This is a genomic window from Streptomyces sp. NPDC033131 (assembly GCF_055578365.1).
Map to the genome: position 1 here is coordinate 698,205 of NZ_JBVIPA010000001.1, position 55,865 is coordinate 754,069.

57 protein-coding genes and 1 tRNA gene (1 of these 58 only partly in view) are annotated in these 55,865 nt (G+C 70.1%); 40 read left to right on the top strand and 18 right to left on the bottom strand.

Going from position 1 to position 55,865, the window contains the following annotated elements:
• Window positions 1-993, bottom strand: partial view of an acyltransferase family protein gene (locus ACZ5XS_RS03140; RefSeq protein WP_468647445.1) — the 5' portion only. The gene continues 306 nt to the left of window position 1, outside the view; 993 of the gene's 1,299 nt are visible here — the first part of the coding sequence; the start codon lies at window positions 991-993; the stop codon falls past the left edge of the window.
• A gap of 63 nt (window positions 994-1,056) precedes the next feature.
• Between ACZ5XS_RS03140 and ACZ5XS_RS03145 the strand changes: the two genes are divergently transcribed.
• Complete coding sequence (locus ACZ5XS_RS03145; RefSeq protein WP_468647446.1) at window positions 1,057-1,461, top strand: DUF6766 family protein; 405 nt, start codon at window positions 1,057-1,059, stop codon at window positions 1,459-1,461.
• A 134-nt stretch (window positions 1,462-1,595) separates the two neighbouring features.
• Here the strand turns inward: ACZ5XS_RS03145 and ACZ5XS_RS03150 are convergent, their stop codons facing one another.
• From ACZ5XS_RS03150 to ACZ5XS_RS03165, 4 genes are all read right to left on the bottom strand, one after another.
• Window positions 1,596-2,144, bottom strand: a complete 549-nt coding sequence (locus ACZ5XS_RS03150) for a phosphatase PAP2 family protein (RefSeq protein WP_468647447.1) — start codon at window positions 2,142-2,144, stop codon at window positions 1,596-1,598.
• Between the two features lie 9 nt (window positions 2,145-2,153).
• Window positions 2,154-3,203, bottom strand: coding sequence for a YihY/virulence factor BrkB family protein (locus tag ACZ5XS_RS03155; protein WP_468647448.1), 1,050 nt, complete (start codon window positions 3,201-3,203; stop codon window positions 2,154-2,156).
• A 46-nt stretch (window positions 3,204-3,249) separates the two neighbouring features.
• Entirely contained in the window at window positions 3,250-3,924 is a 675-nt protein-coding gene (locus tag ACZ5XS_RS03160; protein ID WP_468647449.1) for a GAF domain-containing protein, read from the bottom strand.
• Between the two features lie 260 nt (window positions 3,925-4,184).
• Window positions 4,185-4,346 (bottom strand): hypothetical protein, encoded by a 162-nt coding sequence (locus ACZ5XS_RS03165; RefSeq protein WP_468647523.1) that lies wholly within the window; start codon window positions 4,344-4,346, stop codon window positions 4,185-4,187.
• Window positions 4,347-4,612: 266 nt separating this feature from the next.
• On the opposite strand from ACZ5XS_RS03165, the gene ACZ5XS_RS03170 reads away from it, so the two are divergent.
• From ACZ5XS_RS03170 to ACZ5XS_RS03185, 4 genes are all read left to right on the top strand, one after another.
• Complete coding sequence (locus ACZ5XS_RS03170; RefSeq protein ID WP_468647450.1) at window positions 4,613-5,071, top strand: DUF4383 domain-containing protein; 459 nt, start codon at window positions 4,613-4,615, stop codon at window positions 5,069-5,071.
• Window positions 5,072-5,077: 6 nt separating this feature from the next.
• The gene (locus ACZ5XS_RS03175) at window positions 5,078-5,548 is read left to right on the top strand and encodes a hypothetical protein (RefSeq protein WP_468647451.1); all 471 of its coding nucleotides are present in this window, start codon (window positions 5,078-5,080) and stop codon (window positions 5,546-5,548) included.
• Window positions 5,545-6,720: a zinc-dependent alcohol dehydrogenase gene (locus tag ACZ5XS_RS03180; RefSeq protein ID WP_468647452.1), complete on the top strand. Its 1,176-nt coding sequence runs from the start codon at window positions 5,545-5,547 to the stop codon at window positions 6,718-6,720. The genes ACZ5XS_RS03175 and ACZ5XS_RS03180 overlap by 4 nt, the downstream gene beginning before the upstream one ends.
• A gap of 82 nt (window positions 6,721-6,802) precedes the next feature.
• Window positions 6,803-7,336 carry a hypothetical protein gene (locus ACZ5XS_RS03185; RefSeq protein ID WP_468647453.1) on the top strand — a complete coding sequence of 178 codons (534 nt, stop codon included), beginning with the start codon at window positions 6,803-6,805 and terminating at the stop codon, window positions 7,334-7,336.
• A gap of 143 nt (window positions 7,337-7,479) precedes the next feature.
• Here the strand turns inward: ACZ5XS_RS03185 and ACZ5XS_RS03190 are convergent, their stop codons facing one another.
• Window positions 7,480-8,097: a hypothetical protein gene (locus tag ACZ5XS_RS03190; protein WP_468647454.1), complete on the bottom strand. Its 618-nt coding sequence runs from the start codon at window positions 8,095-8,097 to the stop codon at window positions 7,480-7,482.
• A gap of 253 nt (window positions 8,098-8,350) precedes the next feature.
• On the opposite strand from ACZ5XS_RS03190, the gene ACZ5XS_RS03195 reads away from it, so the two are divergent.
• Complete coding sequence (locus tag ACZ5XS_RS03195; protein ID WP_468647455.1) at window positions 8,351-8,647, top strand: GYD domain-containing protein; 297 nt, start codon at window positions 8,351-8,353, stop codon at window positions 8,645-8,647.
• A gap of 255 nt (window positions 8,648-8,902) precedes the next feature.
• Here ACZ5XS_RS03195 and ACZ5XS_RS03200 read toward each other — a convergent pair.
• Window positions 8,903-8,974: transfer RNA gene (locus tag ACZ5XS_RS03200), tRNA-Arg, on the bottom strand.
• A gap of 155 nt (window positions 8,975-9,129) precedes the next feature.
• Between ACZ5XS_RS03200 and ACZ5XS_RS03205 the strand changes: the two genes are divergently transcribed.
• From ACZ5XS_RS03205 to ACZ5XS_RS03330, 26 genes are all read left to right on the top strand, one after another.
• Window positions 9,130-9,645 (top strand): response regulator, encoded by a 516-nt coding sequence (locus ACZ5XS_RS03205; protein ID WP_468647519.1) that lies wholly within the window; start codon window positions 9,130-9,132, stop codon window positions 9,643-9,645.
• 261 nt (window positions 9,646-9,906) lie between these two features.
• On the top strand, window positions 9,907-10,977 hold the full coding sequence (gene nrtL, locus ACZ5XS_RS03210; protein WP_468647456.1) for an ArgS-related anticodon-binding protein NrtL: 1,071 nt from the start codon (window positions 9,907-9,909) through the stop codon (window positions 10,975-10,977).
• Between the two features lie 18 nt (window positions 10,978-10,995).
• Window positions 10,996-12,387: a diaminopimelate decarboxylase gene (gene lysA / locus ACZ5XS_RS03215; protein ID WP_468647457.1), complete on the top strand. Its 1,392-nt coding sequence runs from the start codon at window positions 10,996-10,998 to the stop codon at window positions 12,385-12,387.
• Between the two features lie 147 nt (window positions 12,388-12,534).
• Entirely contained in the window at window positions 12,535-13,827 is a 1,293-nt protein-coding gene (locus tag ACZ5XS_RS03220) for a homoserine dehydrogenase (RefSeq protein WP_468647458.1), read from the top strand.
• Window positions 13,828-13,833: 6 nt separating this feature from the next.
• Window positions 13,834-14,892: a threonine synthase gene (gene thrC, locus ACZ5XS_RS03225; protein ID WP_468647459.1), complete on the top strand. Its 1,059-nt coding sequence runs from the start codon at window positions 13,834-13,836 to the stop codon at window positions 14,890-14,892.
• A gap of 278 nt (window positions 14,893-15,170) precedes the next feature.
• A complete protein-coding gene (gene thrB / locus ACZ5XS_RS03230; RefSeq protein WP_217239361.1) occupies window positions 15,171-16,100 on the top strand; it encodes a homoserine kinase in 930 nt (309 codons plus the stop codon).
• A gap of 408 nt (window positions 16,101-16,508) precedes the next feature.
• Complete coding sequence (gene rho / locus ACZ5XS_RS03235; RefSeq protein WP_468647460.1) at window positions 16,509-18,590, top strand: transcription termination factor Rho; 2,082 nt, start codon at window positions 16,509-16,511, stop codon at window positions 18,588-18,590.
• A gap of 138 nt (window positions 18,591-18,728) precedes the next feature.
• Window positions 18,729-20,546, top strand: a complete 1,818-nt coding sequence (locus ACZ5XS_RS03240) for a trypsin-like serine protease (RefSeq protein WP_468647520.1) — start codon at window positions 18,729-18,731, stop codon at window positions 20,544-20,546.
• Between the two features lie 208 nt (window positions 20,547-20,754).
• Complete coding sequence (locus ACZ5XS_RS03245) at window positions 20,755-21,888, top strand: LCP family protein (protein ID WP_468647461.1); 1,134 nt, start codon at window positions 20,755-20,757, stop codon at window positions 21,886-21,888.
• Between the two features lie 157 nt (window positions 21,889-22,045).
• Complete coding sequence (gene rpmE / locus ACZ5XS_RS03250) at window positions 22,046-22,267, top strand: 50S ribosomal protein L31 (RefSeq protein ID WP_217239358.1); 222 nt, start codon at window positions 22,046-22,048, stop codon at window positions 22,265-22,267.
• Window positions 22,268-22,372: 105 nt separating this feature from the next.
• A complete protein-coding gene (prfA, locus tag ACZ5XS_RS03255) occupies window positions 22,373-23,449 on the top strand; it encodes a peptide chain release factor 1 (RefSeq protein ID WP_217239357.1) in 1,077 nt (358 codons plus the stop codon).
• A gap of 47 nt (window positions 23,450-23,496) precedes the next feature.
• Complete coding sequence (gene prmC, locus ACZ5XS_RS03260; protein ID WP_217239356.1) at window positions 23,497-24,342, top strand: peptide chain release factor N(5)-glutamine methyltransferase; 846 nt, start codon at window positions 23,497-23,499, stop codon at window positions 24,340-24,342.
• A gap of 64 nt (window positions 24,343-24,406) precedes the next feature.
• The gene (locus ACZ5XS_RS03265; protein WP_468647462.1) at window positions 24,407-25,054 is read left to right on the top strand and encodes an L-threonylcarbamoyladenylate synthase; all 648 of its coding nucleotides are present in this window, start codon (window positions 24,407-24,409) and stop codon (window positions 25,052-25,054) included.
• A complete protein-coding gene (locus ACZ5XS_RS03270) occupies window positions 25,051-25,728 on the top strand; it encodes an arsenate reductase/protein-tyrosine-phosphatase family protein (RefSeq protein ID WP_468647463.1) in 678 nt (225 codons plus the stop codon). The genes ACZ5XS_RS03265 and ACZ5XS_RS03270 overlap by 4 nt, the downstream gene beginning before the upstream one ends.
• A gap of 165 nt (window positions 25,729-25,893) precedes the next feature.
• On the top strand, window positions 25,894-27,138 hold the full coding sequence (locus tag ACZ5XS_RS03275; RefSeq protein ID WP_468647464.1) for a serine hydroxymethyltransferase: 1,245 nt from the start codon (window positions 25,894-25,896) through the stop codon (window positions 27,136-27,138).
• Window positions 27,139-27,267: 129 nt separating this feature from the next.
• The gene (locus tag ACZ5XS_RS03280; protein ID WP_468647465.1) at window positions 27,268-28,578 is read left to right on the top strand and encodes an MraY family glycosyltransferase; all 1,311 of its coding nucleotides are present in this window, start codon (window positions 27,268-27,270) and stop codon (window positions 28,576-28,578) included.
• A gap of 301 nt (window positions 28,579-28,879) precedes the next feature.
• Window positions 28,880-29,314: a hypothetical protein gene (locus ACZ5XS_RS03285; RefSeq protein WP_468647521.1), complete on the top strand. Its 435-nt coding sequence runs from the start codon at window positions 28,880-28,882 to the stop codon at window positions 29,312-29,314.
• A 225-nt stretch (window positions 29,315-29,539) separates the two neighbouring features.
• On the top strand, window positions 29,540-30,364 hold the full coding sequence (gene atpB, locus ACZ5XS_RS03290; RefSeq protein WP_266433785.1) for a F0F1 ATP synthase subunit A: 825 nt from the start codon (window positions 29,540-29,542) through the stop codon (window positions 30,362-30,364).
• 76 nt (window positions 30,365-30,440) lie between these two features.
• Window positions 30,441-30,662, top strand: coding sequence for an ATP synthase F0 subunit C (gene atpE, locus ACZ5XS_RS03295; RefSeq protein WP_004925497.1), 222 nt, complete (start codon window positions 30,441-30,443; stop codon window positions 30,660-30,662).
• 42 nt (window positions 30,663-30,704) lie between these two features.
• Window positions 30,705-31,256 (top strand): F0F1 ATP synthase subunit B, encoded by a 552-nt coding sequence (locus ACZ5XS_RS03300; RefSeq protein WP_217239351.1) that lies wholly within the window; start codon window positions 30,705-30,707, stop codon window positions 31,254-31,256.
• Window positions 31,253-32,068, top strand: coding sequence for a F0F1 ATP synthase subunit delta (locus ACZ5XS_RS03305; RefSeq protein WP_468647466.1), 816 nt, complete (start codon window positions 31,253-31,255; stop codon window positions 32,066-32,068). The genes ACZ5XS_RS03300 and ACZ5XS_RS03305 overlap by 4 nt, the downstream gene beginning before the upstream one ends.
• 123 nt (window positions 32,069-32,191) lie before the next feature.
• A complete protein-coding gene (gene atpA / locus ACZ5XS_RS03310) occupies window positions 32,192-33,787 on the top strand; it encodes a F0F1 ATP synthase subunit alpha (protein ID WP_468647467.1) in 1,596 nt (531 codons plus the stop codon).
• A 20-nt stretch (window positions 33,788-33,807) separates the two neighbouring features.
• Window positions 33,808-34,722, top strand: a complete 915-nt coding sequence (locus ACZ5XS_RS03315; RefSeq protein ID WP_468647468.1) for a F0F1 ATP synthase subunit gamma — start codon at window positions 33,808-33,810, stop codon at window positions 34,720-34,722.
• The gene (atpD, locus tag ACZ5XS_RS03320; protein WP_468647469.1) at window positions 34,722-36,158 is read left to right on the top strand and encodes a F0F1 ATP synthase subunit beta; all 1,437 of its coding nucleotides are present in this window, start codon (window positions 34,722-34,724) and stop codon (window positions 36,156-36,158) included. The genes ACZ5XS_RS03315 and atpD overlap by 1 nt, the downstream gene beginning before the upstream one ends.
• A 115-nt stretch (window positions 36,159-36,273) precedes the next feature.
• Window positions 36,274-36,648 (top strand): F0F1 ATP synthase subunit epsilon, encoded by a 375-nt coding sequence (locus tag ACZ5XS_RS03325; protein ID WP_468647470.1) that lies wholly within the window; start codon window positions 36,274-36,276, stop codon window positions 36,646-36,648.
• 142 nt (window positions 36,649-36,790) lie between these two features.
• Window positions 36,791-37,237, top strand: coding sequence for a DUF2550 domain-containing protein (locus tag ACZ5XS_RS03330; RefSeq protein ID WP_217239345.1), 447 nt, complete (start codon window positions 36,791-36,793; stop codon window positions 37,235-37,237).
• A gap of 73 nt (window positions 37,238-37,310) precedes the next feature.
• Here the strand turns inward: ACZ5XS_RS03330 and ACZ5XS_RS03335 are convergent, their stop codons facing one another.
• From ACZ5XS_RS03335 to ACZ5XS_RS03345, 3 genes are all read right to left on the bottom strand, one after another.
• Window positions 37,311-39,131, bottom strand: coding sequence for a glycosyl hydrolase family 18 protein (locus ACZ5XS_RS03335; protein ID WP_468647471.1), 1,821 nt, complete (start codon window positions 39,129-39,131; stop codon window positions 37,311-37,313).
• 227 nt (window positions 39,132-39,358) lie between these two features.
• Window positions 39,359-40,009 (bottom strand): response regulator, encoded by a 651-nt coding sequence (locus ACZ5XS_RS03340; RefSeq protein WP_468647472.1) that lies wholly within the window; start codon window positions 40,007-40,009, stop codon window positions 39,359-39,361.
• Window positions 40,006-41,163, bottom strand: coding sequence for a sensor histidine kinase (locus ACZ5XS_RS03345; protein ID WP_468647473.1), 1,158 nt, complete (start codon window positions 41,161-41,163; stop codon window positions 40,006-40,008). The genes ACZ5XS_RS03340 and ACZ5XS_RS03345 overlap by 4 nt, the downstream gene beginning before the upstream one ends.
• Before the next feature lie 152 nt (window positions 41,164-41,315).
• On the opposite strand from ACZ5XS_RS03345, the gene ACZ5XS_RS03350 reads away from it, so the two are divergent.
• On the top strand, window positions 41,316-41,903 hold the full coding sequence (locus ACZ5XS_RS03350; protein ID WP_468647474.1) for a hypothetical protein: 588 nt from the start codon (window positions 41,316-41,318) through the stop codon (window positions 41,901-41,903).
• On the top strand, window positions 41,900-42,109 hold the full coding sequence (locus tag ACZ5XS_RS03355) for a DUF5708 family protein (RefSeq protein WP_468647475.1): 210 nt from the start codon (window positions 41,900-41,902) through the stop codon (window positions 42,107-42,109). The genes ACZ5XS_RS03350 and ACZ5XS_RS03355 overlap by 4 nt, the downstream gene beginning before the upstream one ends.
• Before the next feature lie 2 nt (window positions 42,110-42,111).
• Here ACZ5XS_RS03355 and ACZ5XS_RS03360 read toward each other — a convergent pair whose 3' ends face one another.
• Window positions 42,112-42,684 carry a cob(I)yrinic acid a,c-diamide adenosyltransferase gene (locus ACZ5XS_RS03360; protein ID WP_468647476.1) on the bottom strand — a complete coding sequence of 191 codons (573 nt, stop codon included), beginning with the start codon at window positions 42,682-42,684 and terminating at the stop codon, window positions 42,112-42,114.
• 424 nt (window positions 42,685-43,108) lie between these two features.
• Here ACZ5XS_RS03360 and ACZ5XS_RS03365 point away from each other — a divergent pair, with 424 nt between their 5' ends.
• The 4 genes from ACZ5XS_RS03365 (at window position 43,109) to ACZ5XS_RS03380 (ending at window position 47,562) form a co-directional block, all read left to right on the top strand.
• Window positions 43,109-43,243, top strand: coding sequence for a hypothetical protein (locus ACZ5XS_RS03365; RefSeq protein WP_468647477.1), 135 nt, complete (start codon window positions 43,109-43,111; stop codon window positions 43,241-43,243).
• 149 nt (window positions 43,244-43,392) lie between these two features.
• Complete coding sequence (locus ACZ5XS_RS03370) at window positions 43,393-44,241, top strand: 3-hydroxyacyl-CoA dehydrogenase family protein (protein WP_468647478.1); 849 nt, start codon at window positions 43,393-43,395, stop codon at window positions 44,239-44,241.
• Window positions 44,242-44,403: 162 nt separating this feature from the next.
• Window positions 44,404-44,727, top strand: coding sequence for an STAS domain-containing protein (locus ACZ5XS_RS03375; RefSeq protein WP_468647479.1), 324 nt, complete (start codon window positions 44,404-44,406; stop codon window positions 44,725-44,727).
• A gap of 255 nt (window positions 44,728-44,982) precedes the next feature.
• Window positions 44,983-47,562 carry an ATP-binding protein gene (locus tag ACZ5XS_RS03380; protein WP_468647480.1) on the top strand — a complete coding sequence of 860 codons (2,580 nt, stop codon included), beginning with the start codon at window positions 44,983-44,985 and terminating at the stop codon, window positions 47,560-47,562.
• Between the two features lie 83 nt (window positions 47,563-47,645).
• Here the strand turns inward: ACZ5XS_RS03380 and nucS are convergent, their stop codons facing one another.
• Complete coding sequence (gene nucS, locus ACZ5XS_RS03385) at window positions 47,646-48,317, bottom strand: endonuclease NucS (RefSeq protein WP_468647481.1); 672 nt, start codon at window positions 48,315-48,317, stop codon at window positions 47,646-47,648.
• A gap of 245 nt (window positions 48,318-48,562) precedes the next feature.
• Here nucS and ACZ5XS_RS03390 point away from each other — a divergent pair, with 245 nt between their 5' ends.
• The gene (locus tag ACZ5XS_RS03390; protein ID WP_217239336.1) at window positions 48,563-48,955 is read left to right on the top strand and encodes an SCO5389 family protein; all 393 of its coding nucleotides are present in this window, start codon (window positions 48,563-48,565) and stop codon (window positions 48,953-48,955) included.
• 83 nt (window positions 48,956-49,038) lie between these two features.
• Here the strand turns inward: ACZ5XS_RS03390 and ACZ5XS_RS03395 are convergent, their stop codons facing one another.
• Window positions 49,039-50,067, bottom strand: coding sequence for an LLM class flavin-dependent oxidoreductase (locus ACZ5XS_RS03395; RefSeq protein WP_468647482.1), 1,029 nt, complete (start codon window positions 50,065-50,067; stop codon window positions 49,039-49,041).
• 220 nt (window positions 50,068-50,287) lie between these two features.
• Between ACZ5XS_RS03395 and ACZ5XS_RS03400 the strand changes: the two genes are divergently transcribed.
• A complete protein-coding gene (locus ACZ5XS_RS03400) occupies window positions 50,288-50,629 on the top strand; it encodes an ATP/GTP-binding protein (protein ID WP_383866901.1) in 342 nt (113 codons plus the stop codon).
• Between the two features lie 21 nt (window positions 50,630-50,650).
• On the opposite strand, the gene ACZ5XS_RS03405 is transcribed toward ACZ5XS_RS03400, so the two are convergent.
• From ACZ5XS_RS03405 to ACZ5XS_RS03425, 5 genes are all read right to left on the bottom strand, one after another.
• Window positions 50,651-51,520: an ABC transporter permease gene (locus tag ACZ5XS_RS03405; RefSeq protein WP_468647483.1), complete on the bottom strand. Its 870-nt coding sequence runs from the start codon at window positions 51,518-51,520 to the stop codon at window positions 50,651-50,653.
• Window positions 51,517-52,794 carry an ABC transporter ATP-binding protein gene (locus ACZ5XS_RS03410; protein WP_468647484.1) on the bottom strand — a complete coding sequence of 426 codons (1,278 nt, stop codon included), beginning with the start codon at window positions 52,792-52,794 and terminating at the stop codon, window positions 51,517-51,519. The genes ACZ5XS_RS03405 and ACZ5XS_RS03410 overlap by 4 nt, the downstream gene beginning before the upstream one ends.
• A gap of 132 nt (window positions 52,795-52,926) precedes the next feature.
• The gene (locus ACZ5XS_RS03415; protein WP_468647485.1) at window positions 52,927-53,697 is read right to left on the bottom strand and encodes an ABC transporter permease; all 771 of its coding nucleotides are present in this window, start codon (window positions 53,695-53,697) and stop codon (window positions 52,927-52,929) included.
• A 2-nt stretch (window positions 53,698-53,699) separates the two neighbouring features.
• Window positions 53,700-54,656: an ABC transporter ATP-binding protein gene (locus ACZ5XS_RS03420; RefSeq protein ID WP_468647486.1), complete on the bottom strand. Its 957-nt coding sequence runs from the start codon at window positions 54,654-54,656 to the stop codon at window positions 53,700-53,702.
• 161 nt (window positions 54,657-54,817) lie between these two features.
• Window positions 54,818-55,753, bottom strand: a complete 936-nt coding sequence (locus tag ACZ5XS_RS03425; RefSeq protein ID WP_286064788.1) for a coiled-coil domain-containing protein — start codon at window positions 55,751-55,753, stop codon at window positions 54,818-54,820.
• Window positions 55,754-55,865 lie beyond the last annotated feature (112 nt).

Here is a 55,865-nt window from a genome sequence, read left to right on the forward strand (position 1 = left end):
AACCAGCAGCCAGGGCAGTCTCATTCCCCACCAGGTGGCGGACGCGAATCCGGGATCGGGCGCGAGACCGGGCAGGTAGAAGACGGCGGCGACGACGAGCACGGGCACCATGTGCCACAGGTACAGGGTCATGCTGACCCCGCTCACCACCCGCACCCGCCGCCACACCCGCTCCCGCGCCAACACCCGCCGCAGCAGCGGCGCGAGCAGCAGACAGGCCCCCGTCTGGGCCACCACCCAGGCGAGCATCGCCGCCGACGGAGGATTGGTGTTGCTCGGGTCCTGCCCGGTCACCAGGATCAGGCTGACGGGAAACGGACCGGGACCGACCAGCAACGCGAAGGCCAGCCCGCCGCCCGCCGCCATCAGTGCCGGGACCGTCGACCGCTCGCCCAGCAGCCCGTCCCGCCAGCAGAACCCCGACTGGTAGGCGACCCCCCACACGAGCACGTAGTTGAGCAGCCCGACGTCGAGAGCACCCGCGCCGACAGCGACCACACCCATCGCGACGGGGACGAGGACCCCCCAGCGCCGATGCGCCGCGTGCAGCAACGGAGTCAGGGCACTGAGGACGAGATACACGGGCAGGAACCAGAACTGCATGGCCAGGGCCCATCCCACGAGTTCGAGGGTGTACGGGTCCACGCCGACGGCCGCCGACACCCCCACGGCGGCCAGCACCAGCCCGCTGTACACCCCGGCCGGCAGCAACAACCGCAGCGCCCGCCGCCCCACCCACTCCGCGGCCGTACCACCCGCACCCCGGTCCCGCTCCCAGGAGCCGCCCGCGGCATGCCCGCCGGCGAGGAAGAACAACGGCATGACCTGGAACCCCAGCGTCAGCCACTGGGTCCAGGGCACCACCGCCAACAACTCCGGCGCCCCGATCGCCCCGTCGTCCCCGCGCACCAGCCCGGTGATCAGCCAGTGCCCGAACACCACCGCCCCGATGGCCCACGCCCGCAGGAAGTCGACATACCGATCTCTGCTCATACGTCGCGATGCTGCCGCAGCACCCGCGCCGCCGAGCCGAAAAGCCCATGCCGCAACCAATCCGTGCCCGGTACGACACCGGTGCGGACGGGAGCCGGGGCACCGGTAGGCGCCGGACCGCCGTCAACCGGCCCGCGCTTTCCGGCCACGGCGCCGCGCACGATCGGCCGGGCGCGGGACCCACAGGCGTGGAAGCCGTTCGAGCGCCGCTCGTTGCTGCCGGAGTCCAAGGAGACGGGCACGTCCGGCACTGAACCCGACCGGGACCAGCAGGTCGGCGAGCACACCGGAGAGAGGCCACCCGAGTGGGCCGCGGACTTCTGGAACCGCACCCTCCAGAACCGGCAGTCGGAGCTGCTGGCCGTCGCCTCGATGGCGGCGCTGTCCATCTACCTGCGGCAGCGCGGCTCACCGGAACCGAAGCCGGTCGGAGCCGCCCACAGCGTCACCGGCGTAGAAGGCGGCTGACGACACCGGCCCGTGCACCTGACGGGACGCCGGCCCGTTTACCTGACGGACGGACACCGGCCCCGTACACCTGACGGACACCGGCCCCGTGCATACACCTGATGGGCTCGGCTGTCCGACGCCGGTCTTCGTCGTCACAGCAGCGCGCGCCGCAGCAGCCGCGGAGCCTGGCAGGCGGCTACGGACGCGGCCAGCCCGATCAAGGCTCCCGCCGCGACGTCGGAGGGATAGTGCGCGCCGGAGTGCACGCGCTCGTACGCCACCAAGGCTGTCGGCACCGCACAAGCCGCGCCCGCCCACGGCCACACCGCTGCCACGGCGGCCGTGAAACCGACGGCCGCCGCCGTGTGCCCGGAGGGGAAGGACGGCGAGTCGGGCCGCTCCCGCACCTCCTCCGGCGAGATCCACTCCTCGGGCGGCCGGCGCCGCCGCCACATGTGCTTGACCGCACCGTTCGACACCGTCTGCGCCACGGCCATGCTCACCACTCCCGTGACCGCGGCCAGGCGCCCCCGCCGGCCACCGGCGGCCGCCATGAGCACGGCGGCACCCCACCACAGCTTGGTGTGCTCGGCGGCCTCCTCCACGGCGGGCAGCAGCCGCCGGGCACCGTCCGACGGCCAGGACGACACCTGCCGTCCCAGCCGGTGATCACCGTCGTGAAGAGACTCGAACAGGTCCATGGCGTGCTCTCATTCCCTCTGGTGTTCCATCCGACGCTGGTCCTCCTCGCTCCACTTGCGGGTGTCCCGGGGCGGTACGTAGGGCTCCGCACCGTCGGGCAGGCCGCCCACGACGGCCCGCTGACGGGTCATCTCCGCGTCGAATTCGAGACCGAGCAGGATCGCGATGTTGCTGATCCACAGCCACACCAGGAACACGATCACACCGGCGAGCGTCCCGTACGTCTTGTTGTACGAGGCGAAGTTCGCCACGTAGAACGCGAAGCCCGCCGACGCGATCATCCACATCACCAGCGCCAGGAAACTGCCCGGGGTGATCCATGAGAAGCCGCGGCCCTTCACGTTCGGTGCCGCCCAGTACAGGATCGCGATCATGATCGTGACCAGCACGACCAGCACCGGCCACTTCGCGATCGACCACGCCGTCAACGCCGTGTCGCCGATCCCCAGCGCCGCGCCGGCCTGGCGGGCCAGACCGCCGGTGAACACCACGATCAACGCGCTGACCACGGCCAGCACCAGCAGCACCACCGTCACGCCCACCCGGACCGGCAGCAGCTTCCACACCGGACGGCCCTCGGGCATGTCGTACACGGCGTTGGCGCTGCGGATGAAGGCCGCGACATATCCGGAGGCCGACCACACGGCCAGCAGGATGCCGACGATCGCCATGACGGAGCCGACACCGCCACGGCCCTGCAACTGCTGCACGGCGTTGCCGATGATGTCCCGGGCGGATCCCGGGGCCAGCCGCTGGAGGTTCTGCAGCACCTGGTCCGTGGCCGACTTCCCGGCGACGCCCAGCAACGACACCAGCACCAGCAGCGCCGGGAACAGCGACAGCACTCCGTAGTACGTCAGCCCCGCGGCCCGATCGGTGAGCTCGTCCTGCTTGAACTCGCCGACCGTCCCCTTGAGCACTGCCCACCAGGACCGTTTCGGCATCTGGGTGGGCTCGTCCGGTGCCCGCCGCTCCACGTCTTCTCCCGGTCCGACCCGCTGTCGTCCCGGCGCCGGCGGTTCACTGGTCAGGTGAGCGGATTTCGATGTCCGTGCCATAGGACCTGGTGTAACCACATCGCGGCGGAAGATTCCCCGGCCTGCCCTACGCGCGGGGCGGACGGTTCAGGACGGCCGTGGTGATCTCGGCCAGTGTCCGTCCGCTGCGAAAGGCCTCCGCGCGCATCCGGGCGAGCGCGTCGGCGATGCTGATGTCGAGGCGCGCTGCCACGATCCCGATGGCCTGGTGCGTCGATGAGCAGTGGGACCGGATGACGTCCGCCGGTTCCCAGACCGGGGGTGCGCTGCCGGTCAGCAGCTCGGTGAGCGTCGAGAGCAGGCCCTCGACCACGGCGTCGGCGACGTGCCGGCACTCCCGTACCGTGCGGTCGTCCAGGCCGCCCCCGTCGTGCCGCAGCAGATCCATGGAGCCGAGCGTCTCGTCGCCCAGCGACAGCGGGAAGGCGTAGACGGCTCCGACGTCCGGGAGCCGTTCGTTCATGCCCGCGCTGAAGAAGGGCCAGCGGCCGAGGTCTTGGCGCAGGTCCTCCACCAGGACCGGTGTGCCCTCCGCCGCAGCGGTGATACAGGGGCCTTCCGCCGCGGTGAACTGGACTTCCTCCAGGCACAGAGCCGTCGCGTCGGAGGCGCACAGCAGTTGCCGTGAGGGCGTGTCCGTCAGCAGCGACAAGGTCGCCCCGTCCATGGACAGGGCCTCACACACCGTCACCGTCCGGCACAGCGCCCGCGGCACTTCGGAGAAAGGGCTGGAACGGGTCACGTCCAGCACCGTCTGAGCAGCCGTCGACCGCCGTGCCCCCATCGCCGTCCTTCCTGACATCGCCCACTGGTGACCGTCTCGGGTGCCCCATATGTCAGGATCCATGGCCGGTCAGGGGCCGGTCAGGGGCCGGTCGGGCCGGGGACGCAGGCAGGTGCGCGGGGAAAGCACTCGTCAGGGCGGTGCCAGGCGCCTGGGGAGCGGCCCGCGTGGCCCCTGCTGTCGCAGGGACCACATGGCCGATCCCCGGACGAACGCGATCAGTGGGATCCGTCGCGGCCCATCGCCTGGCGCACGGCGTCGCGGGTGCGGTCCATCGGGTCGCAGTGATCGGGGTCGATGGGAGTGACGTCCAGCTCGCGCCAGTTCCTGATCTGCCGGTCCAGCGGGATACCGCGTTGTTCCAGTGGATTGAAGGTCACCTGTGCCTCCAGGGCAGTCGATGGTGAGTACGCAGGTCCCCCTCGGCGTGGAGATCACTCGCCGGAGAAAGGGGGAGGAGGTGAGCGTCGGCCACGTTCGACGGGATGGCATCCGGACCGCGGCTCCCGCGCCGGACCGGCCCCGCCGCAGTCACTCGACCAGCGGCACGATTCCGGCGTGGTTGCACCTCACCGCCGGGGTACTCGCCGCGTATCGGCGCTCATCGGCGCTCATCGGTGCGCACCAAGAGAAGGGCGGAGCCGCGATGACCACGCACCCACGTACCCCGGGCAGAGCCCGTACCCCCGTCCAGCAGGCGGCACTGCTGGTCGGAGCGGTGTTCCTGCTGGTGGGAATCCTGGGATTCATTCCGGGGATCACCACGAACTACGACGACATGGAGTTCGCCTCGCACGACTCCGGGGCCGAACTCCTCGGCATCTTCCAGATATCCATCCTGCACAACCTCGTCCACCTCGCGTTCGGCGTCGCAGGCATCGCGATGGCCCGCACCGCCGCCACGGCCCGCACCTACCTGCTGGCCGGCGGTGCCGTCTATCTCGTGCTGTGGCTGTACGGCCTGTTCGTCGGCCACGACAGCAGCGCCAACTTCGTGCCGCTGAACACGGCCGACGATTGGCTGCACTTCGTCCTCGGCATCGGCATGATCGCGCTGGGCGCGCTGCTCACCCGTCGTCGTACTCCCGCTTCCTCCCTGAGGTGACCGCCCGTGACCGTGACGAAAACACTGTGGGCGGCCGCGGCCGGCCTCACCGCCGGGGCCGTGGTCGCCCTACAGCGCTCCGGCGCGCGTCCGGCCGGCCCGGCCGCCGGGAACCGCTGGCTGACGGTGACGATCAACCGTGCGCCCGGCGACCTCCAGCCCGACAAGCTGCCGTCACCGCTGCAGGAGTACGGCGACCGCATCGAGACGCGCATCCGGCCCGCACCCGGTGACCGGGGCACGGAAGTGGCCGTACGCCTCACGGCAGCGTTACCGGACACCGCGCACTCCGTACCCGCGCGGTTCGCCGGTCAGGATCCACGCCAGGACCTGCGCCGCGCCCTGCACGAGGCGAAGTCACTGCTGGAGACCGGCGAAATTCTTCAACCCGACGCGCCGCCCAGCACGCACGAGACCCCCGGCGGCAAGCTCGTCGGGTTGCTGACCAGGCGCGCGGGCGGGGAGGGAGTGCTGTGAGGGCCCTGTGCTGGGAAGGCGTCAACAAACTCGGCGTCGAGGACGTGCCCGATCCGGTCCTGCGCAACGACCAGGACGTGATCGTACGACTGATCGCGGGCACCACCTGTGGCTCGGACCTGCACCTCATCGGCGGCTACATCCCCTTCATGCGGTCCGGGGACGTCATCGGGCACGAGTTCCTCGGCGAGGTCGTCGAGGTGGGCTCCGGTGTCCGCAAGCACAAGGTGGGCGACCGGGTGGTGGTCTGCTCGTTCGTCGGCTGCGGCCGCTGCTGGTACTGCGCCAACGACCTGTGGTCGCTGTGCGACAACACCAACACCAACCCCGGCATCGGACAGGCCCTCTTCGGTACCGAGACCGGCGCCGTGTTCGGCTACTCGCACGCCATGGGCGGGCTGCGCGGCAGCCACGCCGAGTACGTACGCGTGCCCTTCGCCGACTACGGAGCCTTCCCCGTCCCGGAGGGCGTCGACGACACGAGCGCCCTGTTCGCGTCGGACTCGGCGCCCACCGGATGGATGGGGGCCGACCTGGCGGGCGTGAAACCGGGTGACGTCGTCGCCGTGTGGGGCTGCGGGGCCGTCGGTCAGATGGCGGCGCGCGCCGCGATCCTGCTCGGCGCGGAACGCGTGATCTCCATCGACCGGATCCCCGAACGGCTGGAGATGACCGAGCGGCACATCGGCAGCGAGGTCATCGACTACACGGCCACCGACGTCGGGGCGGAACTGCGCGAACGCACCGGCGGCCGGGGCCCGGACGTGTGCATCGAAGCGGTCGGCATGGAGGCGCACAGCGACAGCCCGGTGCACCTGTACGACCAGGCCAAGCAGCAGCTGCGGCTCCAGACCGACCGCCCCACCGCCGTCCGCCAGGCCATCCACGCCTGCCGCAAGGCCGGCACGGTCTTCGTCCTCGGCGTCTTCGCCGGCGCCGTCGACAAGTTCCCCCTGGGCGCGGTGATCAACAAGGGCCTGACCGTACGCGGCGCCCAGATGCACGGCCAGCGCTACATCCCGATGCTGCTGGAGCGCATGGCCGCCGGGGAGCTCAGCACGTCCCACCTGGCGACCCACACCGTGTCCCTCGACGAGGCACCACGGGCCTACGACCTGTTCAAGCACAAGACCGACGGCTGCGTCCGCGCGGTCATCCGGCCGGGCGTCTGAGCAGGGGCATGCGAGTGGGGGCCCAGGCGCGGCCCGGCTCGTACGGCCGGGTGGAGACGCGGGTACGGGGTACCCGCCAGGCATGATCAAGCGGGCACTGTGGCAGGGGCTGATCGCCGGTACCGCCGGAGGCGTCGTGATGACCCTCGGCGAGAAGATCGAGCAGACCGTCACCGGACGTCCCGACTCCCACGTGCCCGCGCGGGTCCTTCAGCGCCTGACCGGACTGCCGGAACGTCCCGGCACGCAGCCGCTGCCGGTCAACTGGGCCATGCACCACGGCCAGGCCGCCCTTCTCGGCGTGCTCCGCTCGGTCATGGCCCACACCGGACTGCGCGGACCACTCGCCTCCGCCAAGTTCACCGTCGTGCGTCTGACCAACGACCAGATCCTCGAGAACGCGACCGGCGTCGGCGCCCCGCCCTCCACCTGGCCCCGCGGGGAAGTCGTCGTGGACGTCCTGCACAAGGCCGTCTACGCCTTCACCACCGGGGTCGTCGCCGACGCGCTGGCCGCCCGCAGCGGCCCCGGCCCCGGCCAACGCCACGCCTCCGTTCACCCCGGCCACCACGCCGACGCGGGCCCCGTTCCCCGCACGGACGCCTACGGCCGATGAACCGGCGCCCCGCACAGACGGACGAGCCGACCCCCTCGGCTGCTACCCCGCGGCAAATGCGATGGTGGCGCCAAGCCCCATCTAGCCGAAGATCGGTCTTGTCGGCGTTCGGCAGCGCCAGCCGCGTCGTGACCCGGTGGTCCTCACTCCGGGCCGCGCGCCACGGTCGTCGTGACCCGCGTGAGGGAGGGCGTGCGCGGCACCGAGCCGAACCCGAAGCGCACGGGCGGTTCGACGGGCGCCAGCACGCCGAGATCACGGCCCTCGAAGACCGCCGACAGCGCGGTGACCGGCCGCAGGTCACGAGCCCCGTACCACTCGCGTCGGCCCCCGCCGGCACTGCCACGGGTCCGTACACCGGCCAACAGCACCCGGGCCGGCCGGTCCACCAGCGCACTCCATACCGGCCGGCGGGCGAGCACGCCGGGAACCGCACACAACAGGAACCCCAGCAGTCCCCGGCGGCCGGTGGAGAAGCACAGATCAAGGGATCCCGCGGTGACGGTCCAGGTGCCGTCGGCGACGCTCACACCGACCGGGGCGACGCGTACGGCGTCGAAGACGTAGGTGCCACGGATGAAGTCCGCCGTCTCCTGTGTGGGGGCCAGCAGCAGCCGTTCCCCGTCGGCCCGCTCCAGCATCACATCGCTGAACGCTCCGAACGGTGACCGCGACCAGTGCCCGAGCACGATGCGCGTACCACCGGAGGTGCCCACGCCGGCGATCCAGCCGTCGAAGCGCACTCTCGGACGGGTCGTCATACGTGACTTGCTCCTCCGGACTAGTGCACCAAGGGCTCGCCGAGGGGGATGGTGAAGCCCGCCCGCTGCACCGGCCGGCGTCTCCTCGGCCACGTCGACTGCGGCGCCGGACAGCGGCGACGGCTCACACATGGCGAGTCCCCTCACCGGAGTCAACTCACTCGTCCGGCCTGCCTGTAAATGCGCATTTCGCGTGATGGTGCTCAGCATTGATCGACGATGTGTTGTGTCTTCTTCATAGGGGTGAAAGACCATGCCGACGTATGTCTCGTTGCTGAACTGGACCGATCAGGGGGTCCGGGGTTACAAGGACACCCCGCAGCGCGCCGAGGCCTTCGCGGCTGCGGCACAGAAGCTGGGGGTGAAGGTCCTGAACCTCTACTGGACCGTCGGTCCGTACGACATCGTGGCCGTCGTAGAGGCGCCCGACGATGAGACCGCCACTGCGGTGCTCCTCCAGGTCGCCGGGTTGGGCAACGTCCGTTCCACCACCCTGCGGGCCTTCGGGCGGGAGGAGATGGACCGCATCGTCGCCAAAGCCACTGGCTGAGGCCTTTCAGATCGAAGACCCGTCTCACGAGTACGAGTGACCCGCGAGGGCGGGACGCTCCGAAGCCCCTGGATTCGTCCGGGGGCCTTCGTTTTTTGTTAGGTCTGACCAGGGCGGATGGCCCAAGATCCTGTCCACGAATAGTCCACAGACCCCGTCATAGGGCCGCTCAGGACTGCATACGGCTGCACTTACGCGAAGACCCCGGCCCCAGCGTTTCCGCTGGTGACGGGGTCTTGGGCACCGTATGAAGGGTGCCCCCGGCAGGATTCGAACCTGCGCACACGGCTCCGGAGGCCGTTGCTCTATCCCCTGAGCTACGGGGGCGTGTCGGCTGCGGTGTTCGCTGCGACGGGTAGAACCCTACCAGCTCTGTCGGGGTGTTCATGAACGGTTTTGCGGGGTCACGGGAGGTCGGGCAGGGGCTTGCGGGGTGGTCCGGTCGTTGCGGGGAGGGGCAGGGTCGCCCGCACGGGGTGGAAGTGGGGAAAACCCGGACGCGGTGGCCGGTCCCGACCTACTCTCGAGTTGTGCCAGGCGCGTCGGGCCGGGTGCTTGTTGTGGACGACAACAAGGTCATCCGGCAGCTGATCAGGGTCAATCTCGAGCTGGAGGGCCTCGAGGTCGTGACCGCGGCCGATGGTGCCGAGTGTCTGGATGTCGTTCATCAGGTGCGCCCTGATCTGGTCACCCTTGATGTCGTCATGCCCCGGTTGGACGGGCTCCGGACGGCCGCGCGGCTGCGGGACGACCCGCGCACCAGCGATCTCCCCCTCGCCATCATCAGCGCCTGTACGCAGTACGAGGTCGAGGCCGGGCTGGACGTCGGCATTGACGCGTTCCTCGCCAAGCCCTTCGAGCCTGCCGAACTCGTGCGGATCGTCCGGCATTTGGTCGAGCGGAAGCAGAGCGGGCAGTCAGGGGGAGCTGACGGGATGGCGCTCGGAAGTGTCCTCGGCGGCGGAGAGGCCGAGCGGGCCGGCCGAAGCGGCGGCTGAGCTCACCTCCCCGACCTCACCTCCCCGACTGACTTACCCGCCCACGCCCACCCCCGCGACCTCTCCCGGCCACGCCCGCGACCTCTCCCGCCCACCCCCGCGACCTCTCCCGGCCACGCCCGCGACCTCTCCCGCCCACCCCCGCGACCTCTCCCGGCCACGCCCGCCCCCGGCGCCACACCCGACCCCACCCCGTCCACATCCCGGACCCCGCACAAATCGACTCGCCTACCCACCCCCCTCCTCCCCTACGCTTGTCCCGTGACCCCCGTCGAGCTCTCTCGTACCGTGCTGTGCGCGGTGCGTCGTGCTGTCGATGAGGGGGAGCTGAGCGTGACCGTGCCGGGGCGGGCCGTGGTGAGTGTGCCCGGTCCCGGTGGTTGCGGGGACTACGCCACCAACATCGCTCTTCAGCTCGCCCGCCCGGCAGGGCAGCCGCCGCGGCGCGTCGCCGAGATCCTCCGGTCGTATCTGCTCGCCCGCGATACGGCCGAGGTCGCCGACGTCGTCGTCACCGGGCCCGGGTTTCTCAACATCAGTCTGCGGAGCACGTCGTCCGTCGCGCTCGTCGAGGAGATCTTCCGGCGCGGGCAGAGGTACGGACACGCCGACGGGCCGGCCGGAGACGTCGTTCAGCTGTACGCCCCGCATGAGGTCCGTGCCGTCGTGGTCATGGATGCCGTCGCCCGGCTGCTGCGCTCCCAGGGGGCGCTCGTGCGCACCGGCTGCGAGGCCCGTCCCGAGGCTGCCTGGGTGGAGATCCTCGGTGTGCGGGTCGACGCTCATGGCAGGCCCCGTACGGGGGGCAGGCCCGCCGGGCCTGCCCCGCTCGACGCCGACGTACGCCCCCTGCCCGCCCCCGCGGACCCCCTCCCCCTCGGCCGGGACGCCGCCCGCTGGGCCCTGCTGCACCCCGCCGCACACGACCGGCCCCGCATCGGCGACGGCCATCTCGTCCAGCGGGAGAGCAACCCCCTCTTCCGTGTCCGTTACGCCCACGCCCGCATCCGGGCCCTGAGCCGTAACGCCGCCGACCTGGGCTTCACCCGCGAGCCCGGCCCTCTCCCCGAGGCGCCCGCACTCGTCACCGTCCTGAGCGACCACTCCCGCGTCCTGGCGCACGCCGCAGCGGACCGTGCCCCGGACCGCCTGGCCCGGCACCTCGTCGCCGTCGCCGACGCCGTGCTCCCTTTCCTTCCCGTCGTCCTGCCGCACGGCGCGGAGAAACCCTCGGCCGCCCACCGTGCCCGGCTCGCACTTGCCGAAGCCGCCGGGACGGTGCTGGCCGGCGGCCTGTCCCTGCTCGGTATCGACGCACCCGATCACCTCTGAGGAAGCACCGAACACGCCATGAGCCGTTCCGCACACCCCGCCGGGCCCCGTCACGCCGATGTCCTCCCCGAGGGCCACTACTCGGCCCCGCCGGCCGACCTCAACACGCTCGACCCCAAGGTGTGGGCGCAGACCGTCACCCGCGACCAGGACGGCGTCGTCACCGTCGGCGGCATCGACGTGAAGGCCCTCGCAGAGGAGCACGGCACCCCCGCCTACATCGTCGACGAGACCGATTTCCGGGCCCGTGCCCGTGCCTGGCGCAGTGCCTTCGGGACCGACGCCGACGTCTTCTACGCCGGCAAGGCGTTCCTCTCCCGCGCCATCGTCCGCTGGCTGCACGAGGAAGGGCTCAATCTCGACGTCTGCTCGGGCGGCGAGCTCGCGACCGCTCTCTCCGCCGGGATGCCCGCCGACCGCATCGCCTTCCACGGCAACAACAAGTCGACGGAGGAGATCCACCGGGCCATCGAGGCGGGCGTCGGGCGTATCGTCCTCGACTCGTTCCAGGAGATCGTCCGCGTCGCCCACATCGCGCAGTCGCTGGGCAAGCGGCAACGGGTGCAGATCCGTGTCACCGTCGGCGTCGAGGCCCACACCCACGAGTTCATCGCCACCGCCCACGAGGACCAGAAGTTCGGCATTCCGCTTGCCGGGGGCCAGGCCGCCGAGGCCGTACGCCGCGCCCTGCGGCTCGACGGGCTCGAACTCATCGGCATCCACAGCCACATCGGATCCCAGATCTTCGACATGTCCGGGTTCGAGGTCGCCGCCCACCGTGTCGTCGGGCTGCTGAAGGACGTGCGCGACGAGCACGGCGTCGAGCTGCCCGAGATCGACCTCGGCGGCGGCCTCGGCATCGCCTACACCAGCGACGACGACCCCAGCGAGCCGCACGAGATCGCCAAGGCGCTGACCGAGATCGTCACCCGTGAGTGCGAGGGCGCCAAGCTGCGCACGCCCCGCATCTCCGTCGAGCCGGGACGCGCCATCGTCGGGCCGACCGCCTTCACGCTCTACGAGGTCGGCACCATCAAGCCCCTCGACGGGCTGCGTACGTACGTCTCCGTCGACGGCGGCATGTCCGACAACATCCGTACCGCGCTGTACGACGCCGAGTACAGCGTCGCTCTCGTCTCCCGCACCTCCGACGCCGGGCCGATGCTCGCCCGCGTCGTCGGCAAGCACTGCGAGAGCGGTGACATCGTGGTGAAGGACGCGTTCCTGCCGGCCGACCTGGCACCGGGTGACCTGATCGCCGTACCGGCGACGGGTGCGTACTGCCGGTCCATGGCCAGCAACTACAACCACGTGCTGCGGCCGCCGGTGGTCGCGGTCAACGACGGCGAGTCCCGGGTGATCGTCCGCCGGGAGACGGAGGAGGACCTGCTGCGCCTCGACGTGGGGTGAGCACTCGGAAAAACGGGGGTGCAAGATCTCCTGTCCTGCCGCCCCGTACACATGAAATCGATGTCTCACGATCCGGACATGGGATAGAAAGTCCCGTCCGGTGAGTGAGACTGGTCCCACCGTGACGGTATGAGGAAACGAGGTCGGATGATGCGTACGCGTCCGCTGAAGGTGGCGCTGCTGGGCTGTGGAGTGGTCGGCTCAGAGGTGGCGCGCATCATGACGACGCACGCCGACGACCTCGCCGCGCGGATCGGTGCGCCCGTGGAGCTCGCCGGTGTGGCCGTACGACGGCCCTCCAGGGTCCGCGAGGGCATCGACCCCGCCCTCGTCACCACCGACGCCACCGCCCTCGTCAAGCGCGGTGACATCGACGTGGTCGTCGAGGTCATCGGCGGCATCGAGCCGGCTCGGTCGCTCATCACCACCGCCTTCGAGCACGGCGCCTCCGTCGTCTCCGCGAACAAGGCCCTTCTCGCGCAGGACGGCGCCGCCCTGCACGCGGTGGCGGAAGAGCACAACAGGGACCTCTACTACGAGGCCGCCGTCGCCGGTGCCATCCCGCTGATCCGGCCGCTGCGCGAGTCCCTCGCCGGCGACAAGGTCAACCGGGTGCTCGGGATCGTCAACGGCACCACGAACTTCATCCTCGACAAGATGGACAGCACGGGCGCGGGCTATCAGGAAGCCCTCGACGAGGCCACCGCCCTCGGGTACGCCGAGGCCGACCCGACCGCCGACGTCGAGGGCTTCGACGCCGCCGCCAAGGCCGCCATCCTCGCCGGGATCGCCTTCCACACGCGCGTGCGTCTCGACGACGTCTACCGCGAGGGCATGACCGAGGTCACCGCCGCCGACTTCGCCTCCGCACGCGAGATGGGCTGCACCATCAAGCTGCTCGCCATCTGCGAGCGGGCGGAGGACGGCGGGTCCGTCACCGCGCGCGTGCACCCCGCGATGATTCCGCTGACCCACCCGCTCGCCTCCGTGCGCGGCGCGTACAACGCCGTCTTCGTCGAGTCCGACGCCTCCGGGCAGCTGATGTTCTACGGTCCCGGCGCCGGTGGCGCCCCCACCGCGTCCGCCGTGCTCGGCGACCTCGTCGCCGTCTGCCGCAACCGGCTGAACAGCGCCACCGGCCCCGGCGAGTCCTCGTACGCCGCGCTGCCCGTGTCGGGCATGGGCGCGGTCGTCACGCGGTACCACATCAGCCTCGACGTGGCGGACAAACCGGGTGTTCTCGCCCAGGTCGCCACCGTGTTCGCGGAGCACGGTGTCTCGATCGATACGGTTCGCCAGCAGGGGAAGGACGGCGAGGCCTCTCTCGTCGTCGTCACGCACCGAGCGTCCGACGCCGCCCTGGGCGGAACCGTCGAGGCGTTGCGCAAGCTCGACACCGTGCGTGGTGTCGCCAGCATCATGCGGGTTGAAGGAGAGTAACCAGCAATGACCCACCAGTGGCGCGGAATCATCGAGGAGTACCGGGACCGGCTGCCGGTGTCCGGCACCACGCCGGTCGTGACGCTCCGCGAGGGCGGCACGCCCCTCGTGCCCGCGCAGGTGCTCTCCGAGCGCACCGGCTGCGAGGTCCACCTCAAGGTGGAGGGTGCCAACCCCACCGGGTCCTTCAAGGACCGCGGTATGACCATGGCGATCACGCGGGCCAAGGAGGAGGGCGCGAAGGCGGTCATCTGCGCCTCCACCGGCAACACGTCCGCGAGCGCCGCCGCGTACGCCGTGCGCGCCGGGATGGTCTGCGCCGTCCTCGTCCCGCGCGGCAAGATCGCGCTCGGCAAGATGGGGCAGGCGCTCGTGCACGGCGCCAAGATCCTTCAGGTCGACGGCAATTTCGACGACTGCCTCACCCTCGCCCGCGCCCTGAGCGACAACTACCCCGTGTCTTTGGTCAATTCGGTCAACCCGGTGCGGATCGAGGGCCAGAAGACGGCCGCGTTCGAGATCGTGGACATGCTCGGGGACGCACCCGACGTCCACGTCCTGCCGGTCGGCAACGCGGGCAACATCACGGCGTACTGGAAGGGCTACAAGGAGTACGCCGCCGACGGCATCGCCACCAGGACCCCCCGTATGTGGGGTTTCCAGGCGTCCGGCAGTGCCCCGATCGTGCGCGGCGAGATCGTCAAGGACCCGTCGACCATCGCCACCGCCATCCGGATCGGCAACCCCGCGTCCTGGCAGTACGCCCTGGCGGCACGGGACGAGTCCGGCGGCTTCATCGACGAGGTGACGGACCGTGAAATCCTGCGCGCCTACCGGCTGTTGGCCGCTCAGGAGGGTGTGTTCGTCGAGCCCGCCTCCGCCGCGTCGGTGGCCGGTCTGCTGAAGGCCGCCGAGCAGGGCAAGGTCGACCCGGGACAGCAGATCGTGTGCACCGTCACCGGAAACGGCCTCAAGGACCCCGACTGGGCCGTCGCGGGTGCCCCGCAGCCGGTCACGGTCCCGGTCGACGCGGCCACGGCGGCCGAGCGCCTCGGCCTCGTCTGACCCGCACGACGACCTCCGGGAAAGGGTTATCCCCAGAGAAGGTGCACAGGGGGCTTACGACACGCATCGTGCGCCTCCTGTGCGCCCTATGTCGCCACGGATCCTTCCTTCGATAGGCTGTACCGAACCCGCCCGCCGCATATGCCTCCGCATATGGCCGGGTGCCGCGCCGTCTCCGCGGCCCGGAAGCGGTCCCCAGGGTCCTCACACCCCAGGGAACCTCACGTACGTATCGAATGTCTTCGACAGTCCCGCAGCTCAAGGAGAGTCATCGAGAGATGGCCGGTCCAGCCTTCCGCGCCGCCGCCGTCCGAGTGCGCGTCCCCGCCACCAGCGCCAACCTCGGTCCGGGCTTCGACGCCCTCGGCCTGTCGCTCGGGCTCTACGACGACGTGGTCGTCCGGGTGGCCGACTCCGGGCTGCACATCGACATCGCGGGTGAGGGCGGCGAGACGCTCCCGCGCGACGAGAACCACCTTCTCGTACGGTCCCTGCGCACCGCCTTCGACCTGCTCGGCGGACAGCCGCGCGGCCTGGAGATCGTCTGCGCGAACCGCATCCCGCACGGCCGGGGCCTCGGCTCCTCCTCGGCCGCCATCTGCGCCGGCATCGTCGCCGCGCGCGCCGTGACCATAGGCGGCGAGGCCAGGCTGGACGACACCGCCCTGCTCGAGCTCGCCACCGAGATCGAGGGCCACCCCGACAACGTGGCGGCCTGTCTGCTCGGCGGTTTCACGCTCTCCTGGATGGAGGCCGGTGCCGCCCGGGCCATCAGGATGGAGCCGGCCGATTCCATCGTTCCGGTGGTTTTCGTGCCCGGTAAGCCGGTCCTGACGGAGACCGCGCGCGGACTGCTCCCGCGCACCGTGCCGCACGTCGACGCAGCCACCAACGCAGGCCGTGCCGCCCTGCTCGTCGAGGCCCTGACCAGGCGCCCCGAGCTGCTGCTGCCGGCCACCGAGGACCGGCTCCACCAGGAGTACCGGGCGCCGGCCATGCCGGAGAGCGCGGCGCTGGTGGAGCGGCTGCGGGCCGACGGGGTCCCGGCAGTCATCTCCGGCGCGGGCCCCACGGTGCTCGCGCTGGTCGACGGTGAGAACGCCGACAAGGTCGCTCACTTGGCGGGCGGGGGCTGGGCCGCGAACCGGCTGAAGTTCGACGCCCGCGGGGCGAGTGTGTTGCCGCTCGCGCCCGCCAGTGACATCTGAGATCCGGCGCCTGCCGGATTTCGAGAGGGGGAATGTTTGTTGGATCCGGTAGTGTTAACCTCAAGTCTGCACCCGACCCCACCACGGCGAGGTGCTTCACGTCCCCGTCCGGGACAGACACTCTTCCGGGAGCCTCCCAAGCCGCACTGTGTTTCGTACGACGTACGCGGGCAGTACCTCGTACGCGGGCACTGAGCGACTTGCCGGGCACGCTCCGGAACCGGTGCGACCAAGTCACGTGACACGGACACTCAGTGCCACGGCTTTCGGAAGCGCCGTCACCACATTCCTCCGCCGCTTAGGCGGACCACCGCCCCGGCACGGTCCACACAGCAAGGACCGCAGTCGGACAGCACAACCGGTCGCCGAGCCAGACAGGCCGACGTCCGCTCCAGGGAAGGACCCTTCGTGAGCGACACCACCGATCTGATGGGCGCACGTGTCGAGGAGACCGCTGCCGCGCCCGCCACGGACGCCTCCGCGCCTGCCACCGGTGCCGGCTCCCGGCGGCGCCGCGGTACCGGCCTCGACGGCATGGTGCTGGCCGAGCTGCAGCAGGTCGCCTCGGGCCTCGGCATCAGGGGCACTGCGCGCATGCGCAAGAGCCAGCTGATCGAGGTCATCAAGGAAGCGCAGGCCGGGGGAGGGGGTGCTGCTCCCAAGACGGCAGGTCCCGCCGCGGACGCCGCTGCCGAGACCAAGCCCAAGCGCCGCGCCACCTCCAAGGCCCGTACGGGCGACGAGGCCGCTCCCGCCGCCGCCAAGAAGGCGGCCGCGAAGTCCGAGGCCCCCGCCGAGAAGGCCGTGGCCCAGCAGCAGATCGAGATTCCCGGCCAGCCGGCCGGCGGCCCCTCCCGCGCGAGCGAGGCCGAGCGCGCGGGGGACGACGCTCCCACCGAGCGCCGTCGTCGCCGCGCCACCGCGGAGGCGGGCAGCCCCGAGACGGTCACCGCCGAGGCGAAGAGCGAGCCGAAGGCCGAGACGCCGGCTTCGCAGGCGCAGGGCGACGTTGACGGCGGCGAGGGCCGTCGTCGCGACCGCCGCGAGCGCGGCCGCGACCGTGACCGCGGCGACCGCCGCAAGGGCGACGACCAGCAGGGCGGCCAGAGTGGTCAGGGCGGCCAGAGTGGTCAGGGCGGCGGCCAGCCGCAGCGCCAGGACCGCCCAGACCGTCAGCAGCAGAGCGGCGGTGGTCGTCAGGACCGCCAGGACCGCCAGCGTGACAACGGCCCGCAGGACGACGACGACTTCGACGGCGGACGCCGGGGCCGTCGCGGCCGCTACCGCGACCGCCGTGGCCGTCGCGGCCGTGACGAGATGAGCGGCCCCGAGCCGCAGCTGGCCGACGACGACGTCCTGATCCCCGTCGCGGGCATTCTCGACATCCTCGACAACTACGCCTTCATCCGTACGTCGGGCTACCTGCCGGGCCCCAACGACGTGTACGTCTCGCTCGCCCAGGTCCGCAAGAACGGCCTGCGCAAGGGTGACCACGTCACCGGTGCCGTGCGCCAGCCGAAGGAGGGCGAGCGCCGCGAGAAGTTCAACGCGCTGGTCCGCCTGGACTCCCAGAACGGCATGGCACCCGAATCCGGGCGCGGACGGCCGGAGTTCAACAAGCTGACGCCGCTGTACCCGCAGGACCGCCTCCGTCTGGAGACGGACCCCGGCATCCTCACCACCCGCATCATCGACCTCGTCGCGCCGATCGGTAAGGGTCAGCGCGGTCTGATCGTGGCCCCGCCGAAGACCGGCAAGACCATGATCATGCAGGCGATCGCCAACGCGATCACGCACAACAACCCCGAGTGCCACCTGATGGTCGTCCTGGTCGACGAGCGTCCGGAAGAGGTCACCGACATGCAGCGGTCGGTCAAGGGCGAGGTCATCTCCTCGACCTTCGACCGTCCGGCCGAGGACCACACCACGGTCGCCGAGCTCGCCATCGAGCGCGCCAAGCGTCTGGTGGAGCTGGGCCACGACGTCGTCGTGCTGCTCGACTCGATCACGCGTCTGGGCCGTGCGTACAACCTCGCCGCCCCGGCCTCCGGCCGCATCCTGTCCGGTGGTGTCGACTCGACCGCCCTGTACCCGCCGAAGCGCTTCTTCGGTGCGGCCCGCAACATCGAGGACGGCGGCTCGCTGACCATCCTCGCCACCGCCCTGGTGGACACCGGGTCCCGCATGGACGAGGTCATCTTCGAGGAGTTCAAGGGCACCGGCAACGCCGAGCTCAAGCTCGACCGCAAGCTCGCCGACAAGCGAGTCTTCCCGGCGGTGGACGTCGACGCGTCCGGCACCCGTAAGGAAGAGCTGCTGCTCGGCGGCGACGAGCTGGCCATCGTGTGGAAGCTGCGCCGGGTGCTGCACGCGCTCGACCAGCAGCAGGCGGTCGAGCTGCTTCTCGACAAGATGAGGCAGACGAAGTCGAACGCCGAGTTCCTGCTGCAGATCCAGAAGACGACCCCGACGCCGGGCAACGGCGACTGACGTCACCTTCCACAAAGGGCCACCCCTGTGCCAGGGGTGGCCCTTTGTGCTGTACACGGCCGGGATACGATCACGCTCTTCGGTCGACTTCTCGGCCCGAACTCATGATCCCGAGGGGGGACTCGCGTGGGTACACCCATGTCCGGGGGCAGCGGCCGGCACAGACGTCGCATACGGATCGCGCTGCCCGTCGGCGCGGCCGGCGTGGCCGCCGCCGTGGCCGCCGTGCTGTTGACGTCGTCCGCGGACGCCACCACCGCCGTCACGCCGAAACCGCCGGTCAGGACCGCGGTCGCGCAGCCCTCGCTCGCCGAGCTGCAGCAGCGGATCACCGACGCCATGGCGGGTGACGACACCCCCGGAGGCACGACGGCCAAGGACTCGCTGAGCGCGAGCACCAGCACCGACCCCGACACCGGCACGTCCACCGTCGACCCGCAGATCATCGGCGGTACGACGACCACCATCACCACCGCCCCGTGGATGGCGCAGCTCTGGTACACCGACGACCAGGGCACCGCCGACGAGGGCGACGACACCGGCTTCTTCTGCGGCGGCGCCGTCATCGCGCCGACGAAGATCCTCACCGCCGCGCACTGCGTGAAGGGTTACGACTGGCACGCGGGCGGTGCCGTCGTGACCGGCACCTCCCAGTTGCCCTCGGAGGGCGACCTGCACGGCGGCACCGTCAGCGGGGTCCTGCGGCAGTGGAACCACCCGTCGTACAGCGCGCGGACCATCGACAACGACCTCGCGGTGCTCACCCTGGCGAGTCCGGTCAAGGCCACGCCGATCCGCATGACGACGTCCGGCGACACCGCCTCGTACGCCTCCGGCACCAGTGCGAAGCTCTACGGCTGGGGCCGAACCACCTCCACCACCCAGGCCACCTCCCAGACGCTGAAGACGGCGACGCTGCCGATCAAGTCCGACGCCACCTGCGCCGGTTACTACGGCACCGACTTCGTCAAGGGGCACATGGTCTGCGCGGGCACCCCCGCCACCGGCAGCGACACCGGTACGACGTCCGCCTGCAACGGCGACTCCGGCGGCCCGCTGGTCGTGAACAACCGGATCGTGGGCGTCGTCTCGTGGGGCGTGCCGAACTGTGTGACGAAGGGTGCGTACAGCGTCTTCGCCAAGGTCAGCGCGTACGTCGGTGCCGCCTATCCGCGCGTCGACGACACCAACCTGAGCTTCGACCACAAGGCCGACCTGTGGGTGCGCAACGCCTCCACCGGGACCGGCTACGAGAAGGACTCCACGGGCAGCGCCTTCGGCGCCCGCCAGTCCTGGGGCAACTGGAACGGCGTCAACGTCGTCCTGCAGACCGACCTCAACCGGGACGGCTACCAGGACTTCGTGTACCGGGAGAGCTCGACCGGTGACGTCTACTGGTGGCGCTACGTCCCGGCCACCGAGAGCTGGGCCGACCCCCAGCAGATCTTCGACAACTGGAAGACCCGCACCCGCATCCTCACCCCCGGCGACGTCACCGGCGACTACCTGCCCGACCTGCTCTCGGTCGACTCCGCGGGCGTCCTGTGGATCTACCCCGGCAAGGGCAACGGCACCTTCGCGGCCCGCGTGAAGTTCGGCTCCGGCTGGAACCAGTACAACTCCCTGCGCGGCCACGGCGACTTCACCGGCGACGGCAAGACCGACCTGATCGCGCGCGGCAAGACCAACGGCTACGTCTACCTGTACAAGGGCACCGGCAAGTCCGGCAGCGGAGCCTTCTCCGCCCGGGTCAAGGTGCGCACCTGGGGCAGCACGACGTACAACGCCTTCGACGCGGTCGGCGACGTCACCGGCGACGGCAAGGCCGACTTCCTGGCCCGTACGCCCGGCGGCACGCTTTACCTCTACAAGGGCTCCGGCAAGGCCACCAGCGAGATCTTCGCCACAAGGATCTCCGTGGGGACCGATTTCAAGCAGTACGACATCTTCGGCTGAGCCGCTGGTGAACGGGGTTCGCCCCGAACAGCACCTTACGCACTGTGGCCACCCGATGCACAGGGTGGTCACAGTGCGTTGTGCAACCCTTTCCCAGGTTTCGCCGTCTGACCAGGCGGAGCAACAGTGGTGCGGTTCACGTCTTCCCGTACCCACGCCTGACCCTGAAAGCAGGGGGTAACCGACCGGACGAGAATTCGAGGAGCACATGTCCGCCGAGAGCACGCCGGAGTCCGGCATACCGCAGCCCGGTACCACAGGCCGCCATCGCGCCAAGGGCAGCCGCCGCAAGCCCGCGGGCAAGCGCCCCAAGGGCGTTCTCATCATGGCCTGGACGGCTGCGGGCATTCTCGTTCTGGGCGGCAGCGGAGCCGGCTACCTCTACTTCAAGCTCAACGGCAACATCAAGAGCGTCGACATCGACTCGGCCCTCGGCACCGACCGGCCGACCAAGGTCGACAACGGCTCCGAGAACATCCTCGTCCTCGGCTCGGACACCCGTGCCGGCGGCAACCAGAAGCTCGGCGGCGGCCCCGACGACGGCAGCGCCCGGTCCGACACCGCGATGATCGTGCACGTCTACGAGGGCCACAAGAAGGCCAGCGTGGTCTCCATCCCGCGCGACACCGTCATCGACCGGCCCGAGTGCACCGACACCAAGGGCGACACGCACGACGCCGCGTCCGAGGTGATGTTCAACTCCGCGTACTCGACCGGGGGCGCCGCCTGTGCGGTGAAGACCGTCGAGTCCCTCAGCGGCATCCGCATGGACCACTACCTCGAGGTCGACTTCAGCGGCTTCGAGAAGATCATCGACGAGCTCGGCGGTGTCACGGTCACCACGACCAAGGACATCAAGGACGACGACAGCCACCTCGATCTGGACGCCGGCACCCACAAGCTCGACGGCGAGCAGGCCCTCGGCCTGGTCCGCACCCGGCACGGCGTCGGCGACGGCTCCGACCTCGGCCGCATCCAGCTCCAGCAGGCCTTCATCAAGGCGCTGATCAACCAGGTCAAGAGCATCGACCTGTTCGGAGGCGGCACCAGGCTGTACGACCTCGCCAACGCCGCCACCAAGGCCGTGACGACCGACTCCGACCTGGGCTCGATCAACTCGCTCATGTCCTTCGCCGAGGGCATGAAGGGCATCAGCGCCGCCAACATGCACATGGTCACGATGCCGGTCCAGTACGACCCGGCGAACCCGAACCGCGTGATCGTCAAGGAGGCCAAGGCCAAGCAGGTGTGGGCCGCCCTGGAGGACGACAAGGCGATCCCGAAGTCGGCCACCGAGGGCACCGCGACCGGCGAAGCCGACGGTGTCGTGACCTCTTCGTAGCGGCCCCGGCGGCCCCGGCGGGCCCTGGGGAATAGATCGAACCGTCCCCCGGTTTTGGGGGATGCGGCCAGTCCTGGCAGACTGGTACGTCGGCTCCGGTTCACGCCTCCGCATCCCGCGGCTGCGACCCGGCGCCCTCCCGAAACTAGGAGACACCTTGAAGCGCGAGATCCACCCCCAGTACTTCGAGACGCAGGTCAGCTGCACCTGTGGCGCGTCGTTCACCACTCGCAGCACCATCGACTCCGGCACCATCCGTGCCGAGGTCTGCTCCGAGTGCCACCCGTTCTACACGGGCAAGCAGAAGATCCTCGACACCGGTGGCCGTGTGGCCCGCTTCGAGGCCCGCTTCGGCAAGGCTGCCGGCTCCAAGAAGTAGCGAGCCCCATTTCGCCGGTCCACGGTCGCGCCCCCTTCCGGGCGCACCGGGACCGGCGTTTTTGGTCGCCCGCCCTCCCCTTCACCGCAGTATCAGGAGCCCAAGATGTTCGAGGCCGTCGAGGAACTCGTCGCCGAGCACGCCACCCTGGAGACGAAGCTCGCCGACCCGTCGGTCCACGCAGACCAGGCCAACGCGCGCAAGCTGAACAAGCGTTACGCCGAGCTCACCCCGATCGTCGCCACGTTCCGCTCCTGGAAGCAGACCGGCGACGACATCGAGACCGGACGCGAGTACGCCGCCGTCGACCCGGACTTCGCCGCCGAGGTCAAGGAGCTGGAGAAGCAGCGCGAGGAGCTGACCGAGAAGCTGCGTCTGCTGCTCGTCCCGCGTGACCCCAACGACGACAAGGACGTCATCCTGGAGGTCAAGGCGGGCGCGGGCGGCGACGAGTCGGCCCTGTTCGCCGGCGACCTGCTGCGGATGTATCTGCGCTACGCCGAGCGCGTCGGCTGGAAGACCGAGATCATCGACGCCACCGAGTCCGAGCTGGGCGGCTACAAGGACGTCCAGGTCGCCGTGAAGACCAAGGGCGGCCAGGGTGCCACCGAGCCCGGCCAGGGCGTGTGGGCCCGCCTGAAGTACGAGGGCGGCGTGCACCGCGTGCAGCGCGTCCCGGCGACCGAGTCCCAGGGCCGTATCCACACCTCCGCGGCCGGTGTCCTCGTCACCCCCGAGGCCGAGGAGGTCGACGTCGAGATCAACGCGAACGACCTGCGCATCGACGTGTACCGCTCCTCCGGACCGGGTGGCCAGTCCGTCAACACCACCGACTCCGCCGTGCGCATCACGCACATTCCCACCGGAGTCGTCGCCTCCTGCCAGAACGAGAAGAGCCAGCTGCAGAACAAGGAGCAGGCGATGCGTATCCTGCGCTCCAGGCTGCTTGCCGCGGCGCAGGAGGAGGCGGAGCGTGAGGCCGCCGACGCCCGCCGCAGCCAGGTCCGCACCGTCGACCGCTCCGAGAAGATCCGTACGTACAACTTCCCGGAGAACCGCATCTCGGACCACCGCGTCGGCTTCAAGTCGTACAACCTGGACCAGGTCCTGGACGGCGACCTCGACGCGGTGATCCAGGCCTGCGTCGACGCGGACTCGGCAGCGAAGCTGGCGGCCGCGTAAGCGGGTAAGGACACACCCCACGCACGAGGACGACACGGAGGACTTGCGTGAACCTGCTGCTCGCAGAGGTGGCCCAGGCCACCCAGCGGCTGGCCGACGCCGGCGTGCCCTCGCCGCGCAACGACGCGGAGGAGCTCGCCGCGTTCGTGCACGGCGTGAAGCGGGGCGAGCTGCACTCCGTGAAGGACTCCGACTTCGACGCCCGCTACTGGGAGGTCATCGCCCGGCGTGAACAGCGCGAGCCGCTGCAGCACATCACCGGGCGGGCCTTCTTCCGGTATCTGGAACTCCAGGTCGGGCCAGGGGTGTTCGTCCCGCGTCCCGAGACCGAGTCGGTGGTCGGCTGGGCCATAGACGCCGTACGCGCGATGGACGTGGTCGAGCCGCTGATCGTCGACCTGTGCACCGGGTCCGGCGCGATCGCCCTCGCCCTCGCCCAGGAGGTCCCGCGCTCGCGGGTGCACGCCGTGGAGCTGTCCGAGGACGCCCTGAGGTGGACGCGGAAGAACATGGAGGGGTCCAGGGTCGACCTGCGTCAGGGCAACGCCCTGGACGCCTTCCCGGACCTCGACGGCCAGGTCGACCTGGTCATCTCCAACCCGCCGTACATCCCGCTCACCGAATGGGAGTACGTCGCTCCCGAGGCGCGGGACTACGACCCCGAACTCGCCCTGTTCTCGGGGGAGGACGGCCTCGACCTGATCCGCGGCATCGAACGCACCGCACACCGGCTCCTGCGTCCGGGCGGTGTCGTCGTCATCGAGCACGCCGACACCCAGGGCGGCCAGGTGCCGTGGATCTTCACCGAGGAGCGGGGCTGGGCCGACGCGGCCGACCACCCCGACCTCAACAACCGTCCGCGCTTCGCGACCGCCCGCAAGGCGACGCCGTGAGCGCCCCGCACATCTTCGACCCGCAGCAGCACGTGTACTTCGTGTACGAGGAGGCCCGCTAGACATGGCACGGCGATACGACACCAACGACGCGACCGACCGCACGACCGGTCTGCGCGAGGCCGCGTCCGCCGTCCGCCGTGGCGAGCTCGTGGTCCTGCCGACCGACACGGTGTACGGCATCGGCGCCGACGCGTTCTCCTCGGAAGCGGTGCACGACCTGCTGGAGGCCAAGGGCCGGGGCCGCAACATGCCCACCCCCGTCCTCATCGGCTCCCCGAACACCCTGCACGGCCTGGTCACGGACTTCTCCGAGCTGGCCTGGGAGCTCGTCGACGCCTTCTGGCCGGGCGCGCTCACCCTGGTCGCCAAGCACCAGCCGTCCCTCCAGTGGGACCTGGGGGACACCCGTGGCACGGTCGCCGTACGCATGCCGCTGCACCCGGTCGCCATCGAGCTGCTGACCGAGGTCGGCCCCATGGCGGTGTCCTCCGCGAACCTGACGGGCCACCCGGCGCCGGAGGACTGTGACGCGGCGCAGGAGATGCTCGGCGACTCCGTCTCCGTGTACCTGGACGGCGGCCCGACCCCCGGCAACGTCCCGTCCTCGATCGTCGACGTCACGCGTGAGGTGCCGCTGCTGCTGCGCGAGGGCGCGATCTCGGCGGACGAGCTGCGCAAGGTCGTACCCGACCTCGAGGTGGCGAATTGACGGCCCCTGACGCGGGGCGTGGCATAGGCAACGGGGAAGGGACGGGGAGCCTGTTCGAACAGGGCCTCCCGCTCGACAGCTTCCGCATCCTCCACGTCAGCACCGGCAACGTGTGCCGCTCGCCGATCACCGAGCGGCTGACCCGTCATGCCCTGGCGGAGCGGCTCGGCGACCCCCTGTGGGGCGGGGTGATCGTGGAGAGCGCCGGCACCTGGGGCCATGAGGGCGCGCCCATGGAGGCCAACGCGGAGACCGTGCTGGCCGACTTCGGCGCGGACGCCTCCGGCTTCACGGGCCGCGAACTGCTCGACGAACACGTCATCAGGGCCGACCTGGTCCTGACGGCGACCCGTGACCACCGCGCCCAGGTCATCTCCATGGGCCACTCCGCGGGCCTGCGCACCTTCACCCTGAAGGAGTTCACCCGCCTGGTGAAGGCGATCGACCCCGCGACCCTGCCTCCGCTCGAGGACGGCATGGTGGCCCGCGCCCGCGCCCTGGTCCGCGCGGCAGCGGCTCTACGCGGGTGGCTGCTGGCCCCGACGGCCGAGGCGGACGAGGTGTACGACCCGTACGGCGCCCCGCTGACGTTCTTCCGGTCGATCGGCGACGAGATAAACCAGGCGCTGGACCCGGTCGTCACGGCGTTGACGGGCGTGCCCGCGCGCACGTGACGACGGGTTTCGCCCCCGCCGCCCCTTCTCGTCCCGTCCCCGGGGGCTGCGCCCCCAGACCCCCCTTCGGCCCTGAACGGGCCTCGTCCTCGAACGCCGGACGGGCTGAGAAGGCGTCCCGGGCCTACATTGGTCCTACGTCACCGTCGACGCCCGGAGCCCACCATGTCGGTCACCCATGCCTCTGAGTCCGCCGTCGATGTCCTGCGGCGGCAGGACCCCGAGCTGGCCGAGATCCTGCTCGGGGAGGCCGACAGGCAGGCGACGACGCTGCAGTTGATCGCCGCCGAGAACTTCTCCTCGCCGGCCGTGCTGGCCGCTCTCGGCTCGTCCCTCGCCAACAAGTACGCGGAGGGGTATCCCGGTGCCCGGTACCACGGGGGCTGCGAGATCGCCGACGTCGCCGAGCGGATCGCCGTGGAGCGGGCGAAGGCGCTGTTCGGGGCCGAACACGCCAACGTGCAGGCCCACTCGGGGTCCTCGGCCGTGCTGGCCGCGTACGCCGCCCTGCTGCGCCCCGGCGACACCGTCCTCGCCCTCGGGCTGCCCTACGGCGGCCACCTCACGCACGGCTCGCCCGCCAACTTCTCCGGCCGCTGGTTCGACTTCGTGGGGTACGGGGTGGACGCGGAGACCGGGCTCATCGACCACGACCAGGTGCGCACGCTCGCCCGCACGCACCGGCCCAAGGCGATCGTGTGCGGCTCCATCGCCTACCCCCGGCACATCGACTACGCCTACTTCCGGGAGGTCGCCGACGAGGTGGGCGCGTACCTGATCGCGGACGCCGCCCACCCCATCGGCCTCGTCGCCGGGGGAGCGGCGCCGAACCCGGTGCCGTACGCCGACGTCGTGTGCGCCACCACCCACAAGGTGCTGCGCGGTCCGCGCGGGGGCATGATCCTGTGCGGCGCCGATCTCGCCGAGCGGGTGGACCGGGCCGTGTTCCCCTTCACCCAGGGCGGCGCCCAGATGCACACCATCGCCGCCAAGGCCGTCGCGTTCGGCGAGGCGGCGACACCGGCCTTCACGGCGTACGCCCATCAGGTGGTCGCCAACGCCCGGGTGCTGGCGGCCAGGCTCGCCGCCGAGGGGCTCGTCGTCACCACCGGCGGGACCGACACCCACCTGGTCACGGCCGATCCGGCACCCCTCGGTGCCGACGGCCGCACCGCGCGCGGCCGGCTCGCGGCGGCCGGGATGGTGCTCGACTGCTGTGCGCTGCCGCACGCGGACGTCCGTGGCCTGCGCTTCGGCACCGCGGCCGTGACCACCCAGGGCATGGGGGAGACGGAGATGGTGCGCATCGCCGTACTGTTCGCGCAGGTCCTCAGGGGTGACGTGGAGAGCCAGAAGGCCCGTGAAGAAGTGCGGGAGCTGGCCGGGGGATTTCCGCCGTATCCCGGCTGAACCTGGGTAAGCGCTGATCAGCACACAGCCACACGTGCAACCATCGTCGCTACCCGGACGTCCCGAACCCTATGCGCGCATCGCTAGTGTGTGGGACTGAGATGGCCAGCGAGACCTGTGGGGAAGCCCGTGCGTGAATACCTGCTGACGCTCTGCGTCACGGCCGCGGTGACGTATCTGCTGACAGGGCCGGTACGGAAGTTCGCGATCGCGGCCGGAGCGATGCCGGAGATCCGGGCGCGTGACGTGCACCGGGAACCCACTCCGCGGCTCGGCGGGATCGCGATGTTCTTCGGGCTGTGTGCGGGCCTGCTGGTCGCAGACCACCTGACCAACCTCAACCAGGTCTTCGAGAAGTCGAACGAGCCGCGCGCGCTGCTCTCCGGAGCGGCTGTCATCTGGCTGATCGGCGTCCTGGACGACAAGTTCGAGATCGACGCCCTGATCAAACTGGGCGGCCAGATGATCGCCGCGGGCGTGATGGTCATGCAGGGTCTGACGATCCTGTGGCTGCCGATCCCGAGCGTGGGCACGGTCGCGCTGACCCAGTGGCAGGGCACCCTGCTGACGGTGGCGCTGGTCGTCATCACCATCAACGCGGTCAACTTCGTGGACGGCCTCGACGGCCTCGCCGCCGGCATGGTGTGCATCGCGGCGGCCGCGTTCTTCATGTACGCCTACCGCATCTGGTACTCGTACGGCATCGAGGCGGCCGCCCCGGCCACGCTGTTCGCGGCGATCCTGATGGGCATGTGTGTGGGCTTCCTGCCGCACAACATGCACCCGGCCCGGATCTTCATGGGCGACTCGGGCTCGATGCTGATCGGGCTGGTGCTGGCCGCCGGCGCGATCTCCATCACGGGGCAGGTCGACCCGGACAACCTCTTCGGCGGGTCCGAGCGCAGCGCGGTGCACCAGATGGTGCCGATCTACATCCCGCTGCTGATGCCGCTGACCATCATCGCGATCCCGGCAGCCGACCTGATCCTCGCCATCGTGCGCCGCACCTGGCGCGGCCAGTCGCCGTTCGCGGCCGACCGCGGTCACCTGCACCACCGCCTGCTGGAGGTCGGCCACTCGCACAGCAGGGCCGTCCTGATCATGTACTTCTGGTCGGCGCTGATCGCCTTCGGTGCGCTCGCGTACTCGGTGAACTCGGCGTCCATGTGGATCGTGCTCGGTGTCGTGTTCCTCAGCGCCATCGGGCTGTTGCTGCTTCTGCTGCCCCGCTTCACGCCGCGCGCCCCGCGCTGGGCCCAGCGCTTCGTGCCGCCGCGTTACCGCCGCCGGGCGGAGGCCGAGGAGCCCGCGCCGACGGCAGCGGTGGAGCAGGAGAGCCGCGCTCCCGTGGCCGCGGGAGTGTCGGGGGTCAACGGAGCGACCGCGCTCGGCTCCCGTGCACGTCTGGTCGACGGGCGCAAGGCCGGTACGTCCCGCTGACGTGGACAAGGTAAGAATCTGACTAGAGCATTGCCAAGTCGTGGGGAAGCAAAGTTCCCCAATACCAGACAAGTCGCCCTGGATCTTGCACAGACGCGCACTGTCACTCTCATGTGTGACAGCAGGCACACCCACTTGGTAAAGACCGCATCAAATAGTTTGTGATACGGTTCACGAGAACCCCGGATAGAGCCGAAGGACCGCAGTGCGACGGTCCATTGGCGTGAGGTACTCCCTCAGCCCGGGACTACGCTCGTCCATGACGACACCCCTGCCCCCCTGTGAAAGCGGAGTTGCCGCCATGCCGTCCAACGACGTCCGGATCCTGCTCCAGGCTGCTGTGCCCACAGCTGCCGTCGGCGCTGTAGCCGCCGTCGTCAGTGGTGTGGTCGCCGGTGGCAAGGGAGCGATCGGGGCGGGCGTGGCGACGCTGATCGTGATCCTGTTCATGGGGATCGGCCTCTACGTTCTGCAGCGCACTGCCAAATCGCTTCCGCACCTCTTCCAGGCCATGGGCCTGATGTTGTACGCGGCACAGATCCTGCTGCTGTTCATCTTCCTCGCGGCCTTCAAGAACACGACGTTGTTCAACGCCCGGGCCTTCGCGATCGCGCTCGTCGTCGGCACCCTCGTGTGGATCGCCGCACAGACGCGCGCCCACATGAAGGCCAAGATCCTCTACGTAGAGCCCGATTCCTCGGGCGACAAGCCCCACAAGACGGGGCACTCGTCGTGAGGGGTAGGGCCGGTATAAGGGCGCTACAGAGATGCTGCTATCGTCCGGTGCCAACTGCGGCATCGCGGGCGCGGGCATCTGAGCTGACGCCTGCTCAATCGCGAGGCGAGATGCCCCCCGGCCGCCCCCATATCCGAAACACCAGTCCCGTGCCGAACCGCGGCTGCGCGCCGCGCCGACACAACGAGGTTGCCGTACCTATGCGCCACGCTGAAGGAGCCCGCGGTGAGTGCTGACCCGACGCAGACGCTCGCCTTCGAGACCGACTGCCACCTGTTCGACGGTTGTGGCTTCCCGGCTCCGGGCCTGCACTCGTTCCTGTTCGAGCCGCTCTTGGGCGACGCCGACGGCAACGGCCTCTACTTCAACAAGCCGATGCTGCTGGCGCTTCTGGGCTCCATCATCATCGTGGGCTTCTTCTGGGCCGCCTTCGCCAGGCCGAAGCTGGTCCCCGGCAAGCTCCAGATGGTCGCCGAGGCCGGCTACGACTTCGTACGCCGCGGCATCGTCTACGAGACGATCGGTAAGAAGGAGGGCGAGAAGTACGTTCCGCTCGCCGTCTCGCTGTTCTTCTTCATCTGGATGTTGAACCTCTGGTCGATCATCCCGGTCGCCGCCTTCCCGGTGACGTCGATCATCGCCTACCCGGCGATCCTGGCTTTGATCGTCTACGTCACCTGGGTCTCCCTGACCTTCAAGCGGCACGGCTTCGTGGGCGCCTTCAAGAACTTCACCGGCTACGACAAGTCGCTGGGCCCGGTGCTCCCGCTCGCCATGACCATCGAGTTCTTCTCGAACCTGGTGGTCCGCCCGTTCACGCACGCGGTGCGACTGTTCGCGAACATGTTCGCCGGCCACACCCTGCTGCTGCTCTTCACGATCGCCAGCTGGTACATGCTGAACGGCATCGGCGTCGCCTACTCCGCCGTCTCGTTCGTGATGGTCATCGTGATGACGGCCTTCGAGCTCTTCATCCAGGCGGTTCAGGCGTACGTCTTCGTCCTCCTGACCTGCACCTTCATCCAGGGCGCGCTCGCCGAGCACCACTGAGCACCCCGCTTTTCGAACCCCCAGAGTCGTCCGGTGGCCAACCCCCACCGGTCCGTAAAGAGAAGGAAGAACTGGCATGTCCAACCTTGCTGCTGTCACCGGTGACCTCGGTTCCGTCGGTTACGGTCTTGCGGCCATCGGCCCCGGCGTCGGCGTTGGCATCATCTTCGGTAACGGCACCCAGGCCCTCGCCCGCCAGCCCGAGGCGGCCGGCCTCATCCGCGCCAACCAGATCCTGGGCTTCGCGTTCTGTGAGGCGCTCGCCCTGATCGGTCTCGTCATGCCGTTCGTCTACTAAGACGAACCCTGACGACCGACCCTTTCGACGAAAGGCACTGATGTGACATCCGCCCTGGTTTTCCTGGCGGCTGAGGGTGAGAAGGAGAACCCCCTCATCCCGCCGTGGCCGGAAGTTGTCATCGGCCTCATCGCTTTCGTCATCGTCTTCGGCTTCCTCGCCAAGAAGCTCCTCCCGACCATCAACAAGGTTCTGGAAGAGCGTCGCGAGGCCATCGAGGGCGGTATCGAGAAGGCCGAGGCCGCACAGACCGAGGCCCAGAGCGTCCTTGAGCAGTACAAGGCTCAGCTCGCCGAGGCCCGCCACGAGGCCGCGCGGCTGCGCCAGGAGGCGCAGGAGCAGGGCGCCACGCTCATCGCCGAGATGCGCGCGGAAGGCCAGCGGCAGCGCGAGGAGATCGTCGCCGCCGGTCACGCCCAGATCGAGGCCGACCGCAAGGCCGCCGCGTCCGCGCTGCGCCAGGACGTCGGCAAGCTCGCGACCGACCTGGCGGGCAAGCTCGTCGGCGAGTCCCTCGAGGACCACGCCCGGCAGAGCCGTGTGATCGACCGCTTCCTCGGTGAGCTTGAGGAGAAGGCCGAGGCCACGCGATGAACGGAGCGAGCCGCGAGGCCCTGGCAGCCGCACGCGAGCGTCTCGACGCGCTGACGGACTCCACGTCCGTGGACGCCGGCTCGCTCGCCGACGAGCTGGCCGCCGTCACCGCGCTGCTGCACCGCGAGGTGTCGCTGCGTCGGGTCCTGACCGACCCGGCGCAGTCCGGAGAGTCCAAGGCCGAACTGGCCCAGCGCCTGCTCGGCTCGCAGGTCGGCGGTCAGACCGTCGACCTGGTGTCCGGCCTGGTGCGTTCCCGCTGGTCGCAGTCCCGCGACCTGGTGGACGCCCTGGAGGAGCTGGCGGCGCTCGCCGACCTCACCGCCGCGCAGAAGGCGGGCAAGCTCGACAGCGTCGAGGACGAGCTGTTCCGGTTCGGCCGGATCGTCGCCTCGGCCACCGAGCTGCGCGCCGCGCTGACCAACCGCAAGGCGGGCACCTCGGCCAAGAGCGAGCTGGTGCGCAGCCTGCTCGGCGGCCGGGCCGCCCCGACCACCGAGCGTCTGGTGACACGCCTTGTGACCGCGCCCCGGGGACGTAGCCTGGAAGCGGGACTGGAGTCCCTGTCCAAGCTCGCCGCCGAGCGCCGGGACCGCATGGTGGCCGTCGTCACCTCGGCGGTACCGCTGAGCGACCAGCAGAAGCAGCGCCTGGGTGCCGCCCTCGCGAAGCTCTACGGCCGCACGATGCACCTCAACCTCGACGTGGACCCCGAGGTCCTCGGCGGGATCCGGGTGCAGGTCGGTGACGAGGTCATCAACGGCTCCGTCGCGGACCGTATCGAGGACGCCGGCCGCCGACTGGCGAGCTAGCAGCAACTTCATAGCAGTACGTACTTATTACGGCCCGTGTTGGGCCGTGCAGAAGAATCCTGGGGGTCGCCCCCAGACCCCAAAGTGAAACTTCGGGCCCAACAAGGAGAGCAGGGAACCCAGATGGCGGAGCTCACGATCCGGCCGGAGGAGATCCGGGACGCGCTGGAGAACTTCGTCCAGTCGTACCAGCCGGACGCGGCCTCGCGCGAGGAGGTCGGAACGGTCACCGTCGCCGGCGACGGTATCGCCAAGATCGAGGGCCTGCCCTCGGCCATGGCGAACGAGCTGCTGAAGTTCGAGGACGGCACCCTCGGCCTCGCGCTGAACCTCGAAGAGCGCGAGATCGGTGCCGTCGTCCTCGGCGAGTTCAGCGGCATCGAGGAAGGCCAGCCGGTCACCCGCACCGGCGAGGTCCTGTCCGTGGCCGTCGGCGAGGGCTACCTCGGCCGCGTGGTCGACCCGCTCGGCAACCCAATCGACGGCCTCGGCGAGATCGAGACCAGCGGCCGACGCGCCCTCGAGCTGCAGGCCCCGGGCGTCATGGCCCGTAAGTCGGTGCACGAGCCGATGGAGACCGGCTACAAGGCCGTCGACGCGATGACCCCGATCGGCCGTGGCCAGCGTCAGCTGGTCATCGGCGACCGCCAGACCGGCAAGACCGCCCTGGCCGTCGACACGATCATCAACCAGCGTGACAACTGGCGCTCCGGCGACCCGAAGAAGCAGGTCCGCTGCGTCTACGTCGCCATCGGTCAGAAGGGCTCGACCATCGCCTCCGTGCGTGGCGCCCTCGACGAGGCCGGCGCGCTGGAGTACACGACCATCGTCGCCGCCCCGGCGTCCGACCCGGCCGGCTTCAAGTACCTGGCGCCGTACACCGGCTCGGCCATCGGCCAGCAGTGGATGTACGAGGGCAAGCACGTCCTGATCATCTTCGACGACCTGTCGAAGCAGGCCGACGCCTACCGCGCCGTGTCGCTGCTGCTGCGCCGCCCGCCGGGCCGTGAGGCCTACCCGGGTGACGTCTTCTACCTGCACTCCCGTCTGCTGGAGCGCTGCGCGAAGCTCTCCGACGAGCTGGGCGCCGGTTCGATGACGGGTCTGCCGATCGTCGAGACCAAGGCCAACGACGTCTCGGCGTTCATCCCGACCAACGTCATCTCCATCACCGACGGCCAGTGCTTCCTGGAGTCGGACCTGTTCAACGCCGGTCAGCGTCCCGCGCTGAACGTCGGTATCTCCGTCTCCCGAGTCGGTGGTTCCGCGCAGCACAAGGCGATGAAGCAGGTCTCCGGCCGTCTGCGTCTGGACCTCGCCCAGTTCCGTGAGCTGGAGGCGTTCGCCGCCTTCGGTTCCGACCTGGACGCCGCGTCGAAGTCGCAGCTGGAGCGCGGTCAGCGACTGGTCGAGCTGCTCAAGCAGGCTCAGTACCAGCCGATGCCGACCGAGGACCAGGTCGTCTCCGTCTGGGCCGGCACCACCGGCAAGATGGACGAGGTACCGGTCGCCGACATCCGCCGCTTCGAGAAGGAGCTCCTGGAGTACCTGCACCGCAAGGAGCAGGGCCTCATGACCTCCATCAAGGAGGGCGGCAAGATGTCCGACGACACGCTGACGGCCATCGCCGACGCCATCGCCGACTTCAAGAAGCAGTTCGAGACCTCGGACGGCAAGCTGCTCGGCGAGGACGCTCCGTCCGTCAACGTCTCCAAGTGACGTAGGAAGGGACCTGACTCATGGGAGCCCAGCTCCGGGTCTACAAGCGTCGCATCCGATCCGTCACCGCGACCAAGAAGATCACCAAGGCGATGGAGATGATCGCCGCCTCGCGCGTCGTCAAGGCGCAGCGCAAGGTGGCGGCCTCCACGCCGTACGCGACCGAGCTCACCCGCGCGGTCACGGCGGTCGGCACCGGATCGAACACCAAGCACCCGCTGACCACGGAGGCGGAGACGGCGAGCCGTTCCGCGGTGCTGCTCCTCACGAGCGACCGCGGACTGGCCGGCGCCTTCAACTCCAACGCCATCAAGGCGGCGGAGCTGCTGACCGCCCGTCTCGAGGCCGAGGGCAAGGAGGTCGACACGTACATCGTCGGCCGCCGCGGTCTGGCCCACTACAACTTCCGCGAGCGCAAGGTCGCGGAGTCGTGGTCGGGCTTCACCGACGAGCCCACCTACGCCGACGCGAAGAAGGTCGCGGGTCCTCTGATCGAGGCCATCGAGAAGGACACGGCCGAGGGTGGTGTGGATGAACTCCACATCGTCTACACCGAGTTCGTCTCGATGATGACGCAGACGGCGATCGACAGCCGGCTGCTGCCGCTGCGCCTCGAAGAGGTCGCGGAGGAAGCGCCCCAGGGCGAGATCCTTCCGCTGTACGACTTCGAGCCGTCGGCGGAGGACGTCCTCGACGCCCTGCTGCCGCGCTACGTCGAGAGCCGTATCTACAACGCACTGCTCCAGTCGGCCGCCTCCAAGCACGCCGCCACGCGCCGCGCGATGAAGTCGGCCACCGACAACGCGGGAGAGCTCATCACCACGCTCTCCCGACTTGCCAACGCGGCCCGCCAGGCCGAAATCACCCAGGAAATCAGCGAGATCGTCGGTGGCTCCGCAGCCTTGGCCGACGCGACCGCGGGGAGTGACAGGTAATGACGACGACAGTTGAGACGGCCGTTGCCACGGGCCGCGTCGCCCGGGTCATCGGCCCGGTCGTCGACGTGGAGTTCCCCGTCGACGCGATGCCGGAGATCTACAACGCTCTGCACGTCGAGGTGGCCGACCCGGCCCAGGACGGCGAGAAGAAGACGCTGACCCTGGAGGTCGCCCAGCACCTGGGTGACGGCCTGGTCCGCACGATCTCGATGCAGCCCACCGACGGTCTGGTCCGCCAGGCCCCGGTCACCGACACCGGCAACGGCATCACCGTTCCGGTCGGCGACTTCACCAAGGGCAAGGTGTTCAACACCCTCGGTGAGGTGCTGAACGTCGACGAGCAGTACGAGGGCGAGCGCTGGTCCATCCACCGCAAGGCCCCGCGCTTCGACGAGCTCGAGTCGAAGACCGAGATGTTCGAGACCGGCGTCAAGGTCATCGACCTTCTCACCCCGTACGTCAAGGGTGGAAAGATCGGTCTGTTCGGCGGTGCCGGCGTCGGCAAGACGGTGCTCATCCAGGAGATGATCTACCGCGTCGCCAACAACCACGACGGTGTCTCCGTGTTCGCCGGTGTCGGCGAGCGCACCCGTGAGGGCAACGACCTCATCGAGGAGATGTCGGAGTCCGGCGTCATCGACAAGACCGCCCTGGTCTTCGGTCAGATGGACGAGCCCCCGGGCACGCGTCTGCGCGTGGCCCTGGCCGGTCTGACCATGGCGGAGTACTTCCGCGATGTGCAGAAGCAGGACGTGCTGTTCTTCATCGACAACATCTTCCGCTTCACCCAGGCCGGTTCCGAGGTCTCGACCCTGCTCGGCCGGATGCCCTCCGCGGTGGGTTACCAGCCGAACCTGGCCGACGAGATGGGTCTCCTCCAGGAGCGCATCACCTCGACCCGTGGTCACTCGATCACCTCGATGCAGGCGATCTACGTCCCCGCGGACGACCTGACCGACCCGGCCCCGGCCACCACCTTCGCCCACCTCGACGCGACGACGGTTCTGTCCCGTCCGATCTCCGAGAAGGGCATCTACCCGGCCGTGGACCCGCTGGACTCCACGTCCCGCATCCTGGACCCCCGCTACATCGCGGCGGACCACTACGCGGCCGCGATGCGCGTCAAGTCGGTCCTGCAGAAGTACAAGGACCTGCAGGACATCATCGCGATCCTCGGTATCGACGAGCTGGGCGAGGAGGACAAGCTCACCGTCCACCGTGCCCGTCGCGTGGAGCGCTTCCTGTCCCAGAACACCCACGTCGCCAAGCAGTTCACCGGCGTCGACGGGTCGGACGTCCCGCTGGACGAGTCGATCGCGGCCTTCAACTCGATCATCGACGGCGAGTACGACCACTTCCCGGAGCAGGCGTTCTTCCTGTGCGGTGGTATCGAGGACCTGAAGAAGAACGCGAAGGAGCTGGGCGTCTCCTGACCCGGAGCGCTGAGTTCGTCTGAGGGGGCGGGCGCGTCCCGCCCCCTCTCGCACGCCTACTAGACTTGTAACCAACACCCGGCAGACCCGCCGGGTGGTGACCCGAGGAGCCACCTTGGCTGCTGAGCTGCACGTCGCGCTGGTCGCGGCCGACCGAAAGGTCTGGTCCGGCGAGGCCACCCTGGTCGTCGCGCGCACCACGTCCGGCGACATCGGCGTCATGCCCGGTCACCAGCCGCTGCTCGGTGTGCTGGAGTCGGGCCCGGTGACCATCCGTACGAGTGACGGTGGAACGGTCGTCGCCGCGGTGCACGGCGGTTTCATCTCGTTCGCCGACAACAAGCTGTCGCTGCTGGCCGAGATCGCCGAGCTGTCGGACGAGATCGACGTCCAGAGCGCGGAGCGCGAGCTCGAGCGCGCGAAGGCGGAGGGCGACGCCCACGCCGAGCGTCGCGCGGACGTTCGACTGCGCGCGGCGGCGGCGCGCTGATCCCAGCGCGGATGCGATGACGTCACTCAGCCGCGGCCGGCACCGGAGCAATCCGGAGCCGACCGCGGCTGAGGCAGATACGGGTGATTTTTCCGTTCCGTTACCTATTTCGGGTACCTAGGAGACGAGGAGGTCGGTGTCGATGGTCCTCGCTCTGACTGTGTGCGGAATCGTCGTGGTCCTGGTGGCACTGGGGCTGTTCGTCTTCGGCCTGCGTCGCAGGCTCATCCAGCGCTCCGGCGGCACCTTCGACTGTTCCCTGCGCTGGGACGTCTCCGAGAAGCCGGACACCAGCGGCAAGGGCTGGAGCTACGGCGTCGCCCGCTACAACGGCGACCGCGTCGAGTGGTACCGCGTCTTCTCCTACGCCTACCGCCCGCGCCGCGTCCTGGAACGCTCCCTGATCGAGGTGGCCGGCCGCCGCCTTCCCGAGGGCGAGGAGGAGCTGGCGCTGCTCTCCGACGCGATCATCCTGACCTGTCTGCACCGGGGCACGCGACTCGAGCTCGCCATGAGCGAGGACGCGCTGACCGGTTTCCTCGCGTGGCTGGAGGCAGCCCCGCCCGGACAGCGAGTGAATGTGGCGTAGCCGCATTCACTCGCTGGGTGGGGGTCCCCCGGACGAAGTCTGGGGGAGCGTCAACGTCGCCTGGCGATTTTTTCTACGACAGCCCGCTGTTGATGGCGCTCACCAGCTCGCCATTGGCGGTGTCACCGCTGAACTCCCAGAAGAACGCGCCGCCCAGGCCCTGGTTCTTGGCCCAGGTCATCTTCCCGGCGATCGTCGAGGGCGTGTCGTAGGACCACCAGTTGGTGCCGCAGTGCGCGTACGCCGTGCCCGCGACGGTGCCGGTGACGGAGCAGGAGGTCTTGAGCACCTTGTAGTCCTCGATGCCCGCCTCGTAGGTGCCGGGTGCCGCGCCGGTCGCCGTGCCGCCGGGGGCGGACTGGGTGACGCCGCTCCAGCCGCGGCCGTAGAAGCCGATGCCGAGCAGGAGCTTGGCGGACGGGACGCCCTTCGCCTTCAGCTTGGCGATCGCGTCGGCGGAGTTGAAGCCCGCGGCCGGGATGCCGGGGTACGAGGTGAGCGGCGAGTGCGGGGCGGTCGGGCCGTCCTTGTCGAACGCGCCGAAGTAGTCGTACGTCATCACGTTGTACCAGTCGAGGTACTGGGCGGCGCCGCCGTAGTCGGCCGCGTCGATCTTGCCGCCGGAGGAACCGTCGGCGGTGATGGCGGCGGTGACGAGGTAGTTCGAGCCGAACGACGAGCGCAGGCCCTGCATCAGGTTCCTGAAGGCCGCGGGCCCTGACGTGTCGCAGGTCAGGCCGCAGGCGTTCGGGTACTCCCAGTCGATGTCGATGCCGTCGAACACGTCGGCCCAGCGCGGGTCCTCGACGACGGCCTTGCAGGAGGCGGCGAAGGCGGCCGGGTTGGCCGCGGCCTGGGCGAAGCCGCCGGAGTAGGTCCAGCCGCCGAAGGAGTACAGCACCTTGATGTGCGGGTACTTGGCCTTGAGCTGGCGGAGCTGGTTGAAGTTGCCGCGCAGCGGCTGGTCCCAGGTGTCGGCGGTGCCGCTGACGGACTGGTCGGCGGTGTAGGCCTTGTCGTAGGCGGCGTAGGTGTCGTCGACGACGCACTTGCCGTCCTTGACGTTGCCGAAGGCGTAGTTGATGTGGGTGATCTTCGCGGCCGAGCCCGAGGTCACCAGGTTCTTGACGTGGTAGTTGCGGCCGTAGACGCCCCACTCGGTGAAGTAGCCGAGCTTGACCTTGGAGCCGGGCGGCGGGTCGGTGGTGCCGCCGGTGGTGCGCACGGCGACCGCGCCGCTGACCGGGCCGGTCTGGTCGGCGGTGTCGCGGGCCTGGACGGAGTACGAGTAGGCGGTGCCGGCGGTGAGGCCGGTGTTCGTGTACGAGGTCGTCGTCACGGTGGCGATCTTCGCACCGTCGCGCAGGACGTCGTAGTTCTTGACGCCCTTGTCGTCGGTGGCCGCGCTCCAGGTCAGTTTCACGGAGGTGTTGGTGATGCCGGAGGCGGTGGGGGTGCCGGGGGCGGAGGGCGGAGCGTCGCCGGGGACGGTGGTGCCGTCACAGCTGCCGCCGTTGAGCTTGCAGCCCGCGGGGGAGCCGGTGCCGGTGCCGTTGAAGCCGAAGGAGACGGAGGCGCCGGGGGCCAGGGTGCCGTTCCAGGACTTGTTCCTGGCGGTCCAGTGGGTGCCGGACGAGGTGACGTCGGCGTCCCAGGCGGAGGTGACGGACGTTCCGGAGGGGAAGTCCCACTCGACGGTCCAGGAACTGAGGGAGGTGGTGCCGGTGTTCTTCACCGTCCACTTGCCCTCGAATCCGGTGCCCCAGTCGGAGGCCTTGGTGTAGGTGGCGGTGGCGGACGCCGCGGCCTGGGCGGGGCTCGCGAGGCCGACCAGGCCGGCGAAGGGGAGCATCAGTGTCGCGATCGCTGCCGCGGCTCTGTGTCTGAAGCGCATGCTGCGCCTCCTCTTTTGATTTTGCGCCTCCCGGCGCGCTACAGCCGGTGTCGAGAGCACGACCGTGCTCAGCCCTTCGGGCCTCCGCGCGCTCGCACTCTCGACACCGTCGCGCGCCTTTGGCGGGGGGTTGGGGGCGCGACTGAGCCTTCACGCCCACGGTGCCGCGAGAATAGAAAGGTCTGGACCATCGGTCAAGAGGTCTGGACCAATAAGGTGCTGGTCGGTCAGATCCCCAACTCCTGTGCCAGTACCGCCGCTTGGACCCGGCTGCGCAGCTCCAGCTTCCCCAGCAGTCGGCTGACGTGCGTCTTCACCGTGGCCTCGGCCATGTCGAGGCGGTCCGCGATGCCGGCGTTGGACATCCCCTCGCCGAGGCAGGACAGCACCTCGCGCTCCCGGCGGGTGAGGGAGTCGAGGATCGCCGGGTCGGCTCCGGGCGCCCGTACCGGCTTCGCCGCGAACTCGGCGATCAGGCGCCGGGTGACGGCCGGTGCGACGATGCCCTCGCCCCGGGCTACCGTGCGGACGGCTTCGATGAGGTCCTTCGCCTCCGTGTTCTTCAGCAGGAACCCGGCGGCCCCCGCCCGCAGCGCGCCGAACACGTACTCGTCGAGGTCGAAGGTGGTCAGCACCAGCACGTCGGCAAGGCCCTCCGCGACGACCTGCCGGGTCGCCGACACCCCGTCAAGACGCGGCATCTGAATGTCCATCAGCACCAGGTCGGGCCGCAGCTCGCGGGCCAGCGCGACCGCCTGCTCGCCGTCCGCGGCCTCGCCGACCACCTCGATGTCGGGGGCGCTGCGCAGAATGAGGACGAGTCCGGCGCGGACGGCGGACTGGTCCTCGGCGACGAGGACCCGGACGGACCGGCTCATGCGGAGTCTCCTGCGGTGAGGGGAAGCGTGGCGAGTACGGTCCAGGACGTGCCCTCGGGCCCGGCCTCGAACGTGCCGCCCAGCAGCGCCGTCCGCTCCCGCATGCCGACCAGTCCGGCGCCCGAGCCCGGCGCGCGCGGTCCGTCCCGGTCGCCGTACGGGCTGGTGACCGCGACGGTCAGCGAGCCGTCCCGCTGGGCGAGCGTCACGGTGACGCGGCCGGGGCAGGCGTGTTTGAGGGCGTTGGTCAGGGACTCCTGGACGATGCGGTACGCGGCGAGTTCGACCGGCGCCGGCAGCGAGCCGTACCCGGCGTCGAGGCTGATGTCGAGGCCGTTGGTGCGGGCGCTCTCGACCAGGGAGCCGAGGCCGTCGAGGGTGGGGGCCGCGGCCGGTTCGAGGTCGCCGCTGCTGTCGCGCAGGATGCCGATGAGCCGCCGCATCTCGGCCAGCCCCACGACGCTGTTCTCGCGGATGACGCCGAGCGCCTCCCGGGAGGTCACCGGGTCGTTCAGGGAGAGCGCGGCCGTGGAGTGGATGGCGATCGCGGAGAGATGGCCCGCGACCAGGTCGTGCAGTTCGCGGGCCATCCGGGAGCGCTCGGCGACGACCGCCTGGGAGCGGTCCATCTCGGCGAGCAGCGCCGTCTGGTCGGCACGCAGCCGGGCCGTGTCGGCGGCGTCGCGGTGCGAGCGGACCAGGGCGCCGGTGGCGGCCGGGGCGAAGGACACCACGCCGGTCACGAACCCGATGAGCAGCGCCTCCGGAACCCGCCACCAGGCCACGAACCCGATCGTCACGCCCACCGTGACCAGTCCCGTGGTGATGGGCAGGCGGCGGGCGGCGGACGGGCTGCCGTAGAGAGCGGCCGCGTACATCAGGTCCGTGTACATGGTCACCGTGACGATGTTGCCGCGGGTGAACTGGTCGGCGACCAGCATGACGGTCCCGAGGGACACGGCCAGCTGCGGCCTGGTCCGGCGAAGCAGCTCCAGCGCGGCCATCACGGCGAGCGGTGCCAGCACCCACGCGCCGGGCAGGGCGCGTCCTGGGTTGGAGTACAGACCGAGCGCCCACACCAGCACACCGCAGAGCAGTCCGGTGACGGCGACGCACACGTCGAAGCGGTGCGGCCGGGGCAGTCGCGGGGCCATGGCTCCATCCAACACGGGCCGCGCACCGCACGCGTGCTTCCCAGGGACCGTCCCGCGCTGCATCCTTCGATGTACCGCGACCTCGTCACCGCCGACGACGCCGCGCCCGGATTCCGCCGGGAGCCTGGAAAGGTGACCGAAGGGAGCCAACCGTGATCGTCGCGTTGATCATCGCCTGCGAGGTCGGATTCTGGGTGCTGCTGGCGCTGGGCCTGGCCGCCCGCTATCTGCTGAAGCGGCGCCGGACGAGTGTGGTGCTGCTGCTCTGCGAGCCCGTGCTGGAGCTGGTCCTGTTCGTCGTCACGGCGATCGACCTGCAAAACGGCGCCGAACCGGGCTGGGAGCACGGCCTGGCGGCGCTCTACATCGGCTACACCGTCGCCTACGGCCACTACACGATCCGCTGGCTCGACGGCCACGCCGCCCACCGCCTGGGCGGCGCCCCGAAGCCCGTGGGCCCGCCGCGGTACGGCATGGCGCGGGCCCGGCACGAGGGCCGCCTGTGGCTGCGTACGCTCCTGGCGGCGGCCGTGGCGTGCGCCCTGCTCCAGGGGGCGGTCTGGTACGTCGGCGACTCGGGTGACATCTCGTCCCTGCGCGCCTTCCAGCAGGTCGCGCTCAGGGCGGTCGGCATCCACGGCCTGGTCGCGCTGGCTTATCTGATCTGGCCGAAGAAGGCACCGGCCGGAACCGAGCCGGAACCCCGGACCAGCCACCCGAAGGAGAGTGCCCGCCGATGAGCAAGGCGATGAGCAAGGCGAGGAAGAACCTGCTGGAGGGCGCCGGCACCTTCGGGGTCGGACTGGTGCTGTGGCTGTTCACCGGGGATGTCGAGACCCCGGCCGTGACCTTGACGAAGGTCGGCGTGGTGATGATGTGCGTCGGGGCGGTGCTCGTCCTGGTGGGCCTGGCCCAGACGCGGCGTCCGCCGGCCGGCGGACGCTGACGTCAGCGTTCCCCGCCCGGCACCCACAGGACGTCGCCGACGTCCTTGTTCGCGGTCCGCGCCAGGATGAACAGCAGGTCCGACAGGCGGTTGAGGTAGGTCGCGGTGAGGGGGTTCATCACCTCGCCGTGCACCTCCATCGCCGCCCACGTGGACCGCTCGGCCCGGCGTACGACCGTGCAGGCCTGGTGGAGGAGGGCCGCGCCCGGGGTTCCGCCCGGCAGGATGAAGGACCGCAGCTTCTCCAGCCGCTCGTTGAAGCGGTCGCAGTCCGCCTCCAGCTTGTCGACGTAGAACTGCTCGACCCGCAGGGGCGGGAACTCCGGCTTCTCCACCACCGGCGTCGACAGGTCCGCGCCCACGTCGAACAGGTCGTTCTGCACCCGGGTGAGGACCTTGACGATCTCCTCGTCCAGCCCGCCCAGCGCGATCGCCGTGCCGATCACCGCGTTGGCCTCGTTGGCGTCGGCGTACGCGGTGATCCGGGCGTCGGTCTTGGCGACCCGGCTCATGTCGCCGAGGGCGGTGGTGCCCTGGTCGCCGGTCCTGGTGTAGATGCGCGTCAGATTGACCATGAGGTCAGAGTAGTTAGGTGCCGGACATCCGGAAGGTCCGTGTGCCCACTGTCACGGACGGTGCGGCGGGGCCGACTGCCGCCAGGACGCCGTACAGCCGGGCTCGTCGTGCACGAGCCGACGTACGCCTCCCGCACCGCGTCCACCGGACGGCGGAAGCTCGCGTTGCTCGCGGGGCCGGACCGCGCCGGGGTGCGGAGCCTCACCGCCGGCGGGGGCGCGAGGCGGGGGAGGGGCCTTTCGCGCGGGCCGTTCTGCGCGAGCCGCTCGGTGAAGCCGAGGCGGTTTCCCCCTGGGGCGGGCGTGATGGAGGGGTACGGCCGTTTCCTGCCCGTCATCCAGGACGCACCGCCCCTGCGCTCCCGGCCGCCCCCCGCTCCGGCTGATCGCCGGTCAGATCGCATGGATCCACCACACCGTCTTCGTGGCCGTCGGCCGTGAGACGGTCGCCGGGCGCAATCCGGACGAAGTGTCACGAGATACGCTCGTGCTTCTCGACGGCATCGGGGAGCTGTTGGGCGAGAAGGTGCTCAACTACGCCGTACGAGGCGAGCGCTGAGCCGTGCCGGTGTGATGTCCGTCAGATGAGACGTGACGCGCATTACTTACCGGTCACACAGCCCCTCACCTTCGCTAGGGTCCGCCGGAGAGGCAATCGACAACAGCCTGTAAGCGCTCGTGTGCAGTCATTCAAAGGGGAGTCGCACAGTGGCACGGAAGCTTGCCGTCATCGGCGCCGGCCTGATGGGTTCCGGTATCGCCCAGGTCTCCGCGCAGGCGGGCTGGGACGTCGTCCTGCGTGACGTCACCGACGCGGCACTCCGGCGTGGCACCGACGGCATCAAGGCCTCGTACGACAAGTTCGTGAGCAAGGGCAGGCTCGAGGCGCACGACGCCGACGCCGCCCTCGCCCGGATCACCGCGACCACCGACCTGGACGCCGTGGCCGACGCCGACATCGTCGTCGAGGCCGTCTTCGAGAAGCTCGAAGTCAAGCACGAGATCTTCCGGGCCCTCGACAAGATCGTGCGGGACGACGCCGTGCTCGCGTCCAACACCTCCGCCATCCCGATCACCAAGATCGCGGCCGTGACGGAGCGCCCGGAGCGCGTGGTCGGCACGCACTTCTTCTCGCCGGTCCCCATGATGCAGTTGTGCGAGCTGGTGCGCGGCTACAAGACGAGCGACGAAACCCTCGCCACCGCACGGGAGTTCGCCGAATCCGTCGGCAAGACCTGCATCGTCGTCAACCGTGACGTGGCCGGCTTCGTGACGACCCGACTCATCTCGGCGCTCGTCGTCGAGGCGGCGAAGCTGTACGAGTCGGGCGTGGCCACCGCCGAGGACATCGACCTCGCCTGCAAGCTGGGCTTCGGCCACGCGATGGGGCCGCTCGCCACGGCGGACCTCACCGGCGTCGACATCCTGCTGCACGCCACCGGCAACATCTACACCGAGTCCCAGGACGAGAAGTTCGCCCCACCGGAGCTGATGCGCCGGATGGTTGACGCCGGTGACATCGGGCGCAAGAGCGGGCAGGGCTTCTACAAGCACTGATCAAGCACCGAAACCGCACAGGCCCCGGGAGCATCACTCCCCCGGGTGAATTCGGTATCGGTTCGCTTACGGACGGCAACCTCTGACCGTCCCACGCAGTCAGAGGTTGCATCACCGGCCTTTCACTTCCGCGGAGCACGAGACGACGCACGGGGAGCGCATATGTACATCAGGGGCGACCACGTCGAGCTGGTCGTCGGGGGCCGCCTCGACGTCCGCAGCGCGGCGGACGCCCGTACGGTCCTGCACACGGCCGTCGACGACGGAATCGGCGACCTCGTGCTCGACCTGTCCGAGCTGGACTCCTGGGACGCCACCGGCCTCGGAGTGATCATGGGGGCACACCGGCGCGCCGGCCGCTGCGGCCGACGGCTCGTGCTGCGTGGCGTACCGCCGCAGATGCAGCGCCTGCTGGTCGCCACGCGACTGCACCGGATCCTCGCGATCGAGGGCGGTATCGGGGTCGAGTCACTGCCCCGGGTGTGACCTGCGGTACAGGTGGGGCGGGGCAGCCGGGTGTTTCCGGTTGCGAAACACACGTCGTGCGCAATCCTCATGAGACTGTGACGTCTCGGACGGCGCGGGACCCCGGGCTGTCGTAGATACTGTGCAAAGGTTTAGGGTTCGGTCGCCCGCTGCCGACTACCCTCGAGCGGGCCCGGACCAGAGGCGACAGCGCGGTGTGCAACAGGCCGGGAGGGGCCGGAGCCGGCACACAACGCTTTTGGGGGGCTTGACCTTATGGACCCGAACAACCGGGAGCCCGAGGAGTACGGCCACGACGGTGACGCCCATGCGTCGAGCCGGAGGCCGCCCAGGGACTCCCTCACATCGGACTTCGGGCAGCACGCGCCCGCACTCGCCCGCACGGTGCAGCTCGTCGTGGGCGACTACCTGCTCACCGTCAATCCCGTCGACGGCAGCGAGATAGAGGCCTGCCCGCCGGGCGAGCGCCCCGGCCCTCCCGAGAAGCTCGGCACGGCCGAACGCGCGGAGGCCGCCCGCGCGGCCAGGCCACCCGTCCCGCCCGGCCCCACACGGCCGGAGCTGCCGCTCCTGGCCCGCCAGGAGGAGCGCGAGCGGCTGGTACGGCTGCTCGCCCGCGGCCGCTCCGTACGCCTCACCGGCCCGGCCGGCTCCGGACGCACCAGCCTCCTCGACATCGTCGCCGAGGACTGCGCGGACCTCGCCCCCGACGGCGTCATCCGCCTCAGCGGCCACCACCGCACGCCGAGCGACCTGTTCCACGACCTGTTCTACGCCGTCTACGACGCGCCCCTGCACCGCCCGGACCGGGACGAACTGCTCTCCTCCGTCCGTGAGATCGGCGCGGTCGTCGTCCTCGACGACATCGAGTTCGGCGGCGCCGCACTGGACGAGCTGCTGGACGCCACGCCCGAGTGCGCCTTCCTGGTCGCGGCCACGCCCGACGTGCCCGCCCCGTCCGCCGACTCCGCCCTCGAAGAGGTCTTCCTCGGCGGACTGGAGCGCGCCGACGGCGTGGAACTCCTGGAACGCGCCGTCGGCCGCGTCCTCACGGAGGAAGAGGCCAACTGGGCCGGCGACCTCTGGTTCGAGTCCGAAGGCCTGCCGTTGCGGTTCGTCCAGGCCGGGGCGCTGCTGCGGTACCGCGACCGGCTGCGGGCCGGAGCCGGGGCCGTCGACGAGTTCGGCGTGTTCGCGGACACCACACCGGTCGGCGCGCCCTTCGACGCACCGTTCGACGCGCCCTTCGACACGTCCACGGACCCGTCCTCCGCCCCGGACGAGGGCGAGAACGTCCCGCTGCCCGCGCTCGGCGAGGCCGCCGCGCCCGCCCCGCTGCTCGCCACCCGGCTCAGCGACTCGGCGCGCGCCACCCTGCGGTTCGCCGTAGCGCTCGGCGGCGAGGTGCCCCACCAGGCGCACCTGCCCGCCCTCGTCGGCGACACCCACGCGGACGCCGCCCTCGGCGAGCTGGCCTCCTGCGGCCTGGTCTCCCCGGTCGGATCCCGCTACCGCCTGGCCGCCGGCGTGCAGACGCAGCTGGAGGCCGCCGGCTACGACGACGACATCGAGGCCGGCGCCCGCACCGCCGCCCAGCACTACGCCTGGTGGGCAGGGCACCCCTCGGTCACCCCGGAGCGGGTGTGCGCCGAGGCGGACGCCCTGCTCGCCGCCCTCGCTCTCCTCGTACCGGGCACGACACCGCCCCCCGAGGACGAGGAGAACGCCACCGTGCAGCTGGCCCGCACGGCGGCACCGGCGTTCGCCGCCGGCGGCCACTGGGGCGCCTGGGAGCGGGCGCTGCGTTCCGGCTCCGAGGCCGCCCGGCTCGCCGGTGACGTGTCGGAACAGGCTTACTTCCACCACGAGTTGGGCATCCTCGCGCTCTGCGGCGGACAGTTCGACCGGGCCCGTGCCGAACTGGAGGCCTCGATCGGCCTGCGCGGCGCCCTCGCCGACAAGCGCGGCACCGTCGCCGGGCGCCGGGCCCTCGCCCTGGTCGCCGACCGCTCGGGCACCGTGCCCGGCCTCGCCGCGATGGCGGGGGAGGAGGTGCCGGAGGCCCGGTACGAGGAGTCGCAGTCGCCCCCTGGCGGGGTCCCGACGGCGTTCCCGCAGCTGCAGCGGCCGGCCGACAGCTCCACGCTGGTCACCTATCAGGCGTCGTCGCCCGCACCGCTTCCGTCAGGGGTGTCGCACAAGGCCCGGGGCGGCCTCAAGAGGCTCGCCAAGCGCAACCTGGTGGCGGCCGGCGCGGGCGCGCTGCTGGTGGCCGTGCTCGGCACGGTGGTGACCCTCGGGGCGACCTCGGAGAACGATCCCACCAACCCGTCCGACCAGGTCGGCGTCAACCCGTCGGCCAGCCAGGGCCTGAACGACGGCAGCCTGGGCGCGGACGTGCCGAAGAACGACGACGGTTCCGGCGACACCGGTGAGGCCACCAGCCGCGCGACCGATCCGGGCCCGGACGGCACGTACGGCACCTCCGACGACCCGACGCCCACGGAAGCGGCCGAGCCGTCCGACGAGCCGAGCGGGACGCAGGGGCCGAGCAGCGGATCGTCGACGCCGTCCAGGCCGACGACTCCGCCGCCGTCCCCGTCCAAGCCGCCGACCTCGCCTTCGAAGCCGCCGACGACTTCGACGTCCCCGACTCCGACGCCGACACCGACGCCCACCGAGACCACGACGCCCACGCCGACGCCCACGACCACTCCGTCGACCTCCGACTCGGCCAGCGGCCCGGCCTCCTCACCGGTGGAGACCAGCAGCTCCGCCAGTGCCCCGCAGACCAGCGAGGCGGGCTCGCCGAGCAGCGCGGGGTCGGTGATCTGACGCCCGTACAGGCGCGGGCACAGCACGGAAGGGCCCGGTCCGGGGAAACGGACCGGGCCCTTCACGTCGTGGAGGAGTGAGCGTCAGAACAGCCGCAGCTTGTCGTCCTCGATGCCCCGCAGGGCGTTGTAGTCGAGGACCGTGCAGCCGATGCCGCGGTCCGTGGCGAGGACGCGGGCCTGCGGCTTGATCTCCTGGGCGGCGAAGAGGCCGCGGACCGGGGCGAGATGGGGATCGCGGTTCAACAGCTCCAGGTAGCGGGTGAGTTGCTCGACCCCGTCGATCTCGCCGCGCCGCTTGATCTCCACCGCGACCGTCTGGCCGTCCGCGTCCCGGCACAGGATGTCGACCGGGCCGATGGCCGTCATGTACTCGCGGCGGATGAGCGTGTAGCCCTCGCCGAGGGTTTCGATGCGGTCGGCGAGGAGCTCCTGGAGGTGTGCTTCCACGCCGTCCTTGATCAGGCCGGGATCCACGCCCAGTTCGTGCGAGGAGTCGTGGAGAACCTCCTCCATCGTGATGATGAGCTTCTCGCCCGCCTTGTTGATGACGGTCCAGACGCCTGCCTCCTCGCCGGAACCCTCCTTCAGCGTGCAGGGCGGCGACATCCAGTTCAGGGGCTTGTAGGCCCGGTCGTCCGCGTGAATCGAGACGCTGCCGTCCGCCTTCACCAGGATGAGACGGGGGGCGGAGGGGAGGTGGGCGGTGAGCCGGCCGGCGTAGTCGACGGAGCACCGGGCGATGACGAGACGCATGGTCGGCAACGCTACTCGACGGGCCATAGGTCACGCGATTCGGCCCAGAACATACCTGTTCGGTTGTGGCCGATTGTGTGCCTAATGAGGTCTGTGCATGTACCCATTCTCCTGGTGCCGTCACCGTCCGTTGCCTACGGTAGTAAACGGGAGGTCGCGAGTCGTGTACACAGCGTGTTCGGTATCGCGAACTCCCTTTATCTGTCCGGCAACCCCTGTTGATCGGGGGTGCGAGAGGAGAACCCATGTCGCTCGACGTCTCACCGGCCCTACTCGATCAGGCCGAGCGAGGCGAGGTCGACGAAGCTGCCTTCGTCGACTGCGTCCGGACCTCCCTGCCCTACGCGTGGGAGATGATCAGCTCCCTGGTGGCCCAGCTGAAGGTCGACGGCGGTCAGTTCGCCGACAACCAGACGCCTCCGCCGGACGAGCAGGCACGCGGTCAGCTGCTGCGTGCGCTTGCGAGTGACGCGATACGCGGCGCGCTGCAACGGCACTTCGGCGTGCGGCTGGCGTTCCAGAACTGCCACCGGGTGGCGGTGTTCCCGTTGGACTCCTCCGTCGACGAGACGCTGGCCCGTTTCACCTCGGCGCGCAACCAGCTGCTGAACCAGTCCCCGGAGCTTCGGGACTGCTGACGCAGTGAGCTGCTGGCTTGCCGCTCCGTACGCGGGAGGTGCTTCAGTACCGGGGCGGCAAGCTCCCTGCCCGACAGGGCCGTTCAGCCGAGGTGCGGGATGACCTCGGCGCCCAGCCGCCGGATGTTCTCCTCGGTGGCCGCCAGGTCTCCCGAGCCCTCGGTGAGCAGGGCGAACCGGGACACGCCGGTCCGCTCGCTGGTCGCCGCGAGGCGGTCGGCGCACAGCCGCGGAGTGCCCACCGGGTGCAGTCCGCAGAGCAGTTCGGTGTAGGCCAGCGGGTCGCGCATCGAACGCTCGCGGCCGTCCACCGTGACATGGGCGCCGAGCCCCTGCCTGAGCCAGCCCGGCATCGCCTTCGTCAGCGTCTCGACGGCGTCCTGGCGCCGGTCCGCGATCTGGCAGACGCCGGCCGACACGTGCGCCGCCCCGAGGACCTGCTCCGGGGGATGCCCGGAGGCGCGCGCGTGGCTGCGCCACAGCGCGACCATCTCGGCCTTCTCCTCGTCCCCGACGTGCATCCCGAGCAGCATCGCCAGCCCGCGCTCGGCGGCCAGCCGCACGCTCGCCGGGGAGGTGCACGCGACGACGACCTCTGGGCCCGCGGTCTCCGTCAGCGCCTCGGAGGGCCTGGGGACGACGGGGACCTCACGGAAGGTGAACCGCTCGCCCGAGGCGGCGACCGAGGGCTCGCGCAGCCAGCGCACCAGCAGATCGAGTGATTCGGGGAACTGCGACTCGTACGCCTTGAGGCCCGAGCCGAACACCTCCAGGTCGACCCAGGGTCCGCCGCGCCCCACGCCGAGCGAGAAACGCCCGCCGCTCGTCATGTGCAGCAGCGCGGCCTGCTCGCCGAGCGCCACGGGGTGCGTGGTGGACAGCACGCTGACGGCGGTGCCGACCCGGATGCGGTGGGTGCGGCCGAGCAGTAACGCCGCCAGCGTGACGGCCGACGGACACGTGCCGTACGGCACGAAGTGGTGCTCGGCCAGCCAGACCGCGTCCAGCCCGGCCTCCTCGGCCACCTCGGCGGAGCGGACCGCGCGGTGCAGCGCCTCCCCCTGGCCCTGCCCCGGGAACTGGGCAGCCAACACGAAACTTCCTACGTGCATCGCTCTTCCTGCTTCCTTGGCCCCGACGCGGAGCTCCCCCACTCGGCATAACCGTCTGACACGTGCCGAGGACACGGCCTGGCGAAGAGATTTGCGGATTGTCTGCAGAATGGTCCGCCACCGAGGGGGACTTGTGGGGGTTGGTGCCGTACGCATACCCCCGTCCGTGCCGCGTAGGCTGGACGCAGCCCGCTTCCTGTATAGCCCCGTGAGGTGTCCTGTGTCCCCGCGTCGCAACCGACCCAAGGGAGTCGGTTCGTCAGGCTCGTCCGGCCGGAGCGCCGAGGACGACCGCTCCGGCCGCTACGGCGGCTTCCAGTCCGCCGAGGACTGGCGGGGCGAGCAGTGGAGCGTGCGTCATGTGGCCGGGGCGAGCGCACAGGGCAAGGCGTACCGCTGCCCGGGCTGCGAGCAGCTGATCCCGGACGGGGTCCCGCACGTCGTCGCCTGGCCCGAGCACTCGGGCGTCGACGAGCGCCGCCACTGGCACAAGGCGTGCTGGAACGCGAAGGACCGCCGCACCACGCGGGTGCAGCGGTCCCGTAACGCGCCGAGGTTCTGAGAGCCCCGTCTCCGACGTGGCCTACACGTCCCGCCGCTCCAGCAGAGCGAAGGCACCGGCGAACGCGGCGGCCGTGACGCCGATGGCGATCCACAGCGGGTCCCAGCCCGATGGGCCCGTCTCGGTGAGGGAGTTGGAGTAGAAGACGCTGAGCTGGTTCGGGATGGAGTACTCGAACAGGGCCTGGCGCAGGTCCTCCAGGGACGCCGAGAACATGAACAGCGCGATGACCAGCGGGGCCAGCACCAGGCCGATCATGATGGTGATCGCGCCCGCCGAGTGCCGGATGATCGAGCCGACCACCAGCGAGAGCAGGCCGAGCAGCGCGATGTACAGCGAGATGCCGACCGTGCCCTTCAGCCACTCCTGACCGGACGGCTCCCTGGCGCCCTCCAGCATGGCGACGTCCGCCAGGGCGACCAGCAGGGCCGACACCAGCGTCACCACGAACGCGACGGAGAAGAACACGATCGCCTTCGCCGCGAGGACCCGGCCGCGGGAGGGGCAGGCCACCATCGTGGTCCGGATCATGCCGGTGCCGTACTCCGAGGCGGTGGTCATCACGCCGAGCGTGATGACGCACATGCTGCCGAGGAGCAGTCCGAAGAAGCCGAACGACAGGGGGTTCTCGCCCGCCAGGCTCTCCTCGCCCGAGTTGGCGGCGACCAGCGCGCCGGCCGCGAGGCCGATGCCGATGACGAGCAGCACGAACACGCCGAGCGTCCACATCGTGGAGCGCACCGACCTGATCTTCGTCCACTCGGAGGCGATCGCGTGCCCGAGGTGCGTGCGCACGACGGGGATCGGCGAGGTGTACGTGGACTGCGACGGTCCGGGCGCCGCCTGCCACGTGGGTGCGGCCTGCGGCATCTGGGGCTGCGGGGTGCTCATCGGGCGTCCTCGGGCTTGTTCAGGTCGGCGGCAGGGGCGGAGGAGGCGGGGGCGGGAGCTCCCGGGGCCGGGGCGGGCGCCGCGGGCGCGGCGGGCGGAGCGGCGGCCGGGGGCTGCGCGGCGTACGGCGCCTGCGGGGCGTACGGGTTGGGCGCACCGGCGCCGGGGCCCGGGACCGCGCCAGGAGCGCCGTACGGGCCCGCGGGCGGCTGACCCTGCGGCATCGAGAACGGCTGGCCGCCCTGCTGGGGCGGCGGCGGTGCGTACCAGCCCGGCTGGCCCTGTCCCGGCATCGGCATCGGCATCGGCGGCTGCGCGCCCGGCGGCAGCTGCTGCTGGAGCCCGGCCTTCTGGTCGATGGTCGAGCGGTAGTCGACGGCGCCCTGCGTCATCCGCATGTACGCCTCCTCCAGCGAGGCCTGGTGCGGCGACAGCTCCCACAGGCGTACGTCGGTGTCGTGCGCGATGTCGCTGATGCGCGGCAGCGGCAGCCCCGTCACGCGCAGCGCGCCGTCCTGCTCCGGCATCACGTGCCCGCCCGCCTCGGTGAGCGCGGACGACAGCTTCTCGCGCAGTTGCGGGTCGGCCTCGGGCGTACGGACGCGCGCGAAGTCGGCCGAGTTGGCCGAGATGAAGTCCTTGATGTTCATGTCGGCGAGCAGCTGCCCGCGTCCGATGACGATCAGGTGGTCGGCGGTCACCGCCATCTCGCTCATCAGGTGGGACGAGACGAAGACCGTACGGCCCTCCGCCGCGAGCGCCTTCATCAGGTTGCGCACCCAGAGGATGCCCTCGGGGTCGAGGCCGTTGATCGGCTCGTCGAACAGCAGCACCTGGGGGTCGCCGAGCAGCGCGGCGGCGATGCCGAGCCGCTGGCCCATGCCGAGGGAGAAGCCCTTGGAGCGCTTTTTCGCCACGTCCTGGAGGCCGACCACGCCGAGCACCTCGTCGACCCGGCGGGCCGGGATGCCGGACAGCTGGGCCAGGCACAGCAGGTGGTTGCGGGCGGCCCGGCCGCCGTGCACCGCCTTGGCGTCGAGCAGCGCGCCGACCTGGCGGGCCGCGTTGGGCAGCTTGCGGTAGGGATAGCCGCCGATCGTGACCTGCCCCGAGGTGGGGTTGTCCAGGCCGAGGATCATGCGCATCGTCGTCGACTTGCCCGAGCCGTTGGGCCCGAGGAAGCCGGTGACGGCCCCCGGCCGTACCTGGAAGGAAAGGTTGTACACAGCGGTCTTGTCGCCGTAGCGCTTGGTCAGGCCGACTGCCTCGATCATGCTTCCGCACCCATCGCAAGGTTCAGGACAGCGGGGCACACGCCCCCCGTAAGGGTTAGGAGCTTATCGGGGCGCTGACGGTTCCGCTCAAATGAAAGCAAAGCCCAAAGCTTCGGACCGCCCTCTCCGGCTTCAGGCGTCCCTCTTCTTGAGCAGGACGTAACCGCCGAGCAGCGCGGCGAGCACCCACAGCGCCATGATCCCGAGGCCGCCCCAGGGGCCGTACGGTGTGTCGTCGTCGATCGGGGTGACCACCTGCATGATCTTGCTGCCGGCCTGGTCGGGCAGGTAGCGGCCGATCTTCTTGGTCGCGTCGACGTTGCCCAGGATGTTGGAGACCAGGAAGAAGAACGGCATCAGGATGCCCAGCGACAACATCGGCGAGCGCAGCATCGCGGCCACGCCCATCGAGAACATCGCGATCAGGGTCATGTAGAGGCCGCCGCCGATGACCGCGCGCAGCACGCCGGAGTCGCCGATCTCCGCCCTGTGGGTGCCCAGCATCGCCTGCCCCAGGAAGAAGGCGACGAAGCTGGTGGCCATGCCGACGACGAGCGAGAGCCCGGTCGCGACCGCGATCTTGCTGAACAGGAAGGTGCCGCGCTGCGGCACGGCGGCCAGCGAGGTGCGGATCATGCCGGTGCTGTACTCGTTCGACACGACGAGCACACCGAACACGATCATCGCCAGCTGTCCGAGGCTCATGCCCGCGAAGCTGATGAACGTCGGGTCGAAGGACAGCCGGTCCCCCCGGCTCATGGTGTCGAACTCGTTCTTCGACAACGCCGAGATCAGCATGCCGAGCGCGATGGTGACGACCGCGGCCAGGGAGAGCGTCCACACCGTGGACGCCACCGACCGGATCTTGGTCCACTCGGACCGGACGACCTGGATCGCCGCCATGGTCAGTTCCCCTTCCAGCCGTCGCCCCACTGCGGTTGTGGCTCCAGGGGCGTGCCGGCATGCGCGTGGTACTCGACCGACTCCGCGGTCAGCTGCATGAACGCCTCCTCCAGGGAGGCCTGCTGGGGGCTCAGCTCGTGCAGCACGATCTGGTGCTGCGCCGCGAGCTCCCCGATGGACTCGGGTTTCCAGCCGTCGACTTCCAGCGCGCCGTCGCCCGCCGGTACGGCGGTGATCCCGGCGCCGTGCAGCACGTCGAGCAGCCGCTCGCGGTGCGGGGAGCGGATGCGGACGTACGACCGCGAGTTCCGCGCGATGAAGTCCGCCATGGAGGTGTCCGCGAGCAGCCGGCCCTGCCCGATGACGACGAGGTGGTCGGCGGTCAGCGCCATCTCGCTCATGAGGTGGGAGGAGACGAAGACCGTACGGCCCTGCGCGGCCAGCGACTTCATCAGGTTGCGGATCCAGTGGATGCCCTCGGGGTCGAGGCCGTTGACGGGCTCGTCGAACATCAGGATCCGCGGGTCGCCGAGCAGCGCGCCCGCGATGCCGAGCCGCTGCCCCATGCCGAGCGAGAAGCCCTTGGCCTTCTTCTTCGCGACCGAGGTGAGGCCGACCGTGTCCAGCACCTCGTGCACCCGGCTTTTGGGGATGCCGTTGCTCTGCGCGAGGCACAGCAGGTGGTTGAAGGCGCTGCGTCCGCCGTGCATGGCCTTGGCGTCCAGCAGGGCGCCGATGTACCGGAACGGGTCCTTGAGCTGCTCGTAGTGCTTGCCGTCGATACGGACGTCCCCGGCGGTCGGCCGGTCGAGCCCCAGCATCATCCGCATGGTCGTCGACTTGCCGGCGCCGTTGGGCCCGAGGAAGCCCGTCACGATGCCCGGTCTGACGGTGAAGGTCAGGTTGTTGACCGCCACCTTCTCGCCGTACCGCTTGGTCAGCCCCTCGAGCTCGATCATGCGGTCCACGCTAGGGGCGGGCCCCGGCCGATGCCAATCGTGCGGGCGGACGGATACCGGCCGGGCGGCGACAACCGTGGCAGCGGCCGTTTCGCGAAGCCCATGACGAAGGCCCGCACCCCTCGCACGGGATGCGGGCCCAGTCGTACTACGTCACACGCTTACCGGGACTGCTGAGCCGGGACACCCCGGGAGATCGGCTCGTCGTCGGCCGGCGTACTGGCGGCGGCCACCGCGGCGCCCGTGAGCGTGGCGAGCATCTCGCGCACGTTCGTCAGCTGGGCGTTGATGGAGTCGCGGCGGTTGGTGAGGGCGGCCAGCTCGCGCTCGGACTCCGAACGGATCCGGTCGGCCTTGGCGTTGGCGTCGGCCACGATGTCCTCGGCCTGGCGCTGCGCCGTCTCGACGGTCTGACGGGCACGGCGCTCGGCGTCCGTGCGCAGCTTCTCCGCCTCCAGGCGAAGCTGCTCCGCGCGGTGCTCGATCTCCGCGAGACGCTTCTCCGCCTTCTGCTGACGCGAGGCCAGGTCGCGCTCCGACTGCTCGCGGCGCTTGGCGAGGTTCGTCTCGAAGTCGGCGGCGGCCTGCGCGGCCTTGGCGCGGGTCTCCTCGAAGAGGGCGTCGGCCTCCTCGCGCTTCGACTGCGCGTCCTTCTGGGCCTCGGAGCGCAGCTGCGAGGCTTCACTCTTGGCCTTCTCGACGATCCGGACGCCCTCGTCCTCGGCCTTGGCCTTGCGCTCCGCAGAGAACGATTCTGCGTCGTTGCGCACCTGCTGGGCCGCCGACTCGGCGAGCTCGCGGTGCTGTTCGGCCGCGCGCCGGGCCTCCTCGCGCAGATCCTTGGCCTCTTCCTCGGCGAGGCGGAGGATCTTCTCGACACGTGCGCCGAGACCGGCGTACGACGGCTCGGCGTCGCTGACCTGAGCCTGGGCGTTCTGCGTTTCGAGGTGCAGCTCCTCGATGCGCTTTTCCAGAGCAGTGATACGGGCCAGAGCGCTGTCACGGTCGGAGACGAGCTTCGAGATGCGTTCGTCCACCTGAGCGCGGTCGTATCCACGCCGCACAAGCTCGAAGCCGTAGGGGGAAGTGTCGCTCATGGGGTTCCTGTCGAATGAGACCGGTGAGGTGATAGGGGGAATCCTAGGGGCCGAAGCGGTGTGTCATCGAGCGGATGCGTGTTTGATCTGGAGAATGACACCCCTTTTGGGT

Bases quoted from the DNA above. Each gene is read 5' to 3' on its own strand.
- ACZ5XS_RS03345 (WP_468647473.1), bottom strand. From the start codon at position 41,163: ATGGCCCCGCGACTGCCCCGGCCGCACCGCTTCGACGTGTGCGTCGCC.
- atpE (WP_004925497.1), top strand. From the start codon at position 30,441: ATGTCCAACCTTGCTGCTGTCACCGGTGACCTCGGTTCCGTCGGTTAC.
- thrB (WP_217239361.1), top strand. From the start codon at position 15,171: ATGGCCGGTCCAGCCTTCCGCGCCGCCGCCGTCCGAGTGCGCGTCCCC.
- ACZ5XS_RS03265 (WP_468647462.1), top strand. From the start codon at position 24,407: ATGGCACGGCGATACGACACCAACGACGCGACCGACCGCACGACCGGT.
- ACZ5XS_RS03330 (WP_217239345.1), top strand. From the start codon at position 36,791: ATGGTCCTCGCTCTGACTGTGTGCGGAATCGTCGTGGTCCTGGTGGCA.
- ACZ5XS_RS03410 (WP_468647484.1), bottom strand. From the start codon at position 52,794: ATGATCGAGGCAGTCGGCCTGACCAAGCGCTACGGCGACAAGACCGCT.
- ACZ5XS_RS03240 (WP_468647520.1), top strand. From the start codon at position 18,729: ATGTCCGGGGGCAGCGGCCGGCACAGACGTCGCATACGGATCGCGCTG.
- ACZ5XS_RS03150 (WP_468647447.1), bottom strand. From the start codon at position 2,144: ATGGACCTGTTCGAGTCTCTTCACGACGGTGATCACCGGCTGGGACGG.
- thrC (WP_468647459.1), top strand. From the start codon at position 13,834: ATGACCCACCAGTGGCGCGGAATCATCGAGGAGTACCGGGACCGGCTG.
- ACZ5XS_RS03190 (WP_468647454.1), bottom strand. From the start codon at position 8,097: ATGACGACCCGTCCGAGAGTGCGCTTCGACGGCTGGATCGCCGGCGTG.
- ACZ5XS_RS03415 (WP_468647485.1), bottom strand. From the start codon at position 53,697: ATGGCGGCGATCCAGGTCGTCCGGTCCGAGTGGACCAAGATCCGGTCG.
- ACZ5XS_RS03375 (WP_468647479.1), top strand. From the start codon at position 44,404: ATGTACATCAGGGGCGACCACGTCGAGCTGGTCGTCGGGGGCCGCCTC.
- ACZ5XS_RS03245 (WP_468647461.1), top strand. From the start codon at position 20,755: ATGTCCGCCGAGAGCACGCCGGAGTCCGGCATACCGCAGCCCGGTACC.
- prfA (WP_217239357.1), top strand. From the start codon at position 22,373: ATGTTCGAGGCCGTCGAGGAACTCGTCGCCGAGCACGCCACCCTGGAG.
- atpD (WP_468647469.1), top strand. From the start codon at position 34,722: ATGACGACGACAGTTGAGACGGCCGTTGCCACGGGCCGCGTCGCCCGG.
- ACZ5XS_RS03335 (WP_468647471.1), bottom strand. From the start codon at position 39,131: ATGCGCTTCAGACACAGAGCCGCGGCAGCGATCGCGACACTGATGCTC.
- ACZ5XS_RS03185 (WP_468647453.1), top strand. From the start codon at position 6,803: ATGATCAAGCGGGCACTGTGGCAGGGGCTGATCGCCGGTACCGCCGGA.
- ACZ5XS_RS03395 (WP_468647482.1), bottom strand. From the start codon at position 50,067: ATGCACGTAGGAAGTTTCGTGTTGGCTGCCCAGTTCCCGGGGCAGGGC.
- ACZ5XS_RS03380 (WP_468647480.1), top strand. From the start codon at position 44,983: ATGGACCCGAACAACCGGGAGCCCGAGGAGTACGGCCACGACGGTGAC.
- ACZ5XS_RS03355 (WP_468647475.1), top strand. From the start codon at position 41,900: ATGAGCAAGGCGATGAGCAAGGCGAGGAAGAACCTGCTGGAGGGCGCC.
- ACZ5XS_RS03155 (WP_468647448.1), bottom strand. From the start codon at position 3,203: ATGGCACGGACATCGAAATCCGCTCACCTGACCAGTGAACCGCCGGCG.
- ACZ5XS_RS03275 (WP_468647464.1), top strand. From the start codon at position 25,894: ATGTCGGTCACCCATGCCTCTGAGTCCGCCGTCGATGTCCTGCGGCGG.
- ACZ5XS_RS03390 (WP_217239336.1), top strand. From the start codon at position 48,563: ATGTCGCTCGACGTCTCACCGGCCCTACTCGATCAGGCCGAGCGAGGC.
- atpA (WP_468647467.1), top strand. From the start codon at position 32,192: ATGGCGGAGCTCACGATCCGGCCGGAGGAGATCCGGGACGCGCTGGAG.
- ACZ5XS_RS03405 (WP_468647483.1), bottom strand. From the start codon at position 51,520: ATGAGCACCCCGCAGCCCCAGATGCCGCAGGCCGCACCCACGTGGCAG.
- ACZ5XS_RS03315 (WP_468647468.1), top strand. From the start codon at position 33,808: ATGGGAGCCCAGCTCCGGGTCTACAAGCGTCGCATCCGATCCGTCACC.
- lysA (WP_468647457.1), top strand. From the start codon at position 10,996: ATGAGCCGTTCCGCACACCCCGCCGGGCCCCGTCACGCCGATGTCCTC.
- ACZ5XS_RS03220 (WP_468647458.1), top strand. From the start codon at position 12,535: ATGATGCGTACGCGTCCGCTGAAGGTGGCGCTGCTGGGCTGTGGAGTG.
- ACZ5XS_RS03340 (WP_468647472.1), bottom strand. From the start codon at position 40,009: ATGAGCCGGTCCGTCCGGGTCCTCGTCGCCGAGGACCAGTCCGCCGTC.
- ACZ5XS_RS03285 (WP_468647521.1), top strand. From the start codon at position 28,880: ATGCCGTCCAACGACGTCCGGATCCTGCTCCAGGCTGCTGTGCCCACA.
- ACZ5XS_RS03420 (WP_468647486.1), bottom strand. From the start codon at position 54,656: ATGATCGAGCTCGAGGGGCTGACCAAGCGGTACGGCGAGAAGGTGGCG.
- nucS (WP_468647481.1), bottom strand. From the start codon at position 48,317: ATGCGTCTCGTCATCGCCCGGTGCTCCGTCGACTACGCCGGCCGGCTC.
- ACZ5XS_RS03305 (WP_468647466.1), top strand. From the start codon at position 31,253: ATGAACGGAGCGAGCCGCGAGGCCCTGGCAGCCGCACGCGAGCGTCTC.
- ACZ5XS_RS03360 (WP_468647476.1), bottom strand. From the start codon at position 42,684: ATGGTCAATCTGACGCGCATCTACACCAGGACCGGCGACCAGGGCACC.
- ACZ5XS_RS03425 (WP_286064788.1), bottom strand. From the start codon at position 55,753: ATGAGCGACACTTCCCCCTACGGCTTCGAGCTTGTGCGGCGTGGATAC.
- ACZ5XS_RS03170 (WP_468647450.1), top strand. From the start codon at position 4,613: ATGACCACGCACCCACGTACCCCGGGCAGAGCCCGTACCCCCGTCCAG.
- ACZ5XS_RS03195 (WP_468647455.1), top strand. From the start codon at position 8,351: ATGCCGACGTATGTCTCGTTGCTGAACTGGACCGATCAGGGGGTCCGG.